The organism is Clostridium sp. FP1 (assembly GCF_011065975.2).
Classification (GTDB): Bacteria; Bacillota; Clostridia; order Clostridiales; family Clostridiaceae; genus Clostridium_AD; species Clostridium_AD tagluense.
In genome coordinates, this window is the sequence record NZ_JAAMNJ020000001.1 from 57,672 (window position 1) to 115,342 (window position 57,671).

Genomic DNA, 57,671 nt, shown 5'->3' on the forward strand with positions numbered 1-57,671 from the left:
TTATGTTTATAAATAAAAGAGTTTTTGTTGCAGAATTTATAATAAGACCAAATAGATTTGAGGCTTACGTAAATTTAAATGGCGAAGAATTAATAGTTCATGTTCCTAATACAGGAAGATGCAAGGAGATATTAATTCCTGGATCCAAGGTTTTATTAAGAGAAGAGCTTAATCCTACTAGAAAAACACTATATGATCTAATTGCAGGATATAAAAATGATAAAATCATTAATATAGATTCACAAATTCCTAATAAAGTTGTTGATGAAGCCTTAAAAAATAATAAAATAGAAAATCTTATTAAATATAATATAATACAGAGGGAAAAAACTTTTGGAAATAGTAGATTTGATTTTAAACTATCTAATGATATGGGGGAAGATTATTATCTTGAAGTAAAGGGAGTTACATATGAGGTAGATGGTAAAAGTATGTTTCCAGATGCACCTACAGAAAGAGGAAGAAAACATTTATTAGAGCTTATAGAGGCTAAAAAAATGGGTTTTGGAGCTGGAGTACTTTTTCTTATTCAAATGAATAACATATATGATTTTTCTCCCTATGATGATATGGACGTAGCTTTTGGAGAGGCATTAAGGCTAGCGTACAATGAGGGTGTTGACATTTATGCTTATGAATGTGAAGTTGGTGAAAAGTTTATAACTTTAAGTAAGTCAGTTAAGGTTGTTTTATAATTATTTTTATACATCTTATTGATAGTTGTTTTAAAATAAGCAATAATTGAACTAGATTTAAAATAAGTGGTTGGAGAATAAAATAGAGGTTAGGGAGGGAAAATTTTGAAATTTATATATTGCCCAATTTGTGGAAAACAATTAATTGAAAAATACAGCTGGGATGAAGGTGGAGTTCCATATTGCCCTGTGGATGACATTATGTATTTTGACACACCAAAACCATGTGTAGTAGTTGCAGTTATGAAGGGTAAAGAAATTTTACTTCTTAAACAAAGTTATACTTTCAAGAACTCGAAGGTATTGGTATCAGGATATGTAACCAACGGAGAATCTGTTGAGGATACTGTATACAGGGAAGTTAAAGAGGAAACCGGAATAACTGTTGGCGATATAAAATATTTAGGAAGTGAATATTTAGCTTCTAAAGAAATTATAATGCTAACTTTTAGGGCTGTGTATATTGAGGGGGAAATAAATAAGTCCTCTGAAGTTGAATGGGTTGATTGGGCAAATATAGATGATGCTCTCTGCGAAATGAGTGAAGACGAAATAGGAAAAAGGGTTGTTAGAAAATTGCTAAAGGAAATTAAATATAAGGGAAAAAAAGCTTACAGATGTGATATAGAAACTGATTGTTCAGATATTATAGAAGAAGAGTAACTTCTTATAAAATAACAATACGTGGAGTTAGGTTAATTAATTATTTTAGGAGGAGCAAGCAACAATTACTGATTATTGCTTGCCCCCCTTTCCTAAATTGTAAAACAATAAGAAATAGCTAATTAGAGTTTTTTATGGAATTCTAGTTAAGAGCATTTCAAGGTACCCACCATCAACATAAGTTATGTGAGCTTCATCAATCATCATACCTACAAGAGTGAGCTCTGAATAGGAATCATTATCACCTGTAAGGTTCCAATAGTACTCTTCCATTTCATGACACCTCTGCGCATTTAGGGATATCTCTAAAAATTCAAGGTCTTCTTTGGATATAGTTAGGGTTTGTGCTTTTATAAATATGATTACTTTTTCATTTTCTTTATTTATATCAATATGAATGTTTTCTGAACCATGGTTATAACAATAGCCCATTAATTCATTTACTATTTTTATATTTCTTTGATGTGTATGCTTCAATATTATTTAAGCTCCTTTCTAAATGCAGTAATAATTGGTATAAGGATTATACATACCATTCCCCCTGCAAAACCGTTGTTGTATAAATTTAAACCCCCATGAAGATAGGCAAGATTCATCATTAAGCAAATGTGCAAAAAACCTGCAAGGCATCCATAAGCCAATCCAAATTGACCTGAAATAGGAGCAAGTGTTGAACTAAATAAAATACCTAATACCATGCTAGGTGAATTGATTGGCCAAATATTCAATAGAGATGAAAGTGTGGCACCTATCATAACAGGAAATACATTTTTTAGGTGTTTTCCAAATGCACCAAAACCAACAATGGTTAGTATTCCACCTATAGTAGGACCATTTAAATCACCACCAATTACAAGTAGAAAAGAAACGGAGTATATGCCTAAAATACCCATATTTATCATAGTTATGCCTCTTCCGAATAAGAGGTAATAATCACTTACGAGTCTGCCTGGTTGTTTATAAAGTTTGAATAAGGTTTTAAAATTTTTACCATTATCTATATATCCAACTATGATCATTACTATAAATAAACAAATTAGTATCGTAGAAAAAAAAAGATTATTTCCTGTAGACCAAAGTAATCGGCTTTCAAAATTTATGCCAAAAGCTCTTAATAAGGACATGAGTAGGGTTGCAAGAAGTCCGGCTGCGAAACCGATATTATAAAGATTATAGCCTTGATGAAGCTTTAGACAATAAGCTGCCATTGGAGGAAAAATAAAGCCAATAAAAGTGCTTAATAATATTCCTATAATAATATTTCCCTCAAAAGGCAAATGACCTGAAAATGATAATTCATTAACAGTAGGAGATAGGGTTGTGGCAAATAGTGCTATTAGAACATAATTTATAAACTTTTCCTTTTGATATTTAGAGTATAGCCAAATTCCAAAGATAATTGGCCAGATATTCACAATGTTTTTTCCGAAAAGAGAGAAACCAGCCATTGTAAATAGTGCAGCTATAGTGGAACCATTTGGTTTTATTCCGACATATATAAGAAGTGATATGGAGGCTAAAACTACTAGTGACATATTAATAAAAGTAGCACCAATGCCTGCAAGTTCTATGTAATCTGTTATTAGTATATTAGATTCAAAAAGTATTTTTTTAAAGCCTAGGAGAATTTCCGTTGGTGTGTCCATAACAAATGCCAAAATTATGAAAAATAAACATAAGTAAATAAACATATAATAGGTTGAATGGATTTTTCTTCGCATTAAAGACCTCCTTAATGTGTAAACTTAAACTCTATGTAATTATTTTATAGTAATTATAAAATAATTGCTAGTATAAATAAAATAATATAAGTATTATGGGTAGAATTAATTATCCAATGTAAGTATAATTATATTTAAGATATTAATAAAGAATTTAGCCTTATAAAAATGAGAATGAATATTTTATAAATAAAAAAAAGGGAGAAGGACAAAAATGGAAAAAAATATTGAAAATAAAAATTCAAATAAAAAAGTACCTCAAATAAAGGGAACTTTGAGAAGTCATATGATAGAGCTACCAAGTGCAATAAGAGATGCCAGTGGTATTGTAATATTTGGGAAAAGATTAAAGTCTTTTGTTTTTACGACAGATGTAGCAGTTATAAGAAATACAAATGCTGATGCAGTTATTGCAGTATATCCATTTACACCTCAGCCCATAATAACAGAGGCCTTATTACTGGCAGCAGATGTACCAGTATTTTGTGGTGTTGGAGGAGGAATTACTACAGGGAAAAGAGTAACAAATTTAGCACTGGATGCTGAATTTAAAGGAGCTATGGGAATAGTAGTTAATAGTCCAATATCTAATGAAGTTGTAAAACAAATAAGGGAGACTATAGATATCCCAATAATAGTTACCATCGTATCAGAATTTGAAGATATAGAAGCAAGAATAGATGCGGGAGCAACTATACTTAATATCTCAGGGGCGAAAAGAACAGCTTATATAATTAGAAAAATAAGGGAAAAACATCCTGACTTCCCAATAATCGCAACAGGTGGCCCGAATAATGCAAGTATAATAGAAACAATACAAGCAGGAGCTAACGCTATTACTTATACACCGCCAATAGTAGCAGATATATTAAATGAAATAATGATTAAGTACAGAACAAAGTATGAGACAGAGAATAAAGAAGAATAGTATATTATAAATTAAACTGGTAGGTGATAAAATGGCTGTAGGTGGAGATAATTGTGATAAATGTCCTGAAGCAGAAGCAAAAGAATGTGATGGAAAAGCTTCTGACTGCATTTGTAAAAGATGTCCAAGAAATTTAGGTCAGTGCTTAACTACAAAATACTGTAGAGAAACGGAATCTATAATTAATATATAATTTTAAATAACATGTAGAAGCTACTAAAACATTTTGTGTTTAGTAGCTTCTTTAGATTTTAAATAGTGAGAATTAAAAATCTAAATAAAAGGAAGACTAACATTAATAGATAAAACTATAAATGTTGGAGGATATTATGGTTTCAAGTGAAATAAAAATGAGAGTAGCTCAGAATTGTAATGGATATAGACCAGTATATTACATGAGACTCATGAATAGCATCACTTATGGGTCTGAAAGTTGTAGTAGTTGTGTTAATTATGTAAGAGAAAAGTGCACAGAGGAATTATTTGATGAAATTAGGGAAACAATAAGTATAAATTGACTATTTTTAAATTATAAGGAGGAGTAGTATTATGCCAAATATAGAACAGATGTCCCATGTAGCAAATAGTTGTGATGGTTATGACTCAGTAGGTACAGGATTTCAATCTTCAATAGGTACACCATTTAGTAAAAGTTGTGAAAATTGCAATCATTTAAAGAACAATAAATGTGAAGTTAATTTATACGATAAAGTTTTAGCAGGACTCGATCAAGGTTAATGCAGGCAATAAATCACTAGTATTCTAATAGTAATTTTTTAAAGGTAGTTTTTTCCCACTTAATGTAACAAATATGTTTCGTTATATTAAGTGGTATATATTACATTTTGAAATGCCATTATAGTAGTGAATTGAATTAATATTTTAGAATAGATATACTATATATAGAATATTGCTAAAATTATCATAATATTTATTTCTATTATATTGAGAAAATTATGTTTAAGTGTTAAAATGAAAGTGGTTATTAGACTTCAAGACAAATTACAAAATGAATAAAAAATATCAAAATATAAAACTTGGAGGGTAAATTATGCATAAAAGATTATTTATACCAGGACCAGTAGAGGTAGCAGACGATGTACTTCAAAAAATGGCTACTCCTCAAATATCACACAGGGGTAAGGAAGCATCTGCATTACAAAGAAATATAAGTGATAAAATGAGAAAAGTATTTAACACTAAAGAAGAAATACTACTTTCAACTAGTTCAGGAAGTGGACTAATGGAAGGTGCTGTTCGTTCATGTACAGCAAAAAGAGCAGCAGTATTTTCAGTAGGAGCATTTGGAAACAGATGGTTTGAAATGTGTACAGCTAATGGAGTACCAGCAGATAAAATAGAATCTCAATGGGGACAACCAACAACTCCAGAAATGCTTGAAGCAGCATTATCAACTGGAAAATATGATTTAATAACTATTACTATGAATGAAACTTCAACAGGACTTATGAATGATATGAAAGCCCTTTCAGATGTATACAAAAAATACCCTGAAGTTGTAGTATGTGTTGATACAGTAAGTAACGCTGCTGGAACAGAAGTGAAAGTAGACGAATGGGCTATAGATATTTGTATTACTTCAACTCAAAAATGTTTAGGATTACCTGCAGGAATGGCTATTTGTTCATTCTCAAAAAAAGCAGTAGAAAGAGCTAAACAAGTTACAAACAGAGGAATATATTTCGATTTATTAGGAATGTATGATTACATACAAAAGAAAGATTATCAATATCCATCTACACCATCACTTGCGCATATGTTTGCACTAGATTATCAACTAGATAAGATACTTGCAGAAGGTTTAGAGAATAGATTCGCTAGACATATTGCTGGTGCAGAGCTTGTTCGTGCATGGGCTAGAAAATACTTTGAAGTATTCCCTGATGAAAACTTTTTGTCAAATACATTAACTAACATCAAAAACACAAGAGAGATTAATGTATCTGACTTAAATAAGAAATTAGGAGAAAAAGGCTTTATGATTTCTAATGGTTATGGAAAATTGAAAGATAAGACTTTTAGAATAGCTCATATGGCTGAAACTACTCCAAAAGAAATAGAAGAGTTATTAGTATTAATTAGCGAGATTTTAGGACTTAAATAATTAAAAATTAAGAATGAAAAATTATAATGTGATTTTTCATTCTTAATTTAACTTTAAGTAATCATTGAAAATAGTATACTTTATCGAAGTGAACCATTAAAGTATAACGTTTTCTTTATATAAAAGAGGAGGATTATCATGAATAGAGTATTAGTTACTGATGGTATGGAGAAAAGTGCTATTGAAGAGTTAAGAGCTAAAGGATTCGAAGTTGTTGAACATTTTTATGAACCTGAAGATTTAGGTGAAGCACTAAAAGATTTTGACGTAATTGTGGTTAGATCTGCAACAAAGGTTAGACAACCAATAATAGATATTGCCGCAAAAGCAGGAAGATTAAAGCTTGTAATTCGTGGCGGAGTTGGCGTTGACAATATAGATGTAGCATATGCTATAGAAAAAGGTATAAAAGTTTCTAACACTCCAAACGCAAGTAGTGCATCTGTAGCTGAACTTGCCCTTGCTCATATGTTTGCTATATCAAGATTTATTAATATTTCTAATGTATCTATGAGACAAGGCAAATGGGATAAGAAAAAATATGAAGGTGTAGAAATTAGCGGAAAAACTTTAGGTCTTGTTGGATTCGGAAGAATATCAAGAGAACTTGCTAAAAAAGCATCTGCACTTGGTATGACAGTTATATATACAGATATAATAGGGAAAGCTAAAGATTGTGATGAATATGAATTCTGTGAATTAAACGATGTTTTAAAAAGAGCAGATTATCTATCATTACATATACCATTCTTTAAAGAGCAAGGAGCTCTTATAGGAAAGGATCAATTAGCTATGATGAAGGATGGTTCATTCTTAATCAACTGTGCTAGAGGCGGAGTAGTTGACGAAGCTGCATTAATAGAAGCATTAGATAATGGTAAACTAGCAGGAGCTGGAATAGATGTTTTTGTTGAAGAACCAACTAAAAATGAAGCACTAGTTAACCATCCTAAGGTTTCTGTAACACCACATATTGGTGCTGCAACTAAAGAAGCTCAAACAAGAATAGGTAGTGAAATAAACAGCATTATTTGCGATCTTTTCAAATAGATTAATTAATCACAGGAGGAATAATTATGGCAGTAGTAAGACCTTTTAAAGCGTACAGACCACAATTTGATTTGGTAGAGAAAGTATCAGCTCTTCCTTATGATGTTATGAACAGTGAAGAAGCTAGAGAAATGGTAATAGGAAAACCTTATTCATTTCTACATGTTGATAAACCCGAGGTAGATTTAGAACCAGGCATAGACATTCACAGTGAGCAAGTTTATCTTAAAGCTAGTGAAAATCTTAAAAAAATGATTAATTATAAAGTATATATGCAAGAAGAAAAACCTTGTTTGTATATTTATAGACAAATAATGAATGGAAGACCTCAAACTGGTATAGTTGCGTGTGCTTCAATTGATGATTATATAAATGATATAATTAAAAAACATGAGTTAACAAGAGCAGATAAAGAGCTTGATAGATTTAATCATGTAGATTATACAAATGCTAATACTGGACCAATATTCTTAACATATAGACATAAAGATGAAATAGACGCTTTAGTGAAAAACTGGACAGAAACAAAAACACCAGTATATGATTTTAAATCTGAAGATGGTGTATCTCAAATTATTTGGGTTATAGATGAGGAAGAGGTTATTAATAAACTATCAGCTCTATTCGCTGGAACAGATTATTTATATATAGCTGATGGTCATCATAGATCAGCTTCAGCTGTTAAAGTTGGACTAAAGAGAAGACAGGAGAACCCATCATACACAGGTGATGAGGAATTCAATTTCTTCTTATCAGTTATATTCCCGGACAATGATTTATATGTAATGGATTATAATAGAGTTGTAGCAGATTTAAACGGAAACTCATCAGAAGAATTTATGAATAAAGCTTCTGAAAAATTTGATATTACTCTATATGAAGGTGAAGGTCAATTTAAGCCAGAGGTTCAAAGAACATACGGAATGTTCTTAGAGGGAAAATGGTATAAGCTAGCTGCTAAAGAAGGAACTTTTAATATGAAGGATCCAGTAGATAGATTAGACGTATCAATACTTCAAAATAATTTACTAGAGCCAATTCTAGGAATTGATGATCCAAGAACAAACTCAAGAATTGATTTCGTAGGTGGAATAAGAGGACTTGGAGAACTTGAAAGAAGAGTTAATGAAGGAATGAAAGTTGCATTCTCTATGTGTGCTACAACTATGGATGATTTAATGGATATAGCAAATGCAGGAAAGACAATGCCTCCTAAATCAACTTGGTTCGAACCAAAATTACAAAGTGGAATATTTGTCCACGAATTATAATTTAACGAAAGACCACCCATATGCGTGGTCTTTTTGTGTATTTAGGGTATAATACAATTATGAAATTGATTTTTTTATAACTATATTATATATTACAAAGGAGAGAAACATATGCCACAGCATTCATTGTCAAGAACAGAGTTACTAATAGGTATGGATAGTTTAAACAAATTACAAGAAAGTAAGGTAGTGGTTTTTGGAATAGGTGGAGTTGGTAGTTATACAGTTGAGGCACTAGTAAGAGCTGGTGTTGGAAAATTGGTATTAATAGATGACGATACAATATGTTTAACAAATTTAAATAGGCAAATACATGCTACATTTAAAACTATAGGTAAAAGTAAGGTTTTAGTAATGAAGGATAGAATTCTTGAAATAAATCCTAAATGCGAAGTTATAACTCATGAAACTTTTGTAACAGCGGACAATATAGGGGATATTATTACGCCCGATACAGATTATGTGGTAGATGCTATCGATACAGTAACTTCAAAAATAGCTTTAGTTGAATATTGCAAAGAGCAGAGTATCGATATTATATGCTGTTTGGGTACAGGGAATAAATTAGATCCAACTTTATTTAAGGTTGCAGATATTTATGATACGAAAGTATGTCCACTTGCAAAGGTTATGAGACATGAACTTAGAAAGAGAAATGTTGACACTCTTAAGGTGGTTTATTCTGAGGAGATTCCTATAAAGCCAAAGCTGGACGAAGTCATAACATGTAAAGAAGGATGCGTATGCACCGGAGGATCAAAAAAATGTGCTATAAAAAGACAGATTCCCGGTAGTATATCCTTTGTTCCTCCAGTAGCAGGTATGATAATTGGTGGAGAAGTTATTAAGGATTTAATTAAAGTGAAAGATAATATTTAAAGCTATAGATAAGGATATTAAAATAAAGATAAGAGTGGAAATTAATGCACTCTTATCTTTATTTTATTTGAAATTAACCTTATGGTTATACTTCCCAGTCGTTTAAAAATGAGTATAATGCAGGATAAACATTTAAACTACTCATTAAAGATATATATTCATCCATAGCTTTATCATTTTCAGTGGAAGTCCTTATAGCTCTTATCATTGTGTTTTTAGGTGTTTCTAGGGGGGATATATATTCCACTACAGAAACCTCGTATCCTTTAGCTTCTAACATCAAGCAGCGCATTCCATCTGTTAAAATATCTGCCATTCTTGTTTTAAATACACCCTGCTTTAGTATATTTTTAAATGGTTCATAAGAATATTGGCTTAAAAATTCTTTATGGCAACAGGGAACAGCAACTATTACATCGGAGTTTACTCTTATTCCTAGGGCTAATGCCATATCTGTAGCAGTATCACAAGCATGCAAGGACAATACTACATGTATATTTTTAGAAGGTTCATAATCTTTAATATCTATAGCCTGGAATTCCATATTTCTATAATTTAAATTTTTGGCCATAATCCTGCAAGATTCTATTACAGATTCAGAGTAATCTAACCCAATGAAATGGCATTTTTTTCTTTTAACTTCTGTTAAATAATAGTTAAGTACAAAGGATAAATAAGATTTTCCACAACCACAATCTAAGATATTTACTATTTCATTTTTAGGAAGTTTATCTAAAATTCCTTCTAACAGTTCTACATAGCGATCAATTTGATTATATTTTCTTATTTTATCATTTTTAACTTTACCATCTTTACTCATTATTCCTATTTCTTTTAGTAAATTATCTGCGCTACCAATCTTTATATAGTAATCTCTATTTAAAAGAGTAGAAGTAGTTCCACGAGTACTGGCAGACGCTGATTTAGAAGAAACGTTATTTGAGTCGTCAGCATCTATAGGATCCACATCTAAGTTCTTCATAGTTACATTTTTATTATCAGCAGATATTAGAATCGCAGAGCCCCTTTCACTATAAATTAATGATAAACTATCATAGCTTTCAGCTTCTTTAATTATGTTAAAAAATAACTGAGATATATTTAAAGTTTCTGTTTTGCCATTAAAATTATACTTAATATCTCCATTGTTATAGAGTCCTGTTCCTTTAAATGCCTTTAGTCCAGATATGTAGGTGGTATTAACTTGCTTGAATATTGAGGAGTTTTCAGAGAATCTATTTTCAAGACCTATTAAAAAAAGTTTTAATTTATTAATATTTTGCTTATTTATTGTGCTCAACCCTTTCGTTTATAATTATGTGAAGTCTATATTACAAGTATAGCAAAAATTTAAAGGCTATTAAATAAAAATATGATATTATAGTTTTAACGACATTTCAAAAGGAAGTCTCCTACTTCTATAAGTGGGAGTCCTGTACTATAACAAAAAGAAAACTTCAGTGGGAGTTTAAATCTCCTTCTGAAGTCGTTAATTGCAGCTCCGCAGGAGATGACCTAACCATAAAACAGAGTTGAAAACACAAAATTAACAAAAATGGGATATTGATTGTTTACTATATTTAACCATAATAATTTATGCTATAATAAATTTGATTAATGAAAATAAAAATGAAGTTGCAATCGAGAATTAAGATAAATAACTCCTCAGACTACTAAAACTAGGAGGACACCCTAGAGGACTATAAGGAGGAAATTAATTGAAAAACAAAAATAATGCTATAGTTATAATTTTTCTATTTATCGCCATGGCACTAAATGCGATGGCTGAAAATACTAAAGGAATATTTATACCATCTTTTAAATTGGACTTTAATATAGATAATACTGGTATAGGAATAATGATTTTTATTGGTTCCTTAGCATACATATCGTTTTCTTATATTGGCGGTATACTTTGCGAAAAGATGGGACAAAAGAGGGTTATTATATTAGGGCTCAGCTGTATGGTCTTATCACTGGCATTAATGTCGGTAGTAGACAGTTATACATTTTTTTTAATAAATATGTTCATTATGAATATAGGACTTGCACTTACAAGTATATCTATAAATACATTAGTGCCAGTATTACTTCTAAGTTATCAAGCAATTCTTATGAATATAATTCATTTTTGTTATGGCGTAGGTGGGGCTACAGGGCAAGCTCTAGGTGGAATATTAATGACCAAGGGATTCACTTGGAGGAATATATATCTAGGAATATCATTGCTATTTGTAATACTACTCATAGCATTCACTTTTATAAAAATGCCTCATACCCATAAATATAGTGAAAACAATAAAATAAACAAATTGGGTCTGTTAAGAAATAAAATAATTTATTTCTACGTATTTGCATTAGGATTTTATGTATTTTCGGAGGTAGCTACAGTAAGCTGGCTTGTGAATTATATAAAAGATAATTATAAATATAATAGCAGTAAGAGTGCTTTTTATAGTGTTATGTTTTTAGTTATATTTAGTATAGGGAGATTAGTTGGGGGATTTGTAGTTGAAAAGCTAGGATATTTAAAAACAACAATAGGTTCTCTAATAATTGCAGTATGCTTATTCACCTTAGGACTAGTTGTTGGAGAAAAAGGGCTTATAATAATATCTGTTTCAGGTTTGTTTTTTGCAATAACATTTCCAACACTTGTGCTTACCATAAGCAAGGTATTTAAACAAAATACTGCTTATATAACAGGAGTGATAGTTACATTAACTTCTTCAATTAATATGTTGCTTAACTTAGTAATAGGTAAACTAAATGATAGGGTTGGTACTTATTTTGCCTTTTATATGATACCGATAAGTTTAATAATATCAATTATTTTTATATACCTTATTTATATAAATACAAAAAGTAAATTTACTCTAGATAGTGGGGTTAAAAATGAACAAGGGTAAGTATGTAAGTTTAGAAGCTCTAAAGGGAAATGGGAGAGAGTACGTAATAAAAGACAATGCTTATATTATATTAGGAAGAATATTTATAATAGAATTAGATAAACAAAACAAATTCTGTCAATTTAGATTGAAGTTTCATAGAAACAATAATGAAAGTTATGAGTATTTAAAAGATACATTAAATCTTATGTTGAAGATCTTGTTCAAAAACATGGGAATAAACAAAGTAAACGTCATAGCCCATGAAACCATAAATATAAGTGCTTTTACTGATTTAGGCTTTGAGCTAGAGGGTATTATTACAGACAGTGTAGTAAATAAATCTGAATATCAATCAGAGCTTATGTTTGGTATAAGTAGTTTTGCTTTTAATAGAAGTTTAATAGAAAAAGGTTTAGAAATTAGACGTATAAATATTAAAATTCGGGCATTAACTCCTGGAGATGCGGAAGATGTGTTAGATTATTACTTAAGAAACAGAGAATTTCTAAGGCGATTTGAACCTTCTAGGGATGAGTGTTTTTATACAATAGATAGCCAGAAGCGTACTTTAACAGAGAGTTACAAACAATTTTTAAGAGGTACTGGTGTTAATTTAGGTATATATAGTAGTAATAAACTTATTGGAAAAATAAGAATATCTAATATAGTTATGGGTGTTTTTAAAAATGCTTTTATAGGTTATTCTTTGGATGAAAACGAGCAAGGCAAAGGATATATGAAGGAGGCAGTTAAACTTGTAGTAGAATATGCTTTTGAGGAATTAGAGCTACATAGAATAGAAGCAACTACTTTAATAGATAATGAAAAATCACAAAGAGTTTTAATAAACTCTGGTTTTAAAGAACTTGGTATAAGTGAAAAGTACTTATACATAAATGGTGAATGGAGAGATCACATGGTTTTTTATAAGGTTAAAGATAGTTAATTAGTTTATAAAATAGAAATTTTATTTAAGATTAAAACAGATGCAATAGTAGGTATTTTTATAAATTCAGGTATTTGGGATGAGTTTATAAGAATATCTGTGTATACTAGTCCTAGTGTATCTATATAAGGAAAACGTTGAATAAGTAAGTAGGTAAGATTATTGTGGACTTATATTGAGATAAAAACTATATAACTTAAAATAGATATAATTAATTATGATAGAATAATAAATGTTGTTGCAGTTTAGCGGTGACAAAGCAATCATTACAGCGTAACAGAAAATTTAATTTAAATATTAAAAAAACTGTTGACATATGATTAAATAACTGATAGAATAGTAGAAGTCGTCACATGATGACAAAGCAAGTTGGTCTTTGAAAATTAAACAGAGAAATAGGTAAAATAGCGAAATAATATTTCGTTAGACCAGTTAATTACTTTAGATAAAAAGTATGTAATGAGCTTGCTAACCAGCTTAACAGTGGTTGCAGATTATTCATTTCAAATAAAAAGTGTAAACTTTTAAATTGAGAGTTTGATCCTGGCTCAGGACGAACGCTGGCGGCGTGCCTAACACATGCAAGTCGAGCGATGAAACCCTTCGGGGTGGATTAGCGGCGGACGGGTGAGTAACACGTGGGTAACCTGCCTCAAAGAGGGGAATAGCCTCCCGAAAGGGAGATTAATACCGCATAATATGTTTTGGTCGCATGACCTTAACATCAAAGGATTTTTCTTTTAGAAGATTCCACTTTGAGATGGACCCGCGGCGCATTAGCTAGTTGGTGAGGTAACGGCCCACCAAGGCAACGATGCGTAGCCGACCTGAGAGGGTGATCGGCCACATTGGAACTGAGACACGGTCCAGACTCCTACGGGAGGCAGCAGTGGGGAATATTGCGCAATGGGGGAAACCCTGACGCAGCAACGCCGCGTGAATGATGAAGGCCTTCGGGTTGTAAAGTTCTGTCTTCTGGGACGATAATGACGGTACCAGAGGAGGAAGCCACGGCTAACTACGTGCCAGCAGCCGCGGTAATACGTAGGTGGCAAGCGTTGTCCGGATTTACTGGGCGTAAAGGATGCGTAGGCGGACATTTAAGTCAGATGTGAAATACCCGAGCTTAACTTGGGTGCTGCATTTGAAACTGGGTGTCTAGAGTGCAGGAGAGGTAAGTGGAATTCCTAGTGTAGCGGTGAAATGCGTAGAGATTAGGAAGAACACCAGTGGCGAAGGCGACTTACTGGACTGTAACTGACGCTGAGGCATGAAAGCGTGGGGAGCAAACAGGATTAGATACCCTGGTAGTCCACGCCGTAAACGATGAATACTAGGTGTCGGGGGTCGAACCTCGGTGCCGCAGTTAACACAATAAGTATTCCGCCTGGGGAGTACGATCGCAAGATTAAAACTCAAAGGAATTGACGGGGGCCCGCACAAGCAGCGGAGCATGTGGTTTAATTCGAAGCAACGCGAAGAACCTTACCTAGACTTGACATCCCCTGCATAACCCAGAGATGGGCGAAGTCCTTCGGGACAGGGTGACAGGTGGTGCATGGTTGTCGTCAGCTCGTGTCGTGAGATGTTGGGTTAAGTCCCGCAACGAGCGCAACCCTTATCATTAGTTGCTACCATTTAGTTGAGCACTCTAGTGAGACTGCCCGGGTTAACCGGGAGGAAGGTGGGGATGACGTCAAATCATCATGCCCCTTATGTCTAGGGCTACACACGTGCTACAATGGTGAGTACAAAGAGATGCAAGACCGCAAGGTGGAGCCAAACTCAAAAACTCATCCCAGTTCGGATTGTAGGCTGCAACTCGCCTACATGAAGCCGGAGTTGCTAGTAATCGCGAATCAGCATGTCGCGGTGAATACGTTCCCGGGCCTTGTACACACCGCCCGTCACACCATGAGAGTTGGTAACACCCGAAGTCCGTGAGGTAACCGTAAGGAGCCAGCGGCCGAAGGTGGGATTGATGATTGGGGTGAAGTCGTAACAAGGTAGCCGTAGGAGAACCTGCGGCTGGATCACCTCCTTTCTAGGGAGTAGATGCAAAGACTTCGGTCAATGCAACAAGAAGAATTTAGTTATTCTTCAAAACATCTACTGTAATTACTCGTAACCTATTCTCTGTTTAATTTTGAGAGACTAATTTAGTTAACTCTTTGGAGCTTACTAATAATTTAATCTTTCTAAAAATGTTCTTTGAAAATTGCACAGTGAAATTAAAGTTGTTTTAATAAGTTAAAGCCATGTAAGTGGTGTATAGATGAATTTAATACAATTTCGCAAAATGAATTAAAAGGTTTATGTAAATAAACGAAATTATCTACGCAAGTAGATAAGCTTGTCTATGATAATAGACAAGAATAAAGGTTAAGCTACAAAGGGCGCATGGCGAATGCCTTGGCACTAGGAGCCGAAGAAGGACGCGTTAAGCTGCGATAAGCTTTGGGTAGGCGCAAATAGCCAGTGATCCAAAGATTTCCGAATGGGGGAACCCACATAGTAACAACTATGTACTGCATACTGAATAAATAGGTATGCAGAGGTAGACCCGGGGAACTGAAACATCTAAGTACCCGGAGGAAGAGAAAGAAACATCGATTTCCTAAGTAGCGGCGAGCGAAAGGGAAAGAGCCCAAACCTAGGTCTTTGACCTAGGGGTTGAGGATAGATCATAAATACTGCAATTCCTTAATTGAAGATAGCTGGAAAGCTGCTCCGCAGAAGGTAATAGGCCTGTAAATGAAAAGGAAAAACAGTCAGATCTAATCCAGAGTACCACGAGACACGTGAAACCTTGTGGGAAGCAGGGAGGACCACCTCCCAAGGCTAAATACTACCTAGTGACCGATAGTGAAGAAGTACCGTGAGGGAAAGGTGAAAAGAACCCCGGAAGGGGAGTGAAATAGAACCTGAAACCGTGTGCCTACAACCGGTCGGAGCACTTTTTATGTGTGACGGCGTGCTTTTTGTAGAACGAGCCAACGAGTTACGATATGTAGCAAGGTTAAGTACTTAAGGTACGGAGCCGAAGGGAAACCAAGTCTGAATAGGGCGCTATAGTTGCATGTCGTAGACCCGAAACCGGGTGACCTATCCATGGCCAGGATGAAGCGGAAGTAAAATTCCGTGGAGGTCCGAACCACGTTGGTGTTGAAAAACCATGGGATGAGCTGTGGATAGCGGAGAAATTCCAATCGAACTCGGAGATAGCTGGTTCTCCTCGAAATAGCTTTAGGGCTAGCGTCGATTAATTGAGTAATGGAGGTAGAGCACTGAATGGGCTAGGGGCTGACAACAGTTACTGAACCCTATCAAACTCCGAATGCCATATACTTTTATTTCGGCAGTCAGACTGCGAATGATAAGATCCGTAGTCAAAAGGGAAACAGCCCAGACCATCAGCTAAGGTCCCAAAGTGTAAGTTAAGTGGAAAAGGATGTGGGATTTCTAAGACAACTAGGATGTTGGCTCAGAAGCAGCCACTCATTCAAAGAGTGCGTAATAGCTCACTAGTCAAGAGATCCTGCGCCGAAGATGTCCGGGGCTAAAACTTACCACCGAAGCTATGGGTGTACACTATGTGTACGCGGTAGAGGAGCTTTCTGTACTGGCTGAAGTCATACCGTAAGGAGTGGTGGACGGTACAGAAGTGAGAATGTTGGCATAAGTAGCGAGAGTTAAGTGAGAATCTTAACGGTCGAAAACCTAAGGTTTCCTGAGGAAGGCTCGTCCTCTCAGGGTTAGTCGGGACCTAAGCCGAGGCCGAAAGGCGTAGGTGATGGACAATCGGTTGATATTCCGATACCACCAATGGACGTTATTAGAAATGGGATGACGCAGGAGGATAAGATGTGCACACTATTGGATGTGTGTCTAAGCATTTAGGCGGAGCAAGCAGGCAAATCCGTTTGCTCTTAACGCTGAGATGTTATGGGGAAGGGAATTTATTCCTGAAGTATCTGATTCCACGCTGCCAAGAAAAGTCTCTATCGAGGATATTGGTGCCCGTACCGCAAACCGACACAGGTAGGTGAGGAGAGAATCCTAAGACCATCGGAAGAATTGCTGTTAAGGAACTCGGCAAATTGACCCCGTAACTTCGGGAGAAGGGGTGCCTACGAAAGTAGGTCGCAGAGAATAGGCCCAAGCAACTGTTTAGCAAAAACACAGGTCTCTGCTAAAGCGAAAGCTGATGTATAGGGGCTGACGCCTGCCCGGTGCTGGAAGGTTAAGGGGATTACTTAGCGCAAGCGAAGGTATGAACTTAAGCCCCAGTAAACGGCGGCCGTAACTATAACGGTCCTAAGGTAGCGAAATTCCTTGTCGGGTAAGTTCCGACCCGCACGAATGGCGTAATGATTTGGGCACTGTCTCAACAGCACATCCGGCGAAATTGTAGTGCCAGTGAAGATGCTGGCTACCCGCGATTGGACGGAAAGACCCCGTAGAGCTTTACTGTAGCTTAGCATTGAATTTCGGTATTGTCTGTACAGGATAGGTGGGAGACTGAGAAACATGGGCGTCAGCCTGTGTGGAGTCATCCTTGGGATACCACCCTGACAGTACTGAGGTTCTAACTGGAGGCCATGAATCTGGTCACAGGACATTGTTAGGTGGGCAGTTTGACTGGGGCGGTCGCCTCCAAAAAAGTAACGGAGGCGCTCAAAGGTTCCCTCAGCGCGGTTGGAAATCGCGCGAAGAGTGCAAAGGCAGAAGGGAGCCTGACTGCGACACCTACAAGTGGAGCAGGGACGAAAGTCGGACTTAGTGATCCGGTGGTACCTCGTGGGAGGGCCATCGCTCAACGGATAAAAGCTACCTCGGGGATAACAGGCTGATCTCCCCCAAGAGTCCACATCGACGGGGAGGTTTGGCACCTCGATGTCGGCTCGTCGCATCCTGGGGCTGAAGTAGGTCCCAAGGGTTGGGCTGTTCGCCCATTAAAGCGGCACGCGAGCTGGGTTCAGAACGTCGTGAGACAGTTCGGTCCCTATCCGTCGCGGGCGTAGGAAATTTGAAGGGAGCTGTCCTTAGTACGAGAGGACCGGGATGGACAAACCTCTGGTGCACCAGTTGTCACGCCAGTGGCATCGCTGGGTAGCTATGTTTGGAAGGGATAAACGCTGAAAGCATCTAAGCGTGAAGCCCACCCTGAGATGAGATTTCCCATAACTCGTGCGTAAGCACGGTGTTAGTAAGACTCCTGGAAGAACACCAGGTTGATAGGTTAGAGGTGTAAGCATGGTAACATGTTCAGCTGACTAATACTAATAAGTCGAGGGCTTGACCTTAATATATATAAAGCGTAAGCTTCAAGCGAAAGCGAGAAGATAATTTCACTGTGCAATTTTGAGAGAATATAATTTTCTCAATCTGGTGATTATGGCATGAAGGTAACACCCCTTCCCATACCGAACAGGTCGGTTAAGCTTCAATGCGCCAATGGTACTGCAGGGGTAACTTTGTGGGAGAGTAGGTCGTCGCCAGGTAATGTGGCTGGATAGCTCAGTCGGTAGAGCAGAGGACTGAAAATCCTCGTGTCCCTGGTTCGATTCCTGGTCTAGCCACCAAAAAACGTCTTAGATAATTCTAAGACGTTTTTTTATGTTCAAAATAATATATTATAAATTTTTAATTTGCCAATCAATGGGAGATATACCTTTTGAAATTAAAAAATTATTAGTAATAGAAAATGGTTTACTATTGAAAAAACCTCTATAAGCTGATAGTGGGCTTGGATGAACAGATTTTATTATGTAGTGTATTGGATTTGTTATTAGAGATTGTTTAGCCCGGGCATTATTTCCCCATAAAATAAAAACTATAGGATCCGTTTTATCATTTAATAGTGCAATGATCTTATTAGTAAAATGTTCCCATCCTTTATTTTTATGAGAATTAGCCTGGTCAGCTCTAACGGTAAGAACAGTATTTAAAAGTAAAACCCCTTCATCGCACCATTTTTTTAAATACCCATTATTAGGTATGTAACAGCCTATATCATTATATAATTCCTTGTATATATTCAATAAAGAGGGGGGAGTTGATACACCTGCATTTACAGAAAAACTTAAACCATGAGCTTGACTAGCACCATGATAAGGATCTTGACCAAGTATGATAACTTTTACATCCTTATATGCGGTATAGTTAAGAGCATTAAAGATATTTTGTACTTCAGGATATATTAACTTAGTTTCATATTCTTGCTTTAAAAAGTTTCTTAATTTTAAAAAATAATCCTTATTAAATTCTTCTAATAAGAGTTCATTCCAATCATTTGTTAAGCTATTCATAAAATCACCTCACTTAATTATACCATAAATGCTTTTGTTCTTATAAAACAAGTATTTACTTTTATAATATAAAGTATTAAGATACATGATGTTTTAAGTGTTAAATGGTATATAATTATAATATACACAAAAACAAATATAGGATATAAAATAATCAATAATTATTTTGTAATATAAAAAAAATGGAGGCAGTTCATGAAAAAGGTATTCACCACTGATTTTAAAGATTTATTTCAGAAAATAGTTCTTATTATGTTAGGTAGTTTTATTTTAGCTGTTTCAATCAATTTATTTATAGTTCCCAATAAGCTTCTTAGTGGAGGTCTTTCAGGAATAGGGTTAATGTTACAGTATATTTTTAATATGCCAATGGGCGTTACAGTATTAGTACTTAATATTCCACTTCTTATATTAAGTATATTAAAAATAAACAAAAGATTCACTTTATTTACCATAATAGGAACCGTTTCCTTATCGTTCTTTTTAATTATTACCTCACCTTTAAAAAATATTCTTGCTCCTGTGGAAGAATCCTATAGACTTCTTTATTGTATATATGGAGGAGTACTTTCAGGTATAGGTAGTGGAATTGTTTTTTCTAATGAAGGATCTACTGGCGGTATGGATATTATAGCTATATATGTTAAAAAAAAGTATGGTATAGAAGTAGGTATAGTAAGCTTTATAATAAATTTCTTAATTGTAGCTGTTGGATCTGTATTATTTGATTTTAAAGTAGGATTATATACGCTGATTGCTATGTATATTACTTCTGCCGTTATGGAAAAAGTAATTAATGGATTGAATAGACGTAAAATGCTTTTAATTGTATCTGAAAAAGAAAAAGAAGTAAGTGATGCAATATTAAATAACTTCAATAGAGGAGTAACTATTTTATATGGAGAAGGGGCTTATACGAGCCATAGAAAAAATGTAATGTACTGTGTTGTTTCGTTAGGACAACTACCACAAATTAAGAGAGTAATAAAAGCTATAGATCAAGAAGTTTTTATCTCTATAATTGATATAGCGGAGGTTCAAGGTAACGGATTTAAAAGTCCTTTAGGTTAAGGGTAACAAAACTAGAAAAAAACACTAATGACTTCATGTTTTAAGTCATTAGTGTTTTTTTTATTGAATTTATATGACAGGCAATAGTTGCATCCTTTAAGTGATTATTTAATCATTCTTATATATTTATATAATTTGTAGCAACTTAGTAATAAAATAATGATAAAAAGGGAAATACTAAATATAGAGTGGGAAGATTAATGTAGGGAGTATTACTATTAAAGAAATTTTAGTTATATTAATTAACGAGGAGCGATAATTATATGAAGATAGTTAAGGTAAGAAAAAATGCAGAGGGAGATATTACAAATGTATTAACTAATACAGGGGAGGAATTAGATGTTAGTAAGGCTGTAGCTTTGGCAAAAAGAGGAACTGTCGAATCAGTGGTTGTTGGTAAAAATAGAAATGGAAATGATATTATAAAGTCTTCACCTAATAGTACAACAGAAGATAATTTAGATAATCTTCCTATTTTTTAACGACATTCCATAAGGAAGGCCCCCGCTTCTATAAGTGGAGGGCATACATTATAACAAAGAGAAAACTTTAGTGGGGGGATAACAATTGAGAATTGTTATCTGCTCCAGAGGTCTACAAGGGGAAAATCTCCTTGTGAAGTCGTTAATATATTGCAGCTTCTAAGAAGAGGATTTAATATAAAAGCCTTAAGTCTTCTTCATTGAGTGCTCTATAAATGTAGATAACTTAAGGTCTATGTATAAACAATTACATATATTATCAGAAGATAGGTATATTATTGATTTTAATAAGGTATACTATTCCTAGTGTGTCAACATAAAGGATGCTCACTATATAGTAGTATTATAGAGAATATTGTATATAATTGTAGTATACAAGAAAAGGAGTAAAAATGGTGATAGTCAAAGATGATAATATATTACTTGTCGCTGCTAATGGGTAACGGCAAAGGTAAAGGTTGATAAGTTAATAATTAATATTTTGAAATAAATTCAAAAAATATTAATAAAAATGTTGACAAAACAAGAAATGCCTAGTATAATAGTAGAAGTCGTCACATGATGACAAAACAAGTTGGTCTTTGAAAATTAAACAGAGAAATAGGTAAAATAGCGAAATAATATTTCGCTTGACCAGTTAATTACTTTAGATAAAAAAGTAATTTTAGTCGTAAGACTAAAAAGTATGTAATGAGCTTGCGTAACAACTTAACAGTTGTCGCAGATTATTCATTTCAAATAAAAAGTGTAAACTTTTAAATTGAGAGTTTGATCCTGGCTCAGGACGAACGCTGGCGGCGTGCCTAACACATGCAAGTCGAGCGATGAAACCCTTCGGGGTGGATTAGCGGCGGACGGGTGAGTAACACGTGGGTAACCTGCCTCAAAGAGGGGAATAGCCTCCCGAAAGGGAGATTAATACCGCATAATATGTTTTGGTCGCATGATCGAAACATCAAAGGATTTTTCTTCGGAGAATTCCACTTTGAGATGGACCCGCGGCGCATTAGCTAGTTGGTGAGGTAACGGCCCACCAAGGCAACGATGCGTAGCCGACCTGAGAGGGTGATCGGCCACATTGGAACTGAGACACGGTCCAGACTCCTACGGGAGGCAGCAGTGGGGAATATTGCGCAATGGGGGAAACCCTGACGCAGCAACGCCGCGTGAATGATGAAGGCCTTCGGGTTGTAAAGTTCTGTCTTCTGGGACGATAATGACGGTACCAGAGGAGGAAGCCACGGCTAACTACGTGCCAGCAGCCGCGGTAATACGTAGGTGGCAAGCGTTGTCCGGATTTACTGGGCGTAAAGGATGCGTAGGCGGACATTTAAGTCAGATGTGAAATACCCGAGCTTAACTTGGGTGCTGCATTTGAAACTGGGTGTCTAGAGTGCAGGAGAGGTAAGTGGAATTCCTAGTGTAGCGGTGAAATGCGTAGAGATTAGGAAGAACACCAGTGGCGAAGGCGACTTACTGGACTGTAACTGACGCTGAGGCATGAAAGCGTGGGGAGCAAACAGGATTAGATACCCTGGTAGTCCACGCCGTAAACGATGAATACTAGGTGTCGGGGGTCGAACCTCGGTGCCGCAGTTAACACAATAAGTATTCCGCCTGGGGAGTACGATCGCAAGATTAAAACTCAAAGGAATTGACGGGGGCCCGCACAAGCAGCGGAGCATGTGGTTTAATTCGAAGCAACGCGAAGAACCTTACCTAGACTTGACATCCCCTGCATAACCCAGAGATGGGCGAAGTCCTTCGGGACAGGGTGACAGGTGGTGCATGGTTGTCGTCAGCTCGTGTCGTGAGATGTTGGGTTAAGTCCCGCAACGAGCGCAACCCTTATCATTAGTTGCTACCATTTAGTTGAGCACTCTAGTGAGACTGCCCGGGTTAACCGGGAGGAAGGTGGGGATGACGTCAAATCATCATGCCCCTTATGTCTAGGGCTACACACGTGCTACAATGGTGAGTACAAAGAGATGCAAGACCGCAAGGTGGAGCCAAACTCAAAAACTCATCCCAGTTCGGATTGTAGGCTGCAACTCGCCTACATGAAGCCGGAGTTGCTAGTAATCGCGAATCAGCATGTCGCGGTGAATACGTTCCCGGGCCTTGTACACACCGCCCGTCACACCATGAGAGTTGGTAACACCCGAAGTCCGTGAGGTAACCGTAAGGAGCCAGCGGCCGAAGGTGGGATTGATGATTGGGGTGAAGTCGTAACAAGGTAGCCGTAGGAGAACCTGCGGCTGGATCACCTCCTTTCTAGGGAGTAGATGCAAAGACTTCGGTCGATGCAACAAGAAGAATTTAATTATTCTTCAAAAATGTCTACTGTAATTACTCGTAACCTATTCTCTGTTTAATTTTGAGAGACTAATTTTAGTTAACTCTTTGGAGTTGACTAATAGATAGTTTTTCTAAAAATGTTCTTTGAAAATTGCACAGTGAAATTAAAGTTGTTTTAATAAGTTAAAGCCATGTAAATGGTGTATAGATGAATTTAATACAATTTCGCAAAATGAATTAAAACGTTTATGTAAATAAACGAAATTATCTATGCAAATAGATAAAGATAAAGGTTAAGCTACAAAGGGCGCATGGCGAATGCCTTGGCACTAGGAGCCGAAGAAGGACGCGTTAAGCTGCGATAAGCTTTGGGTAGGCGCAAATAGCCAGTGATCCAAAGATTTCCGAATGGGGGAACCCACATAGTAACAACTATGTACTGCATACTGAATAAATAGGTATGCAGAGGTAGACCCGGGGAACTGAAACATCTAAGTACCCGGAGGAAGAGAAAGAAACATCGATTTCCTAAGTAGCGGCGAGCGAAAGGGAAAGAGCCCAAACCTAGGTCTTTGACCTAGGGGTTGAGGATAGATCATAAATACTGCAATTCCTTAATTGAAGATAGCTGGAAAGCTGCTCCGCAGAAGGTAATAGGCCTGTAAATGAAAAGGAAAAACAGTCAGATCTAATCCAGAGTACCACGAGACACGTGAAACCTTGTGGGAAGCAGGGAGGACCACCTCCCAAGGCTAAATACTACCTAGTGACCGATAGTGAAGAAGTACCGTGAGGGAAAGGTGAAAAGAACCCCGGAAGGGGAGTGAAATAGAACCTGAAACCGTGTGCCTACAACCGGTCGGAGCACTTTTTATGTGTGACGGCGTGCTTTTTGTAGAACGAGCCAACGAGTTACGATATGTAGCAAGGTTAAGTACTTAAGGTACGGAGCCGAAGGGAAACCAAGTCTGAATAGGGCGCTGTGAACGTAAGTTCACGAAGTTGCATGTCGTAGACCCGAAACCGGGTGACCTATCCATGGCCAGGATGAAGCGGAAGTAAAATTCCGTGGAGGTCCGAACCACGTTGGTGTTGAAAAACCATGGGATGAGCTGTGGATAGCGGAGAAATTCCAATCGAACTCGGAGATAGCTGGTTCTCCTCGAAATAGCTTTAGGGCTAGCGTCGATTAATTGAGTAATGGAGGTAGAGCACTGAATGGGCTAGGGGCTGACAACAGTTACTGAACCCTATCAAACTCCGAATGCCATATACTTTTATTTCGGCAGTCAGACTGCGAATGATAAGATCCGTAGTCAAAAGGGAAACAGCCCAGACCATCAGCTAAGGTCCCAAAGTGTAAGTTAAGTGGAAAAGGATGTGGGATTTCTAAGACAACTAGGATGTTGGCTCAGAAGCAGCCACTCATTCAAAGAGTGCGTAATAGCTCACTAGTCAAGAGATCCTGCGCCGAAGATGTCCGGGGCTAAAACTTACCACCGAAGCTATGGGTGTACACTATGTGTACGCGGTAGAGGAGCTTTCTGTACTGGCTGAAGTCATACCGTAAGGAGTGGTGGACGGTACAGAAGTGAGAATGTTGGCATAAGTAGCGAGAGTTAAGTGAGAATCTTAACGGTCGAAAACCTAAGGTTTCCTGAGGAAGGCTCGTCCTCTCAGGGTTAGTCGGGACCTAAGCCGAGGCCGAAAGGCGTAGGTGATGGACAATCGGTTGATATTCCGATACCACCAATGGACGTTATTAGAAATGGGATGACGCAGGAGGATAAGATGTGCACACTATTGGATGTGTGTCTAAGCATTTAGGCGGAGCAAGCAGGCAAATCCGTTTGCTCGGAACGTTGAGATGTTATGGGGAAGGGAATTTATTCCTGAAGTATCTGATTCCACGCTGCCAAGAAAAGTCTCTATCGAGGATATTGGTGCCCGTACCGCAAACCGACACAGGTAGGTGAGGAGAGAATCCTAAGACCATCGGAAGAATTGCTGTTAAGGAACTCGGCAAATTGACCCCGTAACTTCGGGAGAAGGGGTGCCTACGAAAGTAGGTCGCAGAGAATAGGCCCAAGCAACTGTTTAGCAAAAACACAGGTCTCTGCTAAAGCGAAAGCTGATGTATAGGGGCTGACGCCTGCCCGGTGCTGGAAGGTTAAGGGGATTACTTAGCGCAAGCGAAGGTATGAACTTAAGCCCCAGTAAACGGCGGCCGTAACTATAACGGTCCTAAGGTAGCGAAATTCCTTGTCGGGTAAGTTCCGACCCGCACGAATGGCGTAATGATTTGGGCACTGTCTCAACAGCACATCCGGCGAAATTGTAGTGCCAGTGAAGATGCTGGCTACCCGCGATTGGACGGAAAGACCCCGTAGAGCTTTACTGTAGCTTAGCATTGAATTTCGGTATTGTCTGTACAGGATAGGTGGGAGACTGAGAAACATGGGCGTCAGCCTGTGTGGAGTCATCCTTGGGATACCACCCTGACAGTACTGAGGTTCTAACTGGAGGCCATGAATCTGGTCACAGGACATTGTTAGGTGGGCAGTTTGACTGGGGCGGTCGCCTCCAAAAAAGTAACGGAGGCGCTCAAAGGTTCCCTCAGCGCGGTTGGAAATCGCGCGAAGAGTGCAAAGGCAGAAGGGAGCCTGACTGCGACACCTACAAGTGGAGCAGGGACGAAAGTCGGACTTAGTGATCCGGTGGTACCTCGTGGGAGGGCCATCGCTCAACGGATAAAAGCTACCTCGGGGATAACAGGCTGATCTCCCCCAAGAGTCCACATCGACGGGGAGGTTTGGCACCTCGATGTCGGCTCGTCGCATCCTGGGGCTGAAGTAGGTCCCAAGGGTTGGGCTGTTCGCCCATTAAAGCGGCACGCGAGCTGGGTTCAGAACGTCGTGAGACAGTTCGGTCCCTATCCGTCGCGGGCGTAGGAAATTTGAAGGGAGCTGTCCTTAGTACGAGAGGACCGGGATGGACAAACCTCTGGTGCACCAGTTGTCACGCCAGTGGCATCGCTGGGTAGCTATGTTTGGAAGGGATAAACGCTGAAAGCATCTAAGCGTGAAGCCCACCCTGAGATGAGATTTCCCATAACTCGTGCGTAAGCACGGTGTTAGTAAGACTCCTGGAAGAACACCAGGTTGATAGGTTAGAGGTGTAAGCATGGTAACATGTTCAGCTGACTAATACTAATAAGTCGAGGGCTTGACCTTAATATATATAAAGCGTAAGCTTCAAGCGAAAGCGAGAAGATAATTTCACTGTGCAATTTTGAGAGAATATATATTTTCTCAATCTGGTGATTATGGCATGAAGGTAACACCCCTTCCCATACCGAACAGGTCGGTTAAGCTTCAATGCGCCAATGGTACTGCAGGGGTAACTTTGTGGGAGAGTAGGTCGTCGCCAGGTAACATGGTTTACTAGCTCAGTTGGTAGAGCACATGACTTTTAATCATGGTGTCCGGGGTTCGATTCCCCGGTAAGCCACCAAAAAAAGCACTTCTTTATGAAGTGCTTTTTTTATTTCCATTGGGCAGCCATATTATGAAATATTTCAGCCTTTCTTAAGTCACCTTGTTTTCTGTATACCATAGATATTAATTCATAGACTTCAGGAGTATTTGGATCAGTAGATAAAACTACTTTTAGTGCATCCAATGCTTTTTTTAGGTTATTCTCAGATATTAATTGTTTTATAATCATTATTTGATATTCAATATTTCTTGCATTTGGAGCCTCTTCCTTTGTTATCATTTCATCAATAATAGTCTTAATCTTATCTGTAGTAAAAGGTTTCTGTAAATAAGTAATGGCGCCAAGTTTTGTACAATCCACTGCATTTTTAACCGTAGCAAAAGCTGTCATAATTACTACAGGAGCAGTTAAACCTTTAGCTCTAATTCTTTTAAGGACCTCTGTGCCACTTATTTCGGGCATTTTAATATCTAAAAATATTAGATCTACAGGTTCTGTATCAATTAAAGATAGCGCTTCATGACCGTTAGTAGCCATCAAAACTTCAAATCCCTTTAGTTTAAGATAAATCCCGAGCAGTGTACGAATATTTTTTGTGTCATCTACAACTAAAACTTTCTTCATAATTGCCCTTCTTTCCCCAATAATCAATTATATTATTAATTATATAGAACTATATTTTTAGCATAAATATCACTTGTATTTTTAAGTTTACATATAAGTATAAGACTTTTATTGATTATATGCAACTAGAATTTAACAGCTAAGGTATATGGTAGATGTAAATTATAGGCGTATAAGGAGTATAAATACAATATATTTCTTTAATAAAACTCATATATTCAATTATTGATTTAATACTATGAGAAAAATGAAGAATAACGAATATAAACAAAGGAAAGCAATGCTAAATTTCTTAAACCACATACAGCAATTAGGATAATGATTTTAAAATGAGTTAACCAAAGTTGCGATATGCCCTAAAATCACTTAAAATATGCATATAGTACTTAAATTTAGTATTACGTTATTTTTTAATAAAGAGATTCAAGTAAGGAGAACAAATTATGTATATTATAATAATAGGTTGTGGTAGATTAGGCAGTGGACTTGCCATGGAACTTTCTAATGATGGTCATGATGTGGTAATAGTGGACAAATATGCAGCCAATTTGCAGCGTCTTAGAAGTGGTTTTAATGGAATTAAAATTAAAGGTGTGGAGATAGATAATGATACGTTGATGGAAGCCGGAATAGATAAAGCAGATATATTTTTGGCTATGACCCCAGCAGATAATATAAATATTATGGCTAGTCAAATTGCAAAGAATATATTTAAGGTACCTAAAGTAATAGCTAGAATATTTGACCCATCCAGGGAATTTATTTATAGAAAACTAGGATTACAAACTATAAGTCCAACTGAATTAGGTATAAACATAATTAAAAACAAAATAATAGATAAAAAATCAGATACACTATTTATGTTAAACAATGATATAGCTATAGAAGAGATTACAATAAACAAACTTAAGTTTAAAAGTGTTTTAGAAATAGAAGATAAGTTTAATTGTAGCATATGTGCAGTTTGGAAAAATGGTGAATTTATGATACCAAATAAAAATGAACTATTTGAAAAGGGTAATAAAATAGTTTGTAGCATAAATAAGGAGAATAAAGAAAAGTTAGTAAAGGCAATAATGAGGGAGAAACTTATATGAGAGCAGTAATAGTTGGTGGTGGAAAGGTAGGGTACTATCTTGTTAAAGCATTAAAAGAAAAAAAACATCAAGTAGTATTAATAGAAAAAGATATAGATATTTGCCAAAAGATTGCTGAAGAAATTCAGGTAGATGTAATATGTGGGGATGGTTCGGATGTTGAAGTACTAAAAGATGCGGGCATTGAAGAGGCGGAAGTAGTAGCTGCAGTAACTGGGAAAGATGAGGAAAACTTGGTAATATGTCAGATGGCTAAAGTGAACTTTAATATTAATGAGACAATAGCCAGAATCAATAATCCGAAAAATACAGCAATATTCAAGGCACTGGGAGTGGATAAGACTGTATGTAGCACACAAGTAATTTGTAATTTAATAGAAGGAGAATTTAACAGCGAACCGCTAAAAGTAATAGAAAGCATAAATAGAGGAGAAATGATATTAGTAGAAGCGAAAATAGATAAAGACAGTGCATGGAAAGATAAATCTATAGAAAAGTTAAAGTTACCTAAGGAATGTCTAATAATATCAATAATAAGAAGTGAGAAAGTGATTTTCCCAAGAGGCGGCGAAGACATAAAAGAGGGCGATAAAGTACTTATCATAACAAATACAGATAGAAAGAAAGATGTAGAGAAATCTATAATTGGAGGGTAAATATTATGACAAGCAAAAAGATTATAGGTGGAGTAATTACAGAGATAGGATATACACTAATGTTTTTATTCGTGTTATATGGCATTAATATGATTTTGGCAAGGTGATTATATGAAAAAAATAATAAAAAACTTTGATGATTTTAAAATAATAAATTTTTATGTAGGATATGTAATCATAGGAACCGCAAGTTTAATGCTGATACCAATGCTTACTTCATTAATATTTAAGGAATGGAGTGCACTTTTAGATTTTACTATTAGTATAAGTATAGCTATTAGTTTAGGTATATTGCTTATGGCTACAGGTAAGAGTAAGATTGATAAAGTAAAGGTGCAATGGAAACATGGATTAATTATTGCATCTAGCTCCTGGCTTATACTAACTTTGTTATGTGCGGTGCCATATCAACTTAGTGGAAATACTGAATCTTTCTTAGATGCATGTTTTGATGTTATGAGTGGGTTTACAACCACAGGAGTTCTACTTACTCAAAATATTGACCATCTTTCACTGGGACTCAATATGTGGAGACACCTTATTACTTTTGTTGGTGGACAAGGTATGGTAGTACTCGCTTTAAGTTTTATGGTAGAACATACATTAGGTGCTTACAAAATGTATGTTGGTGAAGGTAAGGATGCGGAACTCGTACCTAATGTAAAAAATACGGCAAGAATAATATGGAAAATAAGCATTATATATTTAGTAGTAGGTACTATTATGCTTTGGATTAATGGAATACTTATAGGCATGCGGCCTGTAAGTGCTTTTTTTCATGGATTATTTATTTTTATGTCTGCATGGAGCACAGGTGGATTTGCACCGATGTCTCAAAATATGCTGTATTATCATAGTCTTTCCTATGAGTTATTGACAATGATTTTCTTCGTTATTGGTTCTTTAAATTTTGCATTACATTATGCAGTATGGCAAGGTAAGAAAAAAGAAATATTGAAGAATATTGAAACACAGAGTTTTTTTATTACAGCTCTACTTATTTCTTTTTTTGTAGCGTTAAAACTAACAAATTCGGGAGTATATAGTAACGCTATATCAGTTTTCAGAAAAGGTGTATATAATGTATTATCAGCTCATACAACTACAGGGTTTAGTAATCTATATGCAAGGCAGTTTGCAACTGAGTGGGGAGATTTCCCTGTGGTTATGATGATAATAGCCATGCTTATAGGTGGATCAGCCTGTTCTACGGCGGGTGGTTTTAAGGGGCTTAGGGTAGGATTGGCTTTTAAAAGTATAGGTGTAGAAGTAAATAAGTTGATAAATTCTGACAGAAAAATAAGGGTAGCTAAGTTTCATCATATAAAAGAAATTGTGTTAGAGGATGCAATGGTGAAATCTGCTTATCTTATAATAATATGTTATATAATTTTATTTTTTGTAGGAACTGCACTTGGAACCTATTATGGATACCCAGTTCTTAGTTCAGCTTTTGAAGCTGCATCAGTTACAGGAAATGTAGGATTATCCATTGGAATTACGGCTCCATCAATGCCAACCTTACTTAAGATATATTATATAATTGCAATGTATTTAGGAAGACTAGAATTTATATCTGTGTTTGCGCTAATAGGAGTTACATTTGGAGGCATTAAGAAATTATGGTTAAGACTTTTAAAACAATAATATTAATATGTATTTTAGTTTTTTCTTTTCCCATAGCATGCATGGCGAAGGAATATAGTAACTTTACTGAATTAATCGAAAATGGAAAAAAGATTGATAATACTAAAATTACACTAAAAGGTGAAGCTATTGGGGAAAGTATGAATAGAGGTAAATATTCCTGGGTAAATATAAGTGATGGAAGCAATGCTATGGGGATATGGATTAAAAATGAACAAGTCCAAAGTATAAAAAACTTTGGTAAGTATGGCTATAAGGGAGATCTATTGAAAATAAATGGTACTTTTAATAGAGCCTGTGTGGAACATGGTGGTGATATGGATATCCATGCAAGCTCGGTTGAAATTATAGAGGTTGGGGAAAAAGTAATAATCCCTATAAGTAACAATAAAAAAATTATAGCAACAATACTAACACTTATTACACTTACTTTAATTTTTTTATATAAAAAATTTACTAAAAGCATTTCAAAATGAAATGCTTTTTTTAGAAATTAAGGTGTATTTAGATATATTAGGAGGTGGTGAGTTTGAAAAAAAGTAAATTAAATGAGTGGTTTCTAAAAATTTTTAATGAGTATGAATATAATGACTATAGCGAAATTAAACCTAAACAAATGATAATTGCCAATGTGTTTAAAACTATAGTAATTATGATCTTATCAACTATATTATCTCTGATATTTAGAAAAATTGGGTTTCATGAGTCAAATGAAATAATGGTATATATTTTGGGAGTATTATTTGTATCCACAAGTACTGATGGATATATTTATGGTATAATGGCTGCAATAATCGGAGTACTATCATTTAATTTTTTCTTTACGGTACCATATTATAGCTTTTTAGCTTATAGAGCCGATTATCCAGTAACTTTTATTATAATGCTTATAGCCGCAATTATTACAAGTACTTTAACTTCAAGAGTTAAAACGCAAGTTAAGATATCTTTTATACGTGAAAATAGAATGAAAATTTTATATAAAATTAACAAATCATTGCTTACAGCAAGAAATAAAAAACAAGTAGTTGAGTTTTGTGGTGACAATTTAGTTGATATGTTTAGCAGAGCTATTATGATAGCTATACTAGATGATAAAAATAATTTGCAAAATCCAAGTGATTATATGGTTAATGGAGAATATGGTAGGAATATTTTCAAGTCAGATGTAGAGGTGTTGGCAATTGAAAAATGCTTTAAAACAGGCCAATCAGTAGGTGTTGAAGCTGATATCTTCATAAATAGTGTTGGATATTATCATCCTATTAAAGGACAAAATAAAATTCTTGGAATTATTGGCATAGCATGTTTAGAAGAAGATACTTTATCAAAAAATGAAAAAATTCTTTTGGAGTCCGTTTCTACACAAATTGCTTTAGCTATTGAAAGGGAAGACTTATATCAAAAGAAAAAAAATATAAATTTAGAGGCCGAAAGAGAGAGAGTTAGGGGTAATCTTTTGAGATCAATTTCACATGATTTAAGAACTCCGCTAACAGGAATATTAGGATCTGTTTCTACAATTACTGATAATTATGATATACTTGATAATGATACAAAAAAAGAGCTTCTTGATATAATTTATGAAGATACAAGTTGGCTTATACATTCAGTTGAAAATATATTGAGTATGACAAGAATAGATGAGGGGAAGCTTGAAATTAAGAAGGATACAGAGGTCGTTGAAGAAATTGTTGCTGAATCCATAGCGAGAGTTAAAAGGTTTTCGGGAAGTCATAATATCGTGACTGATTTACCCGAAAATATGGTTATATTATTTGTAGATGGGTTATTAATAGAACAAGTGCTTATTAATTTGATTGATAATGCTATAAAGTATACGCAGGATGATTCCATCATAGCGGTTAAAGTTACAGTAAAGGAAGATAATGTGGTTTTTGATATATCAGACAATGGAAAAGGGATACCAGAAGAAGATATAACGTCTATATTTGATAGATTCTATACGAAGACTAAGGGCGATTGCTTAGAAAAACGAGGCATAGGACTAGGACTTGCTATTTGCAAGTCTATTATAGAAGCACATGGTGGATGTATGGAAGCTTTAAATAACTCTTCTGGTGGGGCAACGTTTAGATTTAGTTTACCTGGAATAAGGAGCGATGAAAATGGATATAAAGCCTTTGATTTTAATAGTTGAAGATGATAAACCTATTAAAAAATTTATGAAAGTTTCGCTTGAGGCGCAGGGGTATAAGTGTATTGAAACTGAATTCGGGAATACAGCTATAGCACTTATTTTTTCTAACAATCCAGATATAATAATTTTAGACTTAGGCCTTCCAGATATTGATGGTCTTAATGTTATTGAAAAAGTAAGAGAGTCTACAAAAGCTAGGATTATAGTTGTTTCAGCTCGTGGACATGAAAGTGAAAAGGTTGAAGCCTTAGATAGCGGTGCGGATGATTATTTGACTAAGCCTTTTAGCGTAGCTGAGCTTTTAGCAAGAATCAGGGTGGCACTTAGACATTTTAATGGGGATAATAATTCACAGAATAGTGTGAAATCAGTATTCGTGGTTAAGGATTTAAAAATAGATTTTGAAAAACGCAGAGTTACGATTTTGCATGAAGAAATACATTTAACACCAATGGAGTACAAATTAATTGAGTTAATGTCAAGATATGCAGGACGTGTGTTAACTCATAAGTATATAATTGATGAGATTTGGGGAAGTTATTTTGAAAATGAGACGCAATCTCTTAGGGTATTTATGGCTAATATAAGAAGGAAAATAGAAAAGGACCCTGCCCAGCCGCAGTATATCATAACGGAAGTTGGAGTAGGATATCGTTTAGTAGATGAATAGTTTTTTAAAAATGGAGCTTTTGGCTTCATCTTTTTTTTGTGAAAAGATTATGGTATATTTTTCTTAACATAAGATTTATGTATAAGATAGTATCTTTACACTATCTTTATTTTGCATTTGTTAGAATGAATACATAAGGTGATTAGAAGGAGGCGACGTAAATTCATGATGGATGTAATATTCATAATAGGGACAGCATTTTGTTTTTTGGCAGTACTACCGTTTATTAATTGGTGTGAAGCACAAATAAATAAATAAAAATCAATGTATCACTTAAAGTGATAATTAAATGGAGGATTTTATGAAAGGTTTAATTGTAATTGCAATTTTATTGTTTTTGTATTTAGGGTATGCGTTGTTTAATCCCGAAAAATTTTAAAAGAAATAGATGGAGGGTAGTTATTTATGGACATTTTTCAAATTGTATTAACACTTATAATTTTTGTATTGCTTATAATTCCAACTGGAAAATATATATATAAAGTTATAAACAATAAGAGATCTTTTGTAGATCCAGTTATGGACAAGGTAGATAACTTAATATATAAACTTACAGGGATAACAAAAGAAGAGATGACGTGGAAGCAATATGCCGCTACTTTTATAGTATCTAATATGGTTATGACTTTAATGGCTTACGTAGTTCTTAGGATTCAAGGAGTTCATTTATTAAACCCCAATGGTAACAAAGCTATGGATGCTTCACTTATTTTTAACACTATTTTTAGTTTTATGACTAATACAAACCTTCAACACTATGGTGGAGAATGGGGATTGTCGTACTTAAGTCAAATGATAGTTATAACTTTCTTTATGTTTACGTCTGGAGCATCAGGAGTTGCTGTTGCAGCTGCTTTTATAAGAGGTATTACTGGAAAGACTAAAATGATAGGTAATTTCTTTGTTGATTTAGTAAGAGTTACTACAAGGGTGCTAATTCCTTTTTCAATAATAGTAACAATCCTTTTAATGGGACAAGGAGTCCCACAGACTTTCGCGCCAAATAAAGTTATTACGACGTTAGAAGGAACTAAGCAAGTTATTGGCCTTGGACCTGTAGCTTCCTTTGAAGCTATTAAACATTTAGGTACTAATGGTGGTGGTTTCTTTGGTTCAAACTCATCACACCCATTTGAAAATCCTACTCCGTTTTCAAACTTAATAGAAATGTTATCTATGATGTTAATACCCGGAGCTATAGTTTATTGTTTTGGACTAATGGTAAAAAAGAAAAAGCAAGGATGGGCTATATTTGCAGCAATGTCTATATTGTTTGTATTGTCTTTAGTAGTTTGCTTACATTCTGAAAAGGCCGGGAATCCTGCAATTGCTAATCTTAATTTAAGCCAAGCTATGGGCAATATGGAGGGGAAAGAAATAAGGTTTGGACTTCCAGGTTCAACGCTATTTACAACAGTTACAACAGCGTTCACCACAGGTAGTGTAAATAATATGCATGATTCATTAACACCTCTTGGTGGAATGGTTCCACTATGGCAGATGATGCTTAACGTAGTATTTGGTGGTGAGGGCGTAGGTTTTATGAATATGATAATGTACGCAATACTAACAGTATTCCTATGTGGACTAATGGTGGGAAGGACACCGGAATTTTTGGGTAAAAAAATTGAGGCAAAGGAAATTAAGTTAATATCTTTGGCTATATTAATACATCCTTTTATAATTCTTGTACCTTCAAGTATAGCGGTACTTACGAAGCAGGGTCTTGCGGGTATAACTAATTCAGGTTTCCATGGCTTAACCCAAGTACTTTATGAATTTACTTCCTCTGCTGCTAATAATGGTTCAGGTTTTGAAGGATTAGCAGATAATACTATGTTTTGGAATATAAGTACAGGGATTGTTATGTATGCAGGAAGATTTTTCGCCATGGTTATTCTTTTAGCTGTAGCTGGTTCGCTAGCAGCTAAGAAGTCTGTAGCAGAATCAAATTCTACATTTAGGACAGACAACACTACATTTACTATAATATTAGTATTTATAGTTTTAATAATAGGAGCGTTAACATTTATGCCAGCTATAGTGTTAGGACCAATAGCTGAACACCTAATGCAATAAAATATTTAATAATGTAAGGAGTAATATATATGAGTAATAAAGATAGTAAAAAGAAGTTTATAAGTAAAAAGATTTTTAATGATGCACTTAAAGATTCTTTTAAAAAGTTAAACCCTAAATTAATGATAAAAAACCCTGTTATGTTCATTGTTGAAGTTGGATTTTTTATAACTTTATTTCTTACTTTTGTTCCTACGGCCTTTGGTGATACAGGTACAAATTTAAGAGTATATAATGGATTAGTTGCTTTGATTCTTTTCATTACAGTTCTATTTGCTAACTTTGCAGAAGCAGTGGCAGAAGGAAGAGGGAAAGCTCAAGCTGAAAGTTTGAAAAAAACAAAAAGAGATACAATGGCTAAACTTTTAGACAAAAATGGTAAAATAACAGTTACCAGTGCGTCAGAGATTAAAAAGGGAGATATTGTTCTTGTTGAAAATGGGGATATAATACCAAATGATGGTGAAATTGTTTCGGGCCTTGCAGCTGTAGATGAATCCGCTATAACAGGAGAATCAGCGCCTGTTATGAAAGAGTCTGGTGGAGATTTTAGCTCAGTTACTGGAGGAACTAAAGTCGTAAGTGATTGGCTTAAAATCAAAGTTACAGCTAGTCCAGGAGAGTCTTTCCTTGATAAAATGATAAGTTTAGTTGAAGGAGCTTCAAGACAAAAAACTCCTAATGAGATGGCATTAAATATTTTATTAACAGTTTTAACAATGATTTTTCTAATGGTTGTTGTTACGCTGCATCCATTAGGTGCTTACTCAGGTGCTAATATTCCTGCATCTACATTGATAGCATTGCTTGTATGCTTAATACCAACTACAATAGGTGGGTTATTATCAGCTATAGGAATTGCAGGTATGGATAGAGTTACAAGATTTAATGTAATTGCTATGTCAGGTAAAGCGGTTGAAGCTTGCGGAGACGTAGATGTTATGATTTTGGATAAGACTGGTACAATAACTTACGGTAATAGACTTGCAGCAGAATTTACGGCTGTATCTGGGTGTGATCAAGATAAATTAATAAAATATGCATTAATATCTTCCCTAAAGGATGAAACTCCTGAAGGTAGGTCTGTAGTTGAACTTGCGAGTAAACTTGGAGTATCTTTAGATGTAGAGGATTATAAAGAAGCAGAATTTATAGAATTCACTGCTCAAACTAAAATGAGTGGATTAAATTTAGCAGATGGAACTATTATAAGAAAAGGTGCTATTAGTAGTATTATAAAAATGGTGCAGGGACTTGGTGGTAAGGTTTCAAAAGATTTAGAAGTAGTTACAACAAAAATCTCAATGCTTGGAGGAACACCCTTAGTAGTTTGTTTAAATAGTGAAATACTTGGAGTTATTTATTTAAAGGATACTGTGAAACCAGGACTTACGCAAAGATTTGAAAGACTAAGACAGATGGGTATAAAAACCATTATGTGTACAGGGGATAACCCACTTACAGCGGCTACAATAGCAAAAGAAGCAGGGGTGGATGAATTTATTGCAGAGTGTACCCCAGAGGGTAAAATTGATATTATAAAGAGAGAACAAGCAGAGGGAAAACTTGTTGCTATGACGGGTGATGGTACTAATGATGCTCCGGCGCTTGCAAAGGCGGATGTTGGGCTTGCAATGAATAGCGGTACTGTTGCTGCAAAAGAAGCTGCTAATATGGTGGATTTAGATTCTGATCCTACTAAGATAATTGAAGTAGTAGAAATAGGTAAGCAGTTACTTATAACAAGGGGAGCACTAACTACATTTAGTATAGCAAATGATGTTGCGAAATACTTTGCTATAATACCAGCAATATTTACTGTAGCTATTCCCACAATGAATGTATTAAATGTAATGAAGCTTGCTACGCCTTCAAGCGCGATATTATCAGCATTAGTGTTTAATGCAATAATAATACCTCTATTAATTCCAATAGCTATGAGAGGAGTAAAATATAAACCATCAAAGGCGGAAACCCTTCTTTTGAGAAATATATTAATTTATGGTGTAGGTGGAATTCTGGTTCCATTTGGTGGAATTAAAATAATAGATATGATAATATTCCCGCTACTCAAAGTACTTAACGTGGCATAAGTACTTAATGTAATAATTGAGGAGGATAACAATGAAAGTATTAAAAAAATCAATATTAGTTAGTTTGACGTTGATGTTTATATGTGGGTTTGTATTTCCTACTGTAATGACTGGAGTAGGTAAGTTGTTTTTTAATAATAAGGCTAATGGAAGTATGATAACTGTGAATGGACGTGAAGTAGGTTCAGAGCTTATAGGTCAAAACTTTACGGATGCTCGTTACTTCCATGGAAGAATTTCAGCTGTAAATTATAATACTTACAAGGAGGGAGATAAGATTTCATTGTCTTCTGGGTCTGCAAATCTTGCGCCTTCTAATAAGGCATTAACAGAGAGAATACAAAAGGATATGAATGAATTTTTAAAGGCCAATCCTGAAGTGAAAAAAGAAGCTATCCCAGCAGATTTTTTAACAAGTTCAGGCTCAGGTCTTGATCCTCATATAAGTCCAGAAGCAGCAAAGATACAAATACCAGCTATTTCAAAAGCTACAGGTATTGATAAAAGTGATTTAGAACAAATGGTTAAGAATAATACAGAGGAAAGGCAACTTGGTGTGTTTGGGAATAAAAGAGTTAACGTATTGAAACTTAATATTGAAGTTGGAAGTAAGCTTCATTAGTTCAGAATTGAAAGTTAACAAAAATGGGAATGTAGCTAGATTTGTGTAAACAAATCTAGCTACATTCTTTTTTGTATAATTAGATGGTAGTTGTGCTAATAGCATCTAACTCTCAACTTAATTAAAAGCTTCGATTATCAGGAATTACGTGTATTTCTATATCTTTAGCATGACGTAAAACTTTTGTGACTGGGGAACCTCTAAATACCATTTGCCAAAAGGAACGGTTGGCGTGGCCAATTATAATTTGTGTGATATGCTTTTGTGAAGCAAATCTTACAAGTTCTCTAGAAACACTTTTGCCAGTTAAGGTTATAGTCTCAGCGCCAAGTTGCTCAGCTAATTTAAAGTGGCTTGATAACATATCTAAACCTTTTTTAGAAGGAGTAGTAGCTAAAGCATGAGTACAGTTTACTGTAGCTACAATCCATTCGCATTTATAACGTTTTGCTATTCGGGCACCTCTCCTTATTAATTTTTTTCCGAAAGGATTAGCACTTACACAAACCATAACTCTTTCGGCAGTGTGCCAGTTTTCTCTAATATTGTGTTTCTTCATATACTCTGCTAAATCATCATCAACTTCTTCAGCAGTTTGTCTTAATGTTATTTCTCTTAAGGCATTTAAATTTCCACCTCTAAAAAAGTTTTTTAATGCTCTTGCAATATTTTCGTTTTTATAGATATCACCTCTTTTTAATCTGGACTGAAGTGCTGAAGGAGTAATATCGATAACAACCACCTCATCAGCGTTTTCAACTATAATATCAGGAATTGTTTCTCTTACTGTTATACCTGTTATTTGTTTTATAACGTCATTAAGACTTTCTAAATGTTGAATGTTTAAAGTAGTAACTACATCTATTCCATGTTCTAGTATTTCTAAAACATCTTCATATCTCTTCTTATTTTTAGAACCTGGTGCATTAGTATGGGCAAGTTCGTCTATAAGTACTATTTTAGGGTTACGTTTTAATACCTCACCTAAATGAATTTCTTCTAAAATCATGTTATTGTAGTTTATTTTTTTCCTTGGTAATATCTCAAGAGAATCTACTTGAAAATTAGTTTCGTGTCTCCCATGGCTTTCAAGATAGCCTATAACAATATCTTGTCCTCTTTTTAACATTCTATTAGCTTCATTAAGCATGGAGTATGTCTTTCCAACACCAGGGGCATAGCCTAAAAATATTTTAAGATGTCCTTTAGAAATCTCTTTTTCTACTAATTTTAATGCTTCTTCAGGTGTAGTTCGGTAAAAAGAATTATTACTCATTTTAAATCAATCCTTTATTTATAAAATTTTGGTTGGTTAACGACATTTCAGCTTCGAAGAAGGTGAATAGCTATGCAGGTGATGATTTAAGTGAAAAGTCATGAATTAAAACATATATTCATTATACAATTAATTTATATTTTTTTAAAACTACACAATAAAACTATGGAGGGCATGAAAAGCGTTGATATAGAACAGCTAATGAAAAAAAATCAACGTTAAATTATAAAATCTTAACACAATCTTTATACGCCAGGGTTTATATTTATACCTTCTTAATAGTGAATTTGATAAAATATAATTATCAAATAAAGAGTGAAAGGATAACTTGGGGTGATGGTATGTTAAGAAGTATAAATGAAGAAAGTTCTTTTGAAAATAATATAAAAAAAGCTATTAATGCAATAAAGTCAAATGAATATGATCTAGCACGTAAGTATTTGTATGCAGGGATGATTGAAAATGACCATTCGGCAGAAGTATACAACTTACTAGGAATTATTTCAGAATATAAAAGGGACGAGTCTATGGCGTGCACATATTATAGAGCGGCATATGTATTTGATCCAACGTATAAACCAGCAGACAAAAATTTGGAAAGAGTAACTTCATTTTTTTATATATTTAATAAAACAAGCATAGACTACGGCGATACTATAGAGAAAGAATGTGAGAAATCATGTTTTGCTGAGTATAGTGCAATGCAGATTGGAAATTTAAAAAATATTCAGGTAGGTATAAAGTCAGCCTGTTAATTAATTTTTTTATAATTAAAACGATATTCAAAGTTAGGCATCAAGGACTTCAGAAGGATATTTAAACTCCTACTGAAGTTTTTTTATTTTCCTTATAGAAGTGTAAAATAGTTTTATGGAGCAAATTGTATTAGACCATACATCATTCACAGTTTATGAATATATTAATAAGAATCCGTTCTTTCTTGCATAATCCATTGAGAAAATAACATTATTAGCTTAAAATGATTATATATATAAACATAAGATAAAAGGAGAGTGATTTTTTGTTCCAGTCTATAGTTGATTTTTTTGTAGAAAACAGAATACAATATGTTTTTACTGATATGCAATCCTACAAATTCGAATATGTAGGTATAGCTATTGTAGTGTTTGCATTATTTGTATTATTAAAAAAAGTGTTTGCAAAATATGTATTTAAAATAATATTGAGACTTGTTAATAAAACAAAGTTTAATACAGATACAAAAATAGTAGCTGCCTTTCAAAAACCTGTAACTAATTTTTTTGAGGTATTAGGATTTTATTTTGCTTTTAAAATTCTAACTTTGGCGGGAATTTCAATTAGCTTAATAACTATAGATAAGTTTTTTAGTTCTGCTGTAATTATCCTAATTACTTGGGGAATATATAATTTCACTGGCGAATCTTCTGTGCTCTTTGAGAGAATGCATAGAGCTTATGATATAAAGGTGGATAAAATATTATTTCCGTTTATGTCAAAGGCATTAAGATTAATATGGGTAGCTTTAGCTATTACTATAATTGCTGAAAAATGGGGATATAATATTCAAGGTTTTGTTGCAGGGCTAGGATTAGGAGGACTTGCTTTTGCACTAGCAGCTAAAGATGCAGCAGCTAATATTATTGCAGGTATTTTTATAATATTAGACAAACCATTTACTATTGGAGACTGGATTAGTAGTGACTCATTAGAAGGTAGTATAGAGGATATTTCTTTTAGAACTACTAAAATAAGGGCTGTTGATCAATCATTAATAATAGTGCCCAATTCAAAATTAACTAATGATGCTGTAATCAATTTTAGTAGAAGAGGAAAACGAAGAGTTAGTTTTAATTTAGGACTAAATTATAGAACCTCTAGGGACAAATTAGAAACTTGTGTTGAAAGCATAAGGCATATGTTAGAGAATCATTCACAGATTAATAAGGAGGACATCCTTGTTAGATTCGATAAATTTAATTCAAGTAGTATAGACGTTTTAATATGTTTCTTTACTGATACAGCAGATTTTAATGAATACTTTAAAATAAAAGAGGATGTTAATTTTGAAATAATGGATATTCTGAAAAAGCAAGGAGTTTCAATGGCATTTCCAAGCACAAGCTTATATGTGGAAAGTCTACCTAATACAATAGAAGAGAATTTTAAATTAGTGGATAAAGCCCAGAAAAAGGAAACATCAGAATAAAATTTTTCAAGAAGCAATGGAAAAACCGAAAACAATAAAAGCTTTAGGGTGTGCCCTAGAGCTTTTTATAGTTACATAGAATGACAAGTGTTTCAAAAATTACAATGGCATATTGGAGGAAAAAACCATTATATATAGAATACAAGTAAGTATGAGTTTGTTCTAAAGTAAATTAAAGAAATACGGTAAATATTAATTAGACTAGAATCTCAAGTAGGGGGAAATTATGGACGAGAAGCAACTGTTAAAAAACTTATGCAGGGCACATGCTCCAAGTGGACGCGAACATTGGATACATCCACAAATTAAAGAGGCTTTTGAGCCATTTTGCGAAGTTACAGAAGGGAAATTAAATAATCTGTATGCTATAAAAAAAGGCAATAAAAATGGAGAAAGAAAAAGTATAATGCTTATGGCACATGCTGATGAGGTCTTCCTTATGATAACGGAGATAATGCCAAAGGGATTTTTAAAGTTTATTGGTAGTGGTATTGATCCTAAGACCTTGGTTTCACAGGAAGTTCTTATTCATGGCAAAAAACAGATAGATGGCATTATAGGGATTAAACCACCGCATCTTATGACTGAGGAAGAAAGTGAAAAATCAGTTACTATATCAGGGTTAACAATTGATACAGGATATAGCACAGAAAAATTACAAGAGATTGTGAGTATTGGTGATTTTGTAACCTTAAAAAGAGATTTCTATGAGCTCTTAAATAATAATGTAACATGTAAAGCTACAGATGATAGAGCTGGTATAGTAGCTATGTATACTTGTTGCAAAGAACTAGAAAAAATAAACCATGATTTAGATGTTTATTTTGTAGCTTCTTGCCAAGAGGAAGTAGGTCATAGAGGCGCTAAAATGGCAAGTTATGATTTATTGCCAACTCTAGCTATTGCTATAGATGTAACCTTTGATAATGGTCCCATGGGTGATATGGATCGCGAAAACAAACTAGGTGGAGGTCCCGTTATATGTTTTGGGCCTAATATTCATAGTAAATTTAGAGGGAAGCTTATGGAAATAGCTGATGAGTACGCCATCCCTTATAACGTAGAAGTGGAATCTGGTAATACTGGAACAGATGCTTGGGATATACAAGTAACTAGGGGCGGTATTCCTACACTATTAATATCTATACCAATCAAGTATATGCATACATCAGTTGAGATTGTTAATATGGATGATATTATAAATACAGGAAGATTAATTGCCAAGTTTATTGAAAGGGTAAGTAGAAAGGACGTGGAGGAATTACTATGCTTTTAGAAAAATTATCTAATGCTGCAGGTCCTTCAGGGTTTGAAGGAGAAGTAAGAGAAATTATAAAGGAAGAAATTGTGAATTATGTAGATGAGATGAAAGTGGATGTTATGGGCAATATTATTGCACATAAAAAAGGTAATGGCGCAAAAATACTTATAGATGCCCATATGGATGAAGTAGGTTTTATTATTACTGGATATAATCAGGATGGTACTTTAAGGTTTGAATCCTTAGGGGGGATTAACGGTAAGGTGCTCCTATCTAAAGTTGTATTAATAGGTAAAAATAAAATAACAGGAGTAATAGGCTTTAAACCAATTCATCTACAAAGTGGAGATGAAAGGAAAAAGAATGTAAAGGCTAGTATGTGTTGCATTGATATAGGTTCAAGTTCTAAGGAAGAAGCTAAAAAAAATATAAAAATTGGAGAATTTGTGGTGTTCCAAATGAAGTATGGTAAGTTTGGAGATGGACTAGTTAAAGGAAAAGCCTTTGATGATAGAATGGGCTGTGCTGTTGCTATAGAAATATTAAAGGGAAGTTATAATTGTGATCTTTATGTTAGCTTTAATGTTCAAGAGGAGGTAGGAGAAAGAGGAGCTTATGTTTCTGCTTTTAATATACAACCAGATATAGGAGTTGCGCTAGAGGGAACTATATGTGCAGATATGCCTGATATTCCTAAACATTTAAATGCCACAGAAATAGGTAAGGGTCCTGCACTATCTATTATGGATAAGACTAGTATTTTTGATGATGAGATTTTAAAGACATTAATAAAGGTGGCAGAAAATAAGGATATACCTTATCAGCTAAGGAGAGCAACGGCAGGTGGAAATGATGCAGGAGCTATACTTATGTCAGGAGATGGAGCAAAGGTAGCTACAGTGTCAGTGCCTTGTAGATATATACATTCCTCTGTTTCAGTAGCAAGTATACAGGATTATAAGGATACTGTGACACTTATGGTGGAGTGGCTAAAAACATTTTAAAAATAAGCAGTTTATGAAAGTGAGGATTAATCATGGATATAATGTTACAAAAACTAGTTAAAGCCTTTGGTGTTAGTGGCCATGAAGATGAGGTTAGAGCAGTCATAAGGGAAGAATTAAAGGATATTAATTGTGATATAAAAGAAGATAAGATGGGGAATTTAATAGTTAAATTAGGTGAAGGTGTGCAAAAAATAATGTTCTGTGCTCATATGGATGAAATAGGGCTTATAGCTACATATATAGAGGACAAGGGGTTTGTACGAGTAAGTAATATAGGGGGAATTCGTGCCTCTGAAATAGTACATAATCTTGTTGTGTTTCAAAATGGTATTATGGGCAAAGTTAGTGCTACAAAATCAGAGCCTAAAATAGAAGATTTATTTATAGACCTTGGTGTGTCTTCAAGAGAAGAAGCATTAAAGAAGATTAAAGAAGGCGATACAGCATGTCTTTTATCAGATTTTATGGAAGTAGAAGATAAAATAATAAGTCCATGTTTAGATGACAGGATAGGATGTTATGTTCTTCTTAGGATGATAAAAGAAATTAAACAAACAAAAAATGAGCTATATTTTGTGTTTTCTACCCAAGAGGAACTAGGGGGAAGGGGAGCAAGAGCAGCAGCTTACACTGTAAATCCAGATTACTGCATAGTATTAGATACACAGGAGGCAGGAGATTATATTGGTGCAGAGGGAAAATTAGAACTTGGAAAAGGTCCCATAATTAAGATAAAAGATAGAACTTTAATTATGCATCATGAAATCAAAGAAATGCTTGAAAATGCAGCGCAAAGATCGGTGGTAAAAGTTCAATATGGAGTTTCAAATGGAAGTACAGATGGTGGAAATATTCATAAAGAAAATGGTGGAATAAGAACAGGGGTAATTTCAATTCCTTGTAGATATACTCACTCTATATCGGAAATGGTTTCTATGGAGGATGTAGAGGATACAATAAAGTTACTTAAAGGGTTTTCTATTTAAACCGTTCTTATATTATTAAAGTTTAGGACATTTGTGTTTTGCGATACAAGTATTATATTTACATATATCATAAATGATGGTAATATAATAAGTGAGTAGTTTAAAAAAATAGAAGAGTGTGGGGGGATTTATATGAAGAATTTATTAAAAAAATTAATAAGCATTCTAATGTGCTTCATAATGGTTTTATCAATAGCAAGTTTGAAGACAGATGTTGTACAAGCTAAAGAGAAAGATGTTGTTCCTAAAATGGATATTGTATCACTTGAACATTTCCCATTCATTGAAGGACAAGAAAATTCTATATATGCGTCTTGTAATAATTATACAGGTAAAGTTCAGTATCAGGCATTTTATATGGGAGAAAACACCATGAATTCATGGGAGTTAGTTAATAATAAAGATATGGTAGATGGATGGACAAAATCTACAGAGGCTAATAAGTTCGCAGTACTTAATATATCTAATTTAAACTTAAAACCAGACTATTATAAATTCGCAATTAGAGTAAAGAGAGATGGAGTGCGGGGAAAATATAAAAATAAGTATGGCAGTTATGATGATGCGTATGCTTTTTCGACAGTAGTAAAAAAAGTTGAAAAAGACATAAAAAATGAAGTGATTGAAGTTAGTAACGCAAAAGAATTATTGGAAAATGTAGGATCCAACAAGACTATAAAATTAAAAGCAGGTGAATATGACCTATTAGCTGTAAAGGATTTAAATAATAAGCACATAAAATTTGAAAAAGTGTTTGATGGACAACAACTAGTAATATCAGATATAAGTAATTTAACTATTGAAGGATTAAAAGAAGCGCAAGTAAAATTATTAGTTAATCCAAGATATGCAAATGTACTTACGTTCAAAAATTCGGATAATATTAATATTTCAAATATAATTGCAGGACATTATCCAGACAAAGGATCTTGTACCGGTGGAGTATTCTTTTTTGATAATTGTAAAAATGTTGATATAAAAAATTCAGTTTTATTTGGATGTGGAACAGAAGGTATAAATCTTAATAAGGTTGAAAACTTTAATTTTGTAAATTCTACAATTAAGGAGTGCTCATATGATTTAATGACTTTAATTGATTCAAAAAACATTGTATTTAAAGACTCGAATTTTTATGATACGGGAGAATATAATCTTATAAATGTTAGTAATACTAAAGATGTTATTTTTGATAAATGTAAGATTTATAATAACAAGGCAACAGGCGAATTTTTCCCCTATTTATTTAATGCAGATGAAAATTCAAATGTTCTTGTTAAAAATTCCATAATAAAAGATAATACAGTTAAGAGTTTAGTTAGTAATAAGGAAACTGTTATTTTTGAAAATGTGGAATTTCATAATAATACTTTTGACAAATAATCAAATAGATATAAAAGAATAAGGATATTGTTTGGGATAAAACAGTATCCTTATCCTTTGTAAAATAACATTAAAATAAAGCTCTTTTTTCAATTACAAGTGGAAATTCTTCATCACCATTAAGTTGCTTATCTCTATCTATAATTACATTTTTATCCATTATAACGTTAAAGAGTTTAGAATTTTCTCCGATTTCGCAATTTTGAAGAATAATACTGTTTTTAATTTCAGCACCTTTATGAACCACAACTGCCCTTGATATAATACTATTTTCAATAAGCCCCTCTATAATACAGCCATCAGCAATTATGGAATTTTTTACTTTGCTTTCATCGTAATATTTAGTAGGTGGTTCATCTTTAATTTTTGTATAGATGGGTCCATTACTAAAAAATAATTCCTTAGTTGTTTTTAAGTTTAACAGGTCCATATTAGCTTTGTAGTAAGCACTTATTGAATTAATACATTGAAGGTAGCCTTTAAACTCATAAGCCGTAACTCTTAAATCTTTAATGCTTTTATATATAAGATCCTTAATAGTAAAGTAAGAACCAGTTTGTATACATTTATTAATGAGTGATATTAAAAGATCCTTTTTCATAATGAACATTTCCATGGAAATATTTAAACCGTCATAAGTGCCCATATTCTTTCCTACACTTAGTACATTATTGTTTTGACCTATATTTAATACGTCGCAATTTAAGAAATTTTTAGTCCCAGTTTTAATATTTTTATATATGACAGTTATATCTTGCTGCCTCTCTTCATGATATTTTACGGCATCTATATAATCTATATTCCCTATCATATAAGAAGGAGAAATAATAACATTTTTTTCTTTACTTCTATATATATATTCCATGTTGTTCCACAACATTTCTGCATCATTTATAGACATGTTACCAATGCCAAAATTAAAAACAAATAGCCCATTGAGTCTTCTATCTAAATCCCATGGTTTTCCAGAACCTAAATGATCTACTAAGGAACGAGATTTACTTTGAGTGAAAATTCCAATGTTTTTAAGACCTGAATTAACCATGTTAGATAATGCAAAATCTATAATTCTATACCTAGCAGCTATGGGAATGGCTGCCAGTGGTCTATTTTTAGTAAGACTTATTATATTTGTTTCATTTTCGTTTAGATTTAATATACCCATATAATTATTAAGCATTTAACCACCTCATCTTATAACTGAATTAGATTTAATTTCAGTGCCTTCTGCAACTAGAGTTATGTCATCTGCAATTCCTATAAGAGAATGACCTCTTATAATAACGTTATTACCGATTATAGCTTTATCAATAATAACGTTGTCCCCTATTTTGGTGTTAGGCATAATAACAGAATTTGATATTTTGGAGTTTTTTCCAATTGTAACACCTTGAAATAGTACCGAATTATAAACTTCCCCAAGAACAATGCATCCTTCCACCACTAGTGAGTTAGTAACTTTTGCATTGGGGCCTATATATTGAGCTGGGTTGGTAGGATTTATGGAATATATCTTCCAAGATTCATCATGAATATTTAATTCATTATTGTCATCTATTAAATCCATATTCGCTTCCCAAAGGCTTTTAATGGTACCTACATCTTTCCAATAGCCTTTAAAAGGATAGGCATAAAGTTTCTTTTCGTTTTTAAGCATAGAAGGTATTATATTTTTCCCAAAATCGTTGCTAGAGTGTTTATTGTTTTCATCATCTTTTAAAAAGCTTTTAAGAAACTTCCAATTGAAAATATATACCCCCATAGAAGCCATATTGTTTTTGGGATTTTGAGGCTTTTCTTCAAATTCATATATTTTGTTATCTGAAGTAGTATTCATTATTCCAAATCTAGAGGCTTCATCTATTGGAACTTCAATAACTGCTATAGTAGCATCAGCGGATTTTTCTTTGTGAAAATTGAGCATTTTTGAATAATCCATTTTATAAACGTGGTCTCCAGAGAGAATAAGTACATACTCTGGGTCATAAGAGTCTATAAAATTAGTATTTTGATGGATTGCGTTAGCGGTACCTTTATACCAATCTCCTCCAGATTCATCCATATAAGGAGGAAGAAGTGTAACTCCACCATTATTTCTATCTAAATCCCAAGGGACGCCTATACCTATATGAGAATTTAGTGCAAGGGGTTGATATTGTGTTAGGACCCCAACCGTATCTATTCCTGAATTTGAACAATTACTTAGAGTAAAATCAATAATCCTATACTTACCCCCGAAAGGTATTGCAGGTTTTGCTGTGTTTTTAGTAAGCATCTTAAGCCTACTACCTTGTCCACCTGCTAGAATCATAGCTATCATCTCTTTTTTTGGCATTTTAAATACCCCCATTATCTAAGGCTTCTTCAATAAACAACTAACTAATAAGCTTGTCTATTTTTGAAGATGCTTAAAGCTTCATTATATTACTTTACCTATGTATATTATGATGAAGGTGATTTAATGCCTTTTTAAAAAAATACATTTATAATTGTGGTAAATAGTCAAAAAGGAACTGGGCAACATATTGCACCCAATTCCTTTGTTTGTATTATGTGAATTTATAATATATAGCTTAATAATAGCATTATGTTAAGTGCAGTTACTATAAGTCCAATAATCCAAAGACTTATTTTATCGAATCTAGTGTTTGCATACTTGCCCATAACTTTTTTAGAGGAAGTTAAATATATCTGGAGGAATATAGTTATAGGAAGTTGGATACTTAAGAGCATTTGTGAATAGATGAGTCCATTAAATGGTTCCGATATAAAAAATATAACTACTGCAGCACCAACTAAAGTAATTGCTACACCTATTTTAGTATGAATATCATGAATATCATAAGGTTCTCCAAATATTCCTGCAAAAATACTACCACCAGCCATGCCTGCAGTAACTGACGAGGCGATTCCTGCAAACAGTAGAGCGAGTGCAAACACCACGGATGCTATACTTCCAAGCATGGGCGTAAGCATTTGTTGAGCTTGACTAAGCTCCGTAACATGAATATTTTGTGTAAAGAAAGTAGCAGCTGCAATAAGGATCATAGCACTATTTATAGCCCAACCTATTATCATTGAGAAAAATGTGTCCATAAATTCATATTTTAATTGTTTTTTTATTACAGTTTCATCTTTTAAATTCCATTGACGACTTTGAATTATTTCCGAATGGAGAAATAAATTATGGGGCATTACAACGGCACCTAGAACGCTCATTATTATTGGAATAGATCCATTAGGGAAAGAGGGTTTAACCCAGCTTATCATTGCTTTTCCCCATTCGATATGAACAAGGCTAAGTTCAAATATAAAAGATATTCCTATTATAGAAACAAAGCCAATAATCCATTTTTCTAGCTTTTTATAAGAATTTGTGAATAGCATCCATAAAATCAATGCTAAAACTAATACTGTTCCTAGTTTTATAGGTATACCAAATAACATATTTAAAGCAATGGCGCCACCAAGAAGCTCTGCAAGGGCAGTAGATACTGCAGCCACGACTGCAGAGCCAAGCACTACTTTGTTCAATTTTGGTTTTAAGGTGGCAGTAGATGCTTCTGCTATACAATTACCTGTAACGATTCCAAGATGGGCCGCATTATGCTGAAGAACAATTAACATAATAGTTGAAAGGGTTACCATCCAAAGTAGAGTATATCCGTAACTGGCACCAGCGGCCACATTTGCTGCCCAGTTACCAGGATCTATAAATCCAACAGTTACCAGCAGTCCAGGCCCGATATATTTTATAAAATCTAATGCCATAAGTTTTGGTTTATGGTCATCTTTTAAAAGGTTTTTAATAGTTGAAAATTTCACTCTAACACTTCCGTCCTATATTATTGTTGTCCTATATAATATATATTATATAGTAATTATTATTTAAAGCAACATTAAAAATAGAATAAATGAAAATATACTATAATAAGGATATTTTTTATTATATAGGAAACAGCTTGCGCAAATGATTGTGGATAACACTTATACTTGACAATAGAGATATTACAAATTGCATAGTTACGGTTTATTATTATTTTTTTGTAGAATTAATAAATAAAATGTTAAATTGTTCACTAAAAATATACAAAAAAGTAAAGTACATTTATCTATATAATCTACTGTTTAGTATGGAATGGTGCTATAATAGTAATAGTGAGTGTTGCTTTATTGGGTTTAAATTATATTTTGTAATTTAAACTAAAATAAGGCTTTTTTAATAAATACTCAGAAAAAATGATTATTGTCTGAATTTTTGGAAATAATTTAGAAAAAGTACTTTATTTTCATGGATTAAAACCGATTATTTAAGTACTATATAATATATTATAAAAGTCTAATATAGTCACTTTAGTGGCATTCGAGGAGGAATTTATTATGGCAATTAGTTTGAAAAAAGGTCAAAAAGTAGATTTAACTAAAACTAACCCTGGTCTTGTTAATGTTATTGTTGGACTTGGTTGGGACACTAATAAATATGATGGGGGAGCGGCTTTCGACCTAGATGCAGCGGCTTTCTTGGTTGGGCCAAATGGAAAAGTATCATCTGATAATGATTTCATTTTTTATAATAACCCAAAGGACTCAGCAGGATCTGTAATACATTTGGGAGATAACAAGACTGGTGAGGGTGAGGGTGATGATGAACAAATTAGAATAGAACTAAGTAAAGTGCCAGCTTCTGTTGAAAAAATCAACTTTACAGTAACTATTCATGAAGCGGCTCAAAGATCTCAAAATTTTGGACAAGTTTCTAATGCATTTATAAGAATTTGCGATGAGACTAGCAATGAAGAATTAATAAGGTATGATTTGAGTGAAGATTATAGCGTTGAAACTGCAGTAGTTGTAGCTGAACTATACCGTAATAATGGAGAATGGAAGTTTAGTGCAGTAGGAAGTGGATTCGAAGGTGGATTATCTGCGCTTTGTGCTAACTTTGGAATTAGTGTAGACTAACATCATGGAAGATGATGACTAATAAATAAGGGGGAATAATCATGACTATTAACTTAAGTAAAGGTCAAAAAATTGATTTAACTAAGACCAACCCAAGTTTAAAGAAAGCAATCATAGGACTAGGCTGGGATACAAATAAATATTCAGGTGGAGGCGATTTTGATTTAGATGCTTCAGCCTTTTTAGTAGGCGCTAATGGAAAAACAAATAATGACCTAGATTTTATATTTTATAATAATTTAGAGCATTCTTCAGGAGCTGTTATACATACAGGTGATAATAGAACTGGAGAAGGAGAAGGAGACGATGAGCAATTAATCGTTGAATTTTCCAAAATACCTAAAGATATTGAAAAAATTGCAATTACAGTTACTATACATGATGCAATAGCTCGTGCTCAAAATTTTGGTCAGATATCTAATGCCTTTGTTAGAGTAGTAAATGAAGAAACTAATGAAGAAATATTAAGGTATGACTTATCGGAGGATTTTTCAGTAGAAACTGCATTGGTATTTTGTGAAGTATATCGTAATAATGGAGAATGGAAATTTAGTGCAACAGGAAGTGGTTTTCAAGGCGGACTTTCAGCCCTTTGTAAGAATTATGGTCTTGATGCTTAGAAACATACAAATATAAATTAATAAGTGTAAGCAAGTACAATAGATATTAGGGGAGTTGGGAAACATGGGTATAAATTTACAAAAGGGTCAAAGAATAAGTCTAACAAAAGATAATCCTGGTTTGAAAAAGACAATGGTGGGACTTGGATGGGATCCAGTAAAACAAAAATCTAAGGGATTACTTGGAGGATTATTTGGTGGTAGTCAAGCACAAGTAGATTGTGATGCTTCTGTATTTATGTTAGATGAAAATGACAAGATAAAATCAAAAGAAAATATAATTTATTTTGGAAATTTAAAAAGCAAATGTGGTAGTGTTCAGCATATGGGAGACAATCTTACTGGAAGTGGTGATGGGGACGATGAGCAAATCATGGTTGACCTATCAGGTATACCTCAAAATATAGCCAAGCTAGTGTTTGTTGTTAATATCTATGCTGCAGCGGAGCGTAAACAACATTTTGGCATGATAGAAAATGCTTTTATACGTTTAGTAAATGTAATAGACAACAAAGAAATGCTTCGTTTTAATTTGACAGAAGAATATTCTGGTAAAACTGGTTTATACGTTGCGGAAATTTATCGCAATAACGGAGAATGGAAATTCATAGCTGTAGGTGAAGGCGATGCGTCTGCTGGCTTAAATGAAATGTCAAAAAAATACCAATAAGTATAGATTATAGGTTAATATAAATATATATTTATAGAAAAACACTTGTGTAGAAAATGACATGTCCATCATTTTCTACATTTTAATGTAAAGGAAATATAAAAATTACTGAAAGGTGGATAATATGAAATATTTTAACAAGCAAAGCTCAGAAGTTTTAGATGAGCTTAAGGTTGATAGCAGCGTTGGATTATCGAGTTCCGAGGTTAAAGAAAGACTGGAGAAATACGGTGCTAACGAATTTACTAAACAAGAAAAAGGATCTATATGGGATAGTGTGAAGGAAGCAATAACTGAGCCTATGATGATAATACTTTTAGTTGCGGCCTTAATTAGTGCATTAGTAGGAGAGGTTGAAGATGCTATTGGTATAGTATGTGCCGTAGCAGTAGGAATTGGTATAGGTATTTTTACAGAAGGAAAATCACAAAAAGCCGCAGATGCACTTTCAAAAATGACAGAAAACATAGAGGTAAAAGTAACACGTAATGGGAAAATTATTCAAGTAAATAAAAACGATTTGGTACCAGGAGATATGGTTTTAATTGAAACTGGAGATATGGTGCCAGCAGACGGAAGACTTATAAGTAGTATTGATTTAATGGTTAGAGAGGATATGCTTACAGGAGAATCAGAGGACGTAAGCAAAGATTCTGAAGTTGTAATAGAGATGGAAAATATAAAATCTAAAGATAAAAATATTGTACAAGACCCTATTCCAGCAAAACAACTGAATATGGTTTTTGGTGGAACGCTAGTAGCTTACGGTAGAGCCAGCTTTGTAGTTACTTCTACCGGTGATAGCTCTCAAATGGGTGAAATAGCTAAAAATCTTGAGGATAGTGATTTGCAAACACCGCTTCAAGCAAAGCTTGGGGATTTAGGTGGTAAGATTTCAAAAGTATCAAGTGCTATAGCTGCTGTATTATTTATAGTTATGATTGTAAAAATGGTAATGGCCAAGACTATATCACCAGACACTTCAGGAATATTTGCGTTTTTACAGTCTGTTGAACCTATAAAAACTGCTTTTGTCGTATGTGTTGCATTAATTGTTGCCGCTGTTCCAGAAGGACTCCCAACAATGATAAATATGACACTTGCAATCACTATGCAGAAAATGGCTAAAATAAATGCCCTTGTTACTAAAAAAGAAGCCTGTGAAACAATAGGTTCTGTAAGTGTAATATGCTCAGATAAAACAGGTACACTTACTCAAAATAGAATGACTGTAGAAAAAGTTTATTTAAATGGTAAGTTCAAAGAAAGAAATGAACTAAGTGATGGAAATAACTACTTTATAGATAACTGTCTTGTAAATTCAACGGCAGATATTCAAAAGGAAGGTAAAGACGTTAAATATTTAGGTAGTGCAACAGAATGTGCTTTACTTTTATATAATGATGCTTGTGATTATGTACAAGAAAGACAAAGTGCAAAAATAGCTCATCAAATTCCATTTAGTTCAAAACGTAAGAGAATGAGCACAGTTATAGAAGGAGAGGGTGGCTCTACATTATTAACAAAGGGAGCACCAGAAATCGTTCTAGAGCTATGCAAATATGAGCATGTTAATTGTATGGAAGTAGAGTTAGATGAAGCTAGAAGGTGCGAGATATCCAACGAAATTGAAAAACTTCAAAAAAAATCTATGAGAGTACTTGGCTTTGCATATAGAAATATTGATGAAGAGGTAGCCATGGCATCCGAGCAAGGTACATTAGAAAATGATTTAGTGTTTACAGGCTTTGTAGGAATAAAAGACCCCCTAAGACTTGATGTTAAAGAAGCTGTAGAAACTGCTAGAAATGCAGGAGTTGCTACAAAAATGCTTACAGGGGACAATATTAATACAGCTATTGCTATAGGGGAAGAATTAGGTTTACTTAATGGTAAAAATAGAGCAGTAGAGGCCAGTTATATAGATACATTATCTGACGAAGAACTTAGACAAGAAATAACAACTATTTCAATAGTAGCACGTTCAAAACCTGATACAAAAATGAGAATAGTTATAGCTCTTCAAAATAATGGAGAAGTAGTTGCTGTAACAGGAGATGGAATAAACGATGCTCCAGCACTTACAAAAGCAGATGTAGGTATAGCTATGGGAATAGCTGGAACTGAAGTTAGTAAAAATGCTGCAGATATAATTTTAACAGATGATAGTTTTGGAACTATTGTAAAAGGAATTAAATGGGGAAGAGGTATTTACGAAAACTTCCAAAGATTTATTCAATTCCAGATAACAGTAAATATAATTGCATTCTTAACAGCAATTTTATCTGTAGTATTTGATTTTCAAATGCCGTTTACTACAATACAACTCTTATGGGTAAACATTATAATGGATGGTCCACCAGCACTATCACTAGGACTAGAACCAGTAAGAGATGCTGTTTTAAACAGAAAGCCTACAAATAGAAATGCCAGTATTATAACTAAACAAATGATGAAAAGCATGCTTTTCAATGCTATATATATAACTGGTATTATTATGGTTCAGATGAAATTTGACATATTAGGCGTTGGATTCCCAAAAGAAGGGGTTACAGGACCAAATGAAATGCAGACAGTATTATTTGCATTATTTGCTTTTAGTGCATTATTTAATGCTTTTAACTGTAGAGAATTTGGAGCAGACAGCATATTGCCTAGTCTTACAAAAAACACTATATTCTTAAAGATAATTACAGCTACAGCAGTAGCACAGATATTTGTAACTGAAGTGTTTTCGGGATTTTTTAATGCAGTTCCGTTAAGTGTTACTATGTGGCTAAAGATAATCCTATTATCTTCACTTGTAATAGTTGTAAATGAAATTGCAAAATTAGTTTTGAAGCCTTTTGTAAAAAAAGAGCAACAAGTAAAACCAGAATCAGAGGAAAAGATAGCAGCCTAGGAACAACAAAGTCCACATTATTGAGTAAAATCAATAATGTGGATTTTTTATATTAGTGAATATATGATAGCTCTAACCAAGATAGGAATGTAATTTATCTTGTGAAATATCGTGAACTTCATGGAATTTTCCATGTACTATATCTAAAATTTCTTCACCAGCAAATATACCAGATGTCTTTGTAATAAATACAGTATCTTCAAGTTTTTTCACAGGAAGAGCCTTTAGTAATTCTCCATGTGAAGGAATTATCCCATAATTTGAATGTTCAATCATAGGGTAGTCTAGTAGAGAATCACCAGCGGCTATAAATGTATTTATATTTTCTAGTTCCATTATATATTTTATAGGATCATATTTATTTATACAATTAGGTACTATATAAACCTTTTTTCCTTGTTTTGATAGGCTATAATTATGCTTTGAGCAAAAGGCCTTTAATACTTCGAAATAATCTATTGCTATTTCTCCCTTTAAAAAGGTATTAGCTAACTTTTCTTCATCCATAATGGCATATATAAAAAGATCTTCACAAGTTTTATATGATTTTACAAAGTCACTTTCTAAAAAGAAACTACATAATTTTATCATAGTCGCAATAGATGTAGCGGTCTTAATTTTAGAACAACTTATATCTGACCAGGCTTTAAACTCCTTGCCATCCTTAAGTATTAGGCCTCCATTAGCTACCACTGCATATTTAGGTCTTATTACATCATAAAAGTATTTCATTCTCATATATTGATTTTTGGAGCGGGTGGTGACAGGTATAAAAAGCATACTTTCATTTATATGCTCTAGTTTATTTTGAAAGGACTTAGTAATGAAACTACTGTTAGAATTATTATAAAAATCCACAGGAACAAGTTTTTCTTGATTAATTAGGGGGCAGTGCCTTGAAGAATATATAAGTGTGCTATCAAGGTCCGAGGCAAATATCATATAGTCACATCCTTTGGTTACTTTTTATATATCTTTTTTTTCTTTAGATTTAACGACATTTTAGAAGGAAAGCCTCCCACTTCTATAAGTGGGAGGATAATAATTGAGAATTGTTATCTGCTTCAGAGGTCTACAAGGGTGGAAATCTCCTTCTGAAGTCGTTAAGTTATCTTCTTCGAAGCTATTACAGCTCCGAAGGAGATGATTTAATAATACCACAAGAGGAATAGCACATATCACTATATATTTCTACAGGAATATGCTTTTCCTCAGCTAACTTAAATATATGTAATAAATTAGGATTATCAAAGGAGTCTACTAGTATTTTCCAAGGTATTCTCCTTAAAAGTACTCTTGTGGTTTCTCCAATTCCTGGTTTTATAAGATTAATATTATCAATGTTAAACTTATTTTTAATACTTTCGATATCGCGAAGTCCTTTGCAGTTTAAATGTTCACCATTGAACTCAATATCTGCAGCAATTTCAGAAGTATCTTGCGACGTTAAAAGCTCAGATAGATAATTTTCATCTATTTTATTAAAACAGTTACATATTTCGTCAATATAAAAATTGGAAACATCTGAGGACTTTAATTCACTATAAAACTTGGTACCGTGGAAATCATCACTGGAAATATAATTATCATTAAGTACAGTCCTGCTTACAAGCCCTGAGACTGTAGAATTAAGGCAAGCACTTGGGATTAAAAAATCCTCCCGTGTACCGTAAATAAGGGTGCAGTGAGCAGGATCAGATAATACTGCTAGGTTTGGATTAAGGTTTATATTAAACTCTTTATAAATTTCCTTGCAAGCTTTTGTTAAGGTATGTTGAATAACACCTTTGCCTGTCCACCCATCAATGAATTGTATTTCTGCACAGGGGTGATTTCGTAATATATGGGCAAGTGCATTTTTATCTATGCCTTTATCCCGTATTATGGAAATACTATAATGCGGGATGGTTATATCATATTTAAACTGAATATACCTTTTAA

The 57,671-nt window shown here is 34.2% G+C and carries 45 protein-coding genes, 2 tRNA genes and 6 rRNA genes (1 of these 53 only partly in view); 42 read left to right on the forward strand and 11 right to left on the reverse strand.

Annotated elements, in window-relative coordinates:
• Nucleotides 1–2: 2 nt before the first annotated feature.
• Together sfsA and G9F70_RS00335 are read left to right on the forward strand one after the other, a co-directional pair.
• Nucleotides 3–695, forward strand: coding sequence for a DNA/RNA nuclease SfsA (gene sfsA / locus G9F70_RS00330; RefSeq protein WP_164947787.1), 693 nt, complete (start codon nt 3–5; stop codon nt 693–695).
• Nucleotides 696–800: 105 nt separating this feature from the next.
• On the forward strand, nt 801–1,358 hold the full coding sequence (locus G9F70_RS00335; protein ID WP_164947788.1) for an NAD(+) diphosphatase: 558 nt from the start codon (nt 801–803) through the stop codon (nt 1,356–1,358).
• A 132-nt stretch (nt 1,359–1,490) separates the two neighbouring features.
• On the opposite strand, the gene G9F70_RS00340 is transcribed toward G9F70_RS00335, so the two are convergent.
• Both G9F70_RS00340 and G9F70_RS00345 read right to left on the reverse strand, forming a co-directional pair.
• Entirely contained in the window at nt 1,491–1,835 is a 345-nt protein-coding gene (locus tag G9F70_RS00340) for a hypothetical protein (protein ID WP_164947789.1), read from the reverse strand.
• Nucleotides 1,836–1,837: 2 nt separating this feature from the next.
• Entirely contained in the window at nt 1,838–3,079 is a 1,242-nt protein-coding gene (locus tag G9F70_RS00345) for a DUF1576 domain-containing protein (RefSeq protein ID WP_164947790.1), read from the reverse strand.
• 214 nt (nt 3,080–3,293) lie between these two features.
• Between G9F70_RS00345 and G9F70_RS00350 the strand changes: the two genes are divergently transcribed.
• The 8 genes from G9F70_RS00350 to G9F70_RS00385 all read left to right on the forward strand — a co-directional run bounded on the left by G9F70_RS00350 (nt 3,294) and on the right by G9F70_RS00385 (nt 9,332).
• Nucleotides 3,294–4,007: a hydrolase gene (locus G9F70_RS00350; protein WP_164947791.1), complete on the forward strand. Its 714-nt coding sequence runs from the start codon at nt 3,294–3,296 to the stop codon at nt 4,005–4,007.
• Between the two features lie 31 nt (nt 4,008–4,038).
• On the forward strand, nt 4,039–4,200 hold the full coding sequence (locus G9F70_RS00355) for a hypothetical protein (RefSeq protein ID WP_164947792.1): 162 nt from the start codon (nt 4,039–4,041) through the stop codon (nt 4,198–4,200).
• 136 nt (nt 4,201–4,336) lie between these two features.
• A complete protein-coding gene (locus tag G9F70_RS00360; protein ID WP_164947793.1) occupies nt 4,337–4,525 on the forward strand; it encodes a hypothetical protein in 189 nt (62 codons plus the stop codon).
• A gap of 31 nt (nt 4,526–4,556) precedes the next feature.
• Nucleotides 4,557–4,745: a hypothetical protein gene (locus G9F70_RS00365; RefSeq protein WP_125006277.1), complete on the forward strand. Its 189-nt coding sequence runs from the start codon at nt 4,557–4,559 to the stop codon at nt 4,743–4,745.
• Between the two features lie 313 nt (nt 4,746–5,058).
• Nucleotides 5,059–6,132: a pyridoxal-phosphate-dependent aminotransferase family protein gene (locus G9F70_RS00370; protein WP_164947794.1), complete on the forward strand. Its 1,074-nt coding sequence runs from the start codon at nt 5,059–5,061 to the stop codon at nt 6,130–6,132.
• 138 nt (nt 6,133–6,270) lie between these two features.
• Nucleotides 6,271–7,182, forward strand: a complete 912-nt coding sequence (locus G9F70_RS00375; protein WP_164947795.1) for a D-2-hydroxyacid dehydrogenase — start codon at nt 6,271–6,273, stop codon at nt 7,180–7,182.
• A 26-nt stretch (nt 7,183–7,208) separates the two neighbouring features.
• Complete coding sequence (locus G9F70_RS00380; RefSeq protein WP_164947796.1) at nt 7,209–8,453, forward strand: DUF1015 domain-containing protein; 1,245 nt, start codon at nt 7,209–7,211, stop codon at nt 8,451–8,453.
• A 111-nt stretch (nt 8,454–8,564) separates the two neighbouring features.
• Entirely contained in the window at nt 8,565–9,332 is a 768-nt protein-coding gene (locus G9F70_RS00385) for a ThiF family adenylyltransferase (protein WP_125006285.1), read from the forward strand.
• 85 nt (nt 9,333–9,417) lie between these two features.
• On the opposite strand, the gene G9F70_RS00390 is transcribed toward G9F70_RS00385, so the two are convergent.
• A complete protein-coding gene (locus G9F70_RS00390; protein WP_164947799.1) occupies nt 9,418–10,623 on the reverse strand; it encodes a class I SAM-dependent methyltransferase in 1,206 nt (401 codons plus the stop codon).
• Nucleotides 10,624–11,050: 427 nt separating this feature from the next.
• On the opposite strand from G9F70_RS00390, the gene G9F70_RS00395 reads away from it, so the two are divergent.
• From G9F70_RS00395 to G9F70_RS00420, 6 genes are all read left to right on the forward strand, one after another.
• The gene (locus G9F70_RS00395; protein ID WP_164947797.1) at nt 11,051–12,241 is read left to right on the forward strand and encodes an MFS transporter; all 1,191 of its coding nucleotides are present in this window, start codon (nt 11,051–11,053) and stop codon (nt 12,239–12,241) included.
• Nucleotides 12,228–13,169: a GNAT family N-acetyltransferase gene (locus tag G9F70_RS00400; RefSeq protein ID WP_164947798.1), complete on the forward strand. Its 942-nt coding sequence runs from the start codon at nt 12,228–12,230 to the stop codon at nt 13,167–13,169. Before G9F70_RS00395 ends, G9F70_RS00400 begins: the two co-directional genes overlap by 14 nt.
• Nucleotides 13,170–13,694: 525 nt before the next feature.
• A 16S ribosomal RNA gene (locus G9F70_RS00405) occupies nt 13,695–15,213 on the forward strand.
• A 336-nt stretch (nt 15,214–15,549) separates the two neighbouring features.
• Nucleotides 15,550–18,475: ribosomal RNA gene (locus tag G9F70_RS00410) — 23S ribosomal RNA — on the forward strand.
• An 81-nt stretch (nt 18,476–18,556) separates the two neighbouring features.
• Nucleotides 18,557–18,673 (forward strand): 5S ribosomal RNA (rrf, locus tag G9F70_RS00415).
• Together the 16S, 23S and 5S rRNA genes with 1 tRNA gene alongside form the textbook arrangement of a ribosomal RNA operon.
• Before the next feature lie 5 nt (nt 18,674–18,678).
• A tRNA-Phe gene (locus tag G9F70_RS00420) sits at nt 18,679–18,754 on the forward strand.
• Nucleotides 18,755–18,805: 51 nt separating this feature from the next.
• Here the strand turns inward: G9F70_RS00420 and G9F70_RS00425 are convergent.
• Complete coding sequence (locus tag G9F70_RS00425; RefSeq protein ID WP_164948062.1) at nt 18,806–19,480, reverse strand: uracil-DNA glycosylase; 675 nt, start codon at nt 19,478–19,480, stop codon at nt 18,806–18,808.
• 195 nt (nt 19,481–19,675) lie between these two features.
• On the opposite strand from G9F70_RS00425, the gene G9F70_RS00430 reads away from it, so the two are divergent.
• From G9F70_RS00430 to G9F70_RS00455, 6 genes are all read left to right on the forward strand, one after another.
• Nucleotides 19,676–20,551, forward strand: coding sequence for a YitT family protein (locus G9F70_RS00430; RefSeq protein ID WP_164948063.1), 876 nt, complete (start codon nt 19,676–19,678; stop codon nt 20,549–20,551).
• 263 nt (nt 20,552–20,814) lie between these two features.
• On the forward strand, nt 20,815–21,033 hold the full coding sequence (locus tag G9F70_RS00435) for a DUF3892 domain-containing protein (RefSeq protein ID WP_164948064.1): 219 nt from the start codon (nt 20,815–20,817) through the stop codon (nt 21,031–21,033).
• Between the two features lie 756 nt (nt 21,034–21,789).
• Nucleotides 21,790–23,307, forward strand: a 16S ribosomal RNA gene (locus G9F70_RS00440).
• A gap of 315 nt (nt 23,308–23,622) precedes the next feature.
• Nucleotides 23,623–26,564 (forward strand): 23S ribosomal RNA (locus G9F70_RS00445).
• An 82-nt stretch (nt 26,565–26,646) separates the two neighbouring features.
• Nucleotides 26,647–26,763: ribosomal RNA gene (gene rrf / locus G9F70_RS00450) — 5S ribosomal RNA — on the forward strand.
• A gap of 5 nt (nt 26,764–26,768) precedes the next feature.
• Nucleotides 26,769–26,844, forward strand: a tRNA-Lys gene (locus G9F70_RS00455).
• Nucleotides 26,845–26,874: 30 nt separating this feature from the next.
• Here G9F70_RS00455 and G9F70_RS00460 read toward each other — a convergent pair.
• Nucleotides 26,875–27,453: a response regulator gene (locus G9F70_RS00460; protein ID WP_164947058.1), complete on the reverse strand. Its 579-nt coding sequence runs from the start codon at nt 27,451–27,453 to the stop codon at nt 26,875–26,877.
• Nucleotides 27,454–27,896: 443 nt separating this feature from the next.
• On the opposite strand from G9F70_RS00460, the gene G9F70_RS00465 reads away from it, so the two are divergent.
• The 10 genes from G9F70_RS00465 to kdpC all read left to right on the forward strand — a co-directional run bounded on the left by G9F70_RS00465 (nt 27,897) and on the right by kdpC (nt 38,478).
• Complete coding sequence (locus tag G9F70_RS00465) at nt 27,897–28,550, forward strand: potassium channel family protein (RefSeq protein WP_164947057.1); 654 nt, start codon at nt 27,897–27,899, stop codon at nt 28,548–28,550.
• Nucleotides 28,547–29,206, forward strand: a complete 660-nt coding sequence (locus G9F70_RS00470) for a potassium channel family protein (protein WP_125004915.1) — start codon at nt 28,547–28,549, stop codon at nt 29,204–29,206. Before G9F70_RS00465 ends, G9F70_RS00470 begins: the two co-directional genes overlap by 4 nt.
• 111 nt (nt 29,207–29,317) lie before the next feature.
• Nucleotides 29,318–30,853 (forward strand): TrkH family potassium uptake protein, encoded by a 1,536-nt coding sequence (locus tag G9F70_RS00475; protein WP_164947056.1) that lies wholly within the window; start codon nt 29,318–29,320, stop codon nt 30,851–30,853.
• Entirely contained in the window at nt 30,829–31,329 is a 501-nt protein-coding gene (locus tag G9F70_RS00480) for a DNA-binding protein (RefSeq protein ID WP_164947055.1), read from the forward strand. The genes G9F70_RS00475 and G9F70_RS00480 overlap by 25 nt, the downstream gene beginning before the upstream one ends.
• Before the next feature lie 53 nt (nt 31,330–31,382).
• Nucleotides 31,383–33,014 carry a DUF4118 domain-containing protein gene (locus G9F70_RS00485; RefSeq protein ID WP_224617362.1) on the forward strand — a complete coding sequence of 544 codons (1,632 nt, stop codon included), beginning with the start codon at nt 31,383–31,385 and terminating at the stop codon, nt 33,012–33,014.
• The gene (locus G9F70_RS00490; protein ID WP_164947054.1) at nt 32,983–33,684 is read left to right on the forward strand and encodes a response regulator; all 702 of its coding nucleotides are present in this window, start codon (nt 32,983–32,985) and stop codon (nt 33,682–33,684) included. Before G9F70_RS00485 ends, G9F70_RS00490 begins: the two co-directional genes overlap by 32 nt.
• A gap of 301 nt (nt 33,685–33,985) precedes the next feature.
• Nucleotides 33,986–34,063, forward strand: coding sequence for a K(+)-transporting ATPase subunit F (kdpF, locus tag G9F70_RS27415; protein WP_224617774.1), 78 nt, complete (start codon nt 33,986–33,988; stop codon nt 34,061–34,063).
• Nucleotides 34,064–34,089: 26 nt separating this feature from the next.
• Nucleotides 34,090–35,763 (forward strand): potassium-transporting ATPase subunit KdpA, encoded by a 1,674-nt coding sequence (gene kdpA / locus G9F70_RS00500; RefSeq protein WP_164947053.1) that lies wholly within the window; start codon nt 34,090–34,092, stop codon nt 35,761–35,763.
• Between the two features lie 29 nt (nt 35,764–35,792).
• On the forward strand, nt 35,793–37,856 hold the full coding sequence (kdpB, locus tag G9F70_RS00505) for a potassium-transporting ATPase subunit KdpB (protein ID WP_164947052.1): 2,064 nt from the start codon (nt 35,793–35,795) through the stop codon (nt 37,854–37,856).
• Nucleotides 37,857–37,887: 31 nt separating this feature from the next.
• A complete protein-coding gene (kdpC, locus tag G9F70_RS00510; protein ID WP_164947051.1) occupies nt 37,888–38,478 on the forward strand; it encodes a potassium-transporting ATPase subunit KdpC in 591 nt (196 codons plus the stop codon).
• A 121-nt stretch (nt 38,479–38,599) separates the two neighbouring features.
• Here the strand turns inward: kdpC and G9F70_RS00515 are convergent, their stop codons facing one another.
• Nucleotides 38,600–39,754, reverse strand: coding sequence for a universal stress protein (locus G9F70_RS00515; RefSeq protein WP_164947050.1), 1,155 nt, complete (start codon nt 39,752–39,754; stop codon nt 38,600–38,602).
• Nucleotides 39,755–40,095: 341 nt separating this feature from the next.
• Between G9F70_RS00515 and G9F70_RS00520 the strand changes: the two genes are divergently transcribed.
• The 6 genes from G9F70_RS00520 to G9F70_RS00545 all read left to right on the forward strand — a co-directional run bounded on the left by G9F70_RS00520 (nt 40,096) and on the right by G9F70_RS00545 (nt 46,576).
• Nucleotides 40,096–40,509 (forward strand): hypothetical protein, encoded by a 414-nt coding sequence (locus G9F70_RS00520; RefSeq protein WP_164947049.1) that lies wholly within the window; start codon nt 40,096–40,098, stop codon nt 40,507–40,509.
• Between the two features lie 266 nt (nt 40,510–40,775).
• A complete protein-coding gene (locus G9F70_RS00525) occupies nt 40,776–41,942 on the forward strand; it encodes a mechanosensitive ion channel family protein (protein WP_224617363.1) in 1,167 nt (388 codons plus the stop codon).
• 226 nt (nt 41,943–42,168) lie between these two features.
• Nucleotides 42,169–43,218: a M42 family metallopeptidase gene (locus G9F70_RS00530; RefSeq protein ID WP_164947048.1), complete on the forward strand. Its 1,050-nt coding sequence runs from the start codon at nt 42,169–42,171 to the stop codon at nt 43,216–43,218.
• A complete protein-coding gene (locus tag G9F70_RS00535; RefSeq protein ID WP_164947047.1) occupies nt 43,209–44,207 on the forward strand; it encodes a M42 family metallopeptidase in 999 nt (332 codons plus the stop codon). Before G9F70_RS00530 ends, G9F70_RS00535 begins: the two co-directional genes overlap by 10 nt.
• A 32-nt stretch (nt 44,208–44,239) precedes the next feature.
• Complete coding sequence (locus tag G9F70_RS00540; RefSeq protein WP_164947046.1) at nt 44,240–45,196, forward strand: M42 family metallopeptidase; 957 nt, start codon at nt 44,240–44,242, stop codon at nt 45,194–45,196.
• Nucleotides 45,197–45,328: 132 nt separating this feature from the next.
• Nucleotides 45,329–46,576: a right-handed parallel beta-helix repeat-containing protein gene (locus G9F70_RS00545; protein WP_164947045.1), complete on the forward strand. Its 1,248-nt coding sequence runs from the start codon at nt 45,329–45,331 to the stop codon at nt 46,574–46,576.
• Nucleotides 46,577–46,646: 70 nt separating this feature from the next.
• Here the strand turns inward: G9F70_RS00545 and glgD are convergent, their stop codons facing one another.
• The 3 genes from glgD to G9F70_RS00560 form a co-directional block, all read right to left on the reverse strand.
• Nucleotides 46,647–47,756: a glucose-1-phosphate adenylyltransferase subunit GlgD gene (gene glgD, locus G9F70_RS00550; RefSeq protein WP_164947044.1), complete on the reverse strand. Its 1,110-nt coding sequence runs from the start codon at nt 47,754–47,756 to the stop codon at nt 46,647–46,649.
• A gap of 9 nt (nt 47,757–47,765) precedes the next feature.
• Nucleotides 47,766–48,911, reverse strand: a complete 1,146-nt coding sequence (locus G9F70_RS00555; protein ID WP_164947043.1) for a glucose-1-phosphate adenylyltransferase — start codon at nt 48,909–48,911, stop codon at nt 47,766–47,768.
• A gap of 224 nt (nt 48,912–49,135) precedes the next feature.
• Nucleotides 49,136–50,347 (reverse strand): Nramp family divalent metal transporter, encoded by a 1,212-nt coding sequence (locus tag G9F70_RS00560; RefSeq protein WP_164947059.1) that lies wholly within the window; start codon nt 50,345–50,347, stop codon nt 49,136–49,138.
• A gap of 606 nt (nt 50,348–50,953) precedes the next feature.
• On the opposite strand from G9F70_RS00560, the gene G9F70_RS00565 reads away from it, so the two are divergent.
• The 4 genes from G9F70_RS00565 to G9F70_RS00580 all read left to right on the forward strand — a co-directional run bounded on the left by G9F70_RS00565 (nt 50,954) and on the right by G9F70_RS00580 (nt 55,730).
• A complete protein-coding gene (locus G9F70_RS00565) occupies nt 50,954–51,538 on the forward strand; it encodes a TerD family protein (RefSeq protein ID WP_411956009.1) in 585 nt (194 codons plus the stop codon).
• Nucleotides 51,539–51,579: 41 nt separating this feature from the next.
• Nucleotides 51,580–52,158, forward strand: coding sequence for a TerD family protein (locus tag G9F70_RS00570; RefSeq protein WP_164947041.1), 579 nt, complete (start codon nt 51,580–51,582; stop codon nt 52,156–52,158).
• A gap of 64 nt (nt 52,159–52,222) precedes the next feature.
• Nucleotides 52,223–52,828 carry a TerD family protein gene (locus G9F70_RS00575; RefSeq protein WP_164947040.1) on the forward strand — a complete coding sequence of 202 codons (606 nt, stop codon included), beginning with the start codon at nt 52,223–52,225 and terminating at the stop codon, nt 52,826–52,828.
• Between the two features lie 124 nt (nt 52,829–52,952).
• Nucleotides 52,953–55,730, forward strand: coding sequence for a calcium-translocating P-type ATPase, PMCA-type (locus G9F70_RS00580; RefSeq protein ID WP_164947039.1), 2,778 nt, complete (start codon nt 52,953–52,955; stop codon nt 55,728–55,730).
• Nucleotides 55,731–55,802: 72 nt separating this feature from the next.
• Here G9F70_RS00580 and G9F70_RS00585 read toward each other — a convergent pair whose 3' ends face one another.
• The gene (locus tag G9F70_RS00585) at nt 55,803–56,672 is read right to left on the reverse strand and encodes an HAD hydrolase family protein (RefSeq protein WP_164947038.1); all 870 of its coding nucleotides are present in this window, start codon (nt 56,670–56,672) and stop codon (nt 55,803–55,805) included.
• Nucleotides 56,673–56,856: 184 nt separating this feature from the next.
• A protein-coding gene (locus G9F70_RS00590) for a cysteine protease StiP family protein (protein WP_164947037.1) crosses the window boundary here: on the reverse strand, nt 56,857–57,671 show its 3' portion. 322 nt of this gene lie beyond the right edge of the window; 815 of the gene's 1,137 nt are visible here — the last part of the coding sequence; its start codon lies beyond the right edge, outside the window; it ends in the stop codon at nt 56,857–56,859.

Excerpts from the sequence above, each read along its gene's own strand:
- G9F70_RS00430 (WP_164948063.1), top strand. The coding sequence starts at position 19,676 with ATGAAAAAGGTATTCACCACTGATTTTAAAGATTTATTTCAGAAAATA.
- glgD (WP_164947044.1), bottom strand. The coding sequence starts at position 47,756 with ATGCTTAATAATTATATGGGTATATTAAATCTAAACGAAAATGAAACA.
- G9F70_RS00520 (WP_164947049.1), top strand. The coding sequence starts at position 40,096 with ATGTTAAGAAGTATAAATGAAGAAAGTTCTTTTGAAAATAATATAAAA.
- G9F70_RS00530 (WP_164947048.1), top strand. The coding sequence starts at position 42,169 with ATGGACGAGAAGCAACTGTTAAAAAACTTATGCAGGGCACATGCTCCA.
- G9F70_RS00460 (WP_164947058.1), bottom strand. The coding sequence starts at position 27,453 with ATGAAGAAAGTTTTAGTTGTAGATGACACAAAAAATATTCGTACACTG.
- G9F70_RS00515 (WP_164947050.1), bottom strand. The coding sequence starts at position 39,754 with ATGAGTAATAATTCTTTTTACCGAACTACACCTGAAGAAGCATTAAAA.
- kdpA (WP_164947053.1), top strand. The coding sequence starts at position 34,090 with ATGGACATTTTTCAAATTGTATTAACACTTATAATTTTTGTATTGCTT.
- G9F70_RS00545 (WP_164947045.1), top strand. The coding sequence starts at position 45,329 with ATGAAGAATTTATTAAAAAAATTAATAAGCATTCTAATGTGCTTCATA.
- G9F70_RS00475 (WP_164947056.1), top strand. The coding sequence starts at position 29,318 with ATGAAAAAAATAATAAAAAACTTTGATGATTTTAAAATAATAAATTTT.
- G9F70_RS00370 (WP_164947794.1), top strand. The coding sequence starts at position 5,059 with ATGCATAAAAGATTATTTATACCAGGACCAGTAGAGGTAGCAGACGAT.
- G9F70_RS00435 (WP_164948064.1), top strand. The coding sequence starts at position 20,815 with ATGAAGATAGTTAAGGTAAGAAAAAATGCAGAGGGAGATATTACAAAT.
- G9F70_RS00470 (WP_125004915.1), top strand. The coding sequence starts at position 28,547 with ATGAGAGCAGTAATAGTTGGTGGTGGAAAGGTAGGGTACTATCTTGTT.
- G9F70_RS00570 (WP_164947041.1), top strand. The coding sequence starts at position 51,580 with ATGACTATTAACTTAAGTAAAGGTCAAAAAATTGATTTAACTAAGACC.
- sfsA (WP_164947787.1), top strand. The coding sequence starts at position 3 with ATGTTTATAAATAAAAGAGTTTTTGTTGCAGAATTTATAATAAGACCA.
- G9F70_RS00375 (WP_164947795.1), top strand. The coding sequence starts at position 6,271 with ATGAATAGAGTATTAGTTACTGATGGTATGGAGAAAAGTGCTATTGAA.
- G9F70_RS00580 (WP_164947039.1), top strand. The coding sequence starts at position 52,953 with ATGAAATATTTTAACAAGCAAAGCTCAGAAGTTTTAGATGAGCTTAAG.
- G9F70_RS00365 (WP_125006277.1), top strand. The coding sequence starts at position 4,557 with ATGCCAAATATAGAACAGATGTCCCATGTAGCAAATAGTTGTGATGGT.
- G9F70_RS00540 (WP_164947046.1), top strand. The coding sequence starts at position 44,240 with ATGGATATAATGTTACAAAAACTAGTTAAAGCCTTTGGTGTTAGTGGC.
- kdpC (WP_164947051.1), top strand. The coding sequence starts at position 37,888 with ATGAAAGTATTAAAAAAATCAATATTAGTTAGTTTGACGTTGATGTTT.
- G9F70_RS00355 (WP_164947792.1), top strand. The coding sequence starts at position 4,039 with ATGGCTGTAGGTGGAGATAATTGTGATAAATGTCCTGAAGCAGAAGCA.
- G9F70_RS00575 (WP_164947040.1), top strand. The coding sequence starts at position 52,223 with ATGGGTATAAATTTACAAAAGGGTCAAAGAATAAGTCTAACAAAAGAT.
- G9F70_RS00535 (WP_164947047.1), top strand. The coding sequence starts at position 43,209 with ATGCTTTTAGAAAAATTATCTAATGCTGCAGGTCCTTCAGGGTTTGAA.
- G9F70_RS00425 (WP_164948062.1), bottom strand. The coding sequence starts at position 19,480 with ATGAATAGCTTAACAAATGATTGGAATGAACTCTTATTAGAAGAATTT.
- G9F70_RS00345 (WP_164947790.1), bottom strand. The coding sequence starts at position 3,079 with ATGCGAAGAAAAATCCATTCAACCTATTATATGTTTATTTACTTATGT.
- kdpF (WP_224617774.1), top strand. The coding sequence starts at position 33,986 with ATGAAAGGTTTAATTGTAATTGCAATTTTATTGTTTTTGTATTTAGGG.
- kdpB (WP_164947052.1), top strand. The coding sequence starts at position 35,793 with ATGAGTAATAAAGATAGTAAAAAGAAGTTTATAAGTAAAAAGATTTTT.
- G9F70_RS00350 (WP_164947791.1), top strand. The coding sequence starts at position 3,294 with ATGGAAAAAAATATTGAAAATAAAAATTCAAATAAAAAAGTACCTCAA.
- G9F70_RS00560 (WP_164947059.1), bottom strand. The coding sequence starts at position 50,347 with ATGGCATTAGATTTTATAAAATATATCGGGCCTGGACTGCTGGTAACT.
- G9F70_RS00465 (WP_164947057.1), top strand. The coding sequence starts at position 27,897 with ATGTATATTATAATAATAGGTTGTGGTAGATTAGGCAGTGGACTTGCC.
- G9F70_RS00360 (WP_164947793.1), top strand. The coding sequence starts at position 4,337 with ATGGTTTCAAGTGAAATAAAAATGAGAGTAGCTCAGAATTGTAATGGA.
- G9F70_RS00385 (WP_125006285.1), top strand. The coding sequence starts at position 8,565 with ATGCCACAGCATTCATTGTCAAGAACAGAGTTACTAATAGGTATGGAT.
- G9F70_RS00380 (WP_164947796.1), top strand. The coding sequence starts at position 7,209 with ATGGCAGTAGTAAGACCTTTTAAAGCGTACAGACCACAATTTGATTTG.
- G9F70_RS00490 (WP_164947054.1), top strand. The coding sequence starts at position 32,983 with ATGGATATAAAGCCTTTGATTTTAATAGTTGAAGATGATAAACCTATT.
- G9F70_RS00585 (WP_164947038.1), bottom strand. The coding sequence starts at position 56,672 with ATGATATTTGCCTCGGACCTTGATAGCACACTTATATATTCTTCAAGG.
- G9F70_RS00555 (WP_164947043.1), bottom strand. The coding sequence starts at position 48,911 with ATGCCAAAAAAAGAGATGATAGCTATGATTCTAGCAGGTGGACAAGGT.
- G9F70_RS00480 (WP_164947055.1), top strand. The coding sequence starts at position 30,829 with ATGGTTAAGACTTTTAAAACAATAATATTAATATGTATTTTAGTTTTT.
- G9F70_RS00400 (WP_164947798.1), top strand. The coding sequence starts at position 12,228 with ATGAACAAGGGTAAGTATGTAAGTTTAGAAGCTCTAAAGGGAAATGGG.